The sequence below is a fragment of the Pseudomonas bharatica CSV86 genome (genome assembly GCF_000319305.2).
Classification (GTDB): Bacteria; Pseudomonadota; Gammaproteobacteria; order Pseudomonadales; family Pseudomonadaceae; genus Aquipseudomonas; species Aquipseudomonas bharatica.
This window is the reverse complement of record NZ_AMWJ02000001.1, coordinates 1,752,623-1,810,293: the sequence shown is the minus strand read 5'-3', so window position 1 is coordinate 1,810,293 and position 57,671 is coordinate 1,752,623. Positions and strand designations below refer to the sequence as shown.

Here is a 57,671-nt window from a genome sequence, read left to right as displayed (position 1 = left end):
GGCAGGCGCAGCTCCATGGGGCCGGTTTCGATTTCCACCGGCTGGGCGCCCAGCTCCAGGGCACGGGCGTAGGCCTCATGGGCATTGCGTACGCGGAACGCCATGCCGCAGACTGACGGGCCATGCTCGGCGGCAAAGTAGGAGGCAACGCTTTTCGGCTCGTTGTTGAGGATCAGGTTGATCCCGCCCTGGCGGTAGAGATGGACGTCCTTGGAGCGGTGGGTAGCGACCTTGGTGAAGCCCATGATCTCGAAGATCGGCTCCAGGGTGCCAGGGGTCGGCGAAGCGAATTCGATGAATTCAAAGCCCATCAGGCCCATCGGGTTGTCGAAGAGATCTGCCATGTTCGTATGCCTCATCATCAAAACGGTTGAATAACGCGAGTTACTGTTCGGTCGATGCGAGTGAACGTGGTGGCGCGCAGGAAATGCCCCGGGTACTGCGGGCAAGGAAGTCACCAAGAATCAGCTTGAATCCATGACACTTCATAAAGGACCCATGTTCGGCGGGTTCGATCCCCGTGGACGGGAACCTTATTGTTGTATTCGTAACGCGATTCTACAGTGCGTAATTTCATTTGTCGCGCATTGCTTTCATCAGCGCCGCACCCCACAGGATAGACGGCGGCATTGCCCGCTATGCTATGCGAACCAGCCCAAGGATGGATCCCGCCCATGCCCCTGCACAAATCCCGGCGCCGCGCGCGCCTGTTGCGTCGCCTGCTGCCCTGGCTGGTGGGCGCGCTGCCCGTGCTGGGCGGGCTGGCAATCATGCATTGGCAGGCCGAGCGGGAGTTGCAGGCCCGTGCGCAGAACAGCGCTCGCCAAGCGGTCAGCCACCTCGAGCAGGTCCTGGACAACGTCGCCGCCGCTGCACGCACGCTACTGCCCATGGCCGGCAGGCCCTGCACCGAGGTGGACCTGGCCCTGCGCGAGCAGGTCACCCGGCGCTCGTTCGTGCGATCCACCAACCTGACCCTCGATGACGAGATCTATTGCACCTCGCTGTTCGGCGAATTCCGCGAAAAGGTCGATCCGACGGATTATACCGACGGCAGCCTGTGGTTGATGGACGGCAACTCGGTGACCCCGGGCCATCCACTGCTGGTCTATCGCCTGAGCGACGGGGCCAGGGGTGCGATCACCACCCTCGATGGCGATCACCTGACCAGCGCCCTCGAACTGATCGGCCCGGACATCGACCTGCGCCTGCAGGTCGGCGCGCACTGGATCGACAAGCTCGGCCAGGTGCGCCAGGGTGCGGTGCCCGGCTATCCGGTCGCCCCACAGCGAGTGGACTCGCGGCACTACGCCTTTTCCGTGTACAGCGGTTTCCAGGCTGGCCAAGCCTGGCACCTGATGCGCAGCGAATACCCGGCGCTGTTCGGCATGCTGCTGTTTCTCGGCGCCGGTTCCGGCGCGGCCTGCTACTGGCAACTGCGGCGTGCTTCGTCGCCACGCGCCGAGCTGCAACGGGCCCTCGAGGCGGATGAATTCGTGCCCTACTTCCAGCCGGTAGTACGCTGTGGCGACTACCGCTGGTCCGGTGCCGAGGTGCTGATGCGCTGGCATCACCCGCGGGAAGGCCTGGTGCGCCCCGACCTGTTCATCCCCTATGCCGAGCACAGCGGGCAGATCGTATCCATGACCCGGCGCCTGATGGAGCGTCTGGCCAGCGACCTGGCGCCCCACGCCCATCTGTTCGAGGATGGCTTCCACCTGGCGGTCAATGTCACCGCCGCCCACTGCCAGGATCCGGGCCTGTGCGATGACTGCCAGGCCCTGCTCGACGCTTTTCCCCCGGGGCGCGTGCAACTGACCCTGGAACTCACCGAGCGTACGCCGATAACACCCGGCCCGATCACCGACCAACTCTTCGAACGCCTGCACCGCATGGGCGTGCTGCTGGCGATCGATGATTTCGGCACCGGCCAGTCAAGCCTCGACTACCTGCGGCACTTCAACGTCGATTACCTGAAGATCGACCAGAGCTTCGTCGGCATGATCGGTGTCGATGCGCTCTCACTGCATATCCTCGACAGCATCATCGAACTGTCGGCCAAGCTGGGCTTGGGCATCGTTGCCGAAGGTGTGGAAACCGCGGAGCAGCGAGACTACCTGGCGCGCTTCGACGTCGATTACCAGCAAGGCTACCTGTTCGGCCGGCCCATGCCCCTGGGCGACTTCATCAAGGCCCTGGGCGACCAGCAGCGGCCGGCGGTTGCCGAAGCGACGCCGCCCCTGAGATCATGAGCGGTCAACCTTTCTCGTTTCACTGTTGTTCGAGGCCCCCTTGTCCAGAGGCATTGCTTTATCGGTGATGGCGTCCTGCCTGTTCGCCGTGATGTATTACTACACCTCCCTTCTCGCTCCGCTCGACGGTGAGGAAATCTTTGGTTGGCGCATGCTCCTCACCCTGCCCTGCGCCACCCTGTTCATGATCGTCACTCGCGACTGGTCGCTGGTCACCGGCCTGGTGCGCCGGGTGCAACGAACCCCTGCCCTGTTCCTTGGCCTGTGCGCGACCTCGGCGCTGGTCGGCGTGCAACTCTGGCTGTTTCTCTGGGCACCGCTGCAAGGGCGCAGCCTGGAAGTGTCGCTGGGGTATTTCCTGCTGCCGCTGACCATGGTCCTGACCGGGCGCCTGGTCTATGGCGAGCGTCTATCGCGCCTGCAGAAGGTCGCCGTAGCCCTGGCGGCCACCGGGGTCGGGCACGAGCTGTACCAGCACGGCAGTTTTGCCTGGGAAGTGCTGGTGGTCGCCGGTGGTTATCCGGTGTATTTCGTCCTGCGCAAACGCCTGCACACCGACCATCTGGGCGGGCTGTGGACGGACATGCTGCTGATGTCGCCGGCCGCCCTGTACTTCGTCATCAACGGACCGCTGTCGGCCGCTGACCTGGACACCCACCCGCAGCTCTACGCCCTGATTCCGCTGCTGGGCGCGATCAGTGCATTGGCGTTGATCAGTTACGTATTGGCGAGCCGGATGCTGGCGTTCAGCCTGTTCGGCCTGCTCAGCTATGTGGAACCGGTGCTACTGGTGATGGTGGCACTGATCCTGGGCGAAAGCATCGCCCCGGACCAGTGGCTGACCTACCTGCCGATCTGGCTGGCAGTCCTGGTGCTGATCATCGAAGGCGTGAGGCACCTGCTGCGCCAGCGTCGGCCGGCTGCCTGAGACGGACCTGGCGCACGCGGCGCTCCTCCACTTCGACCACGGTCAGCGACCAGCCTTCCCAATCGAGCTGGTCACCGACCATCGGCAGGCGGTCCAGCAGGCTCATCACCAGCCCGGCGAGGGTCTGGTAGTCGTCGGTGGGCCGGGCCGCGAAGCCCGTCTGCGCCTGGATCTGGCGCAGGTTCAGGGCACCGCTGACCAGGTAGCCCTCCTGGTCGGCGACGATGCCCGGGCCGACCACTTCACTGGCATCGGGCAGTTCGCCGGCAATCGACTCAAGGATGTCGGTCATGGTCAGGACACCGGTGAAGTCACCGAATTCGTTGACCACGAAGGCAATGTGCGTCGATTCGTTGCGCATCTGCTCCAGGGCATTGAGGATGCTGAAGCTCTCCAGCAGGTTCAACGGCGCGCGCATCAGTTGCTCCAGGTCCGGCTCGCCACCGGCCAGCAGCACCTTGAGCAGTTCCTTCTTGTGCACGTAGCCCAGCGGCTCTTCGACACGCCCGTCGCGGATTACCGGCAGGCGCGAGTAGGAGGAATTCATCAACGCCTCGCGGATCGCCTCCGGCGGCTGGGCCAGATCGATGGCGTCGACTTCGGCACGCACCGTCATCACTGTCCTGATCGGCCGCTCGGCGAGGTTCAGCACGCCGCTGATCATGACCCGCTCGCGGCGGTCGAACAGCACCTGCTCGTCGCCATCACCCACCAGGTCGGCGATTTCTTCACCCACTTCGTCAGCTTCCACCCGGCGCCCGCCAAGCAAGCGCAGGACGGCGTGGGCGGTGCGCTCGCGCAACGGCTTGTGCTGTTGCAGGCTGCGCTTGCGCCGGGCCCGGGCCAGCTGGTTGAAGGCCTCGATCAGCAAGGAGAAGCCGATCGCCGCATACAGGTAGCCTTTCGGAATATGGAAGCCCAGGCCTTCGGCGGTGAGGCTGAAGCCGATCATCATCAGGAAGCCCAGGCACAGCATGATCACTGTCGGATGGGCGTTGACGAAGCGGGTCAGCGGCTTGCTGGCGACGATCATGATGCCGATCGAGAAGATCACCGCGATCATCATGATCGACAGGTGCTCGACCATGCCCACGGCGGTGATCACCGCATCCAGGGAGAACACTGCGTCGAGCACGACGATCTGCGCGACGATCGGCCAGAACGCCGAATGACGCACCGGCCCGCCGGCCTGCACCACGTGGCCCTCAAGGCGCTCGTGCAGCTCCATGGTGGCCTTGAACAGCAGGAACACACCACCGAACAGCATGATCAGGTCACGTCCGGAGAACGACTTGCCGAACACTTCGAACAAGGGTGCGGTCAGGGTCACCATCCACGAGATCGACGCCAGCAGGCCCAGGCGCATGATCAGCGCCAGCGACAGGCCGATGACCCGCGCGCGGTCGCGCTGATGGGGCGGCAGCTTGTCGGCGAGGATGGCAATGAAGACGAGGTTGTCGATGCCCAGGACCAGTTCCAGGACAATCAGCGTGGCCAGGCCCAGCCACGCGGTGGGATCGGCTAGCCATTCCATGGACGGGTACTCATGCGGGCAAGGTCACGGGGACGGGACGAAAAGACAGGCCATGAAGGCCTGGTACTGGGGGGCTCCGAGGAGAAGGAAGTCATATCAACCTGAGATCAATTAGGGACGTCGATCCTACAGTTGTAGCGGCGTTTTACTACACAGGGAAAGTATTTCAATGTGTAAGACCGGGATGCTGTGTGGTCAGTGCAGGCCCTATCGCTGGCAAGCCAGCTCCCACAGTGTGGGAGCTGGCTTGTCGGACCGCTGCACCGCAGCGATGAGGCCCTCACCTACACAGCAGAATCAACGATTCCAGTTGGCCTCGCTGCTCTGCAGGGCATTGGCGATGGTCTGTACCTTGTCGTCAGGCAGTTCCTGCGGCAGCGGATCGGTACCGGCACTGACCGCCAGTTGCGCGTAGGCATTGCGCAACTCGGCATAGGACAGGTCACGTTTGAGCTGGGTCTGCAGGTTGTTCAGCTCGCCCTGGATCAGCTCCAGCTCGCCGATGTTGTTGGTCTGGAAACGGTTGCGCAACTGCTCGGCGATCTGTCCGTCGAGCCGGGCCATTTCCTCGCTGGTCTTGAACTGCCGGCTGGACTCCTCGAAGTTCGCCCGGGCGACGTACAACTGCGCCAGCACCGCCACCGACATGGCCTGGCGGCGTGCCTCGGCTACGCTCTGGCCCGCTTCGGCAACCTTGATCGCCTGTGGTCCGGACAGCACGTTGAACAGGTTCCAGGTGACCTTGACGCCATAGTCGGCCCAGCTCTGGTTGACCAGGAAGGAGTTGCTGTCGTAGTGACCGCCGGCGGAGAACTCCAGGCCCGGAAGCATGCGCAGCATGGCCTTGCGGGTTTCCGTGGCGCTGATGCGCGCCTGGTAGTCCTGCTCGCGCAGTTCCGGACGGCTGGCCAGCGCCTGTTGTTCCAGTTTGGCGAAATCGCCCTGGAATTGCGGCACCGCGTAGCTATCGTCCAGGGCCAGGGTGTAGGGCTGGTTCATCGGCAGGTTGATCAGCGCGGCCAGCTCGGTCTTGGCCAGGGTCAGGGCACGACGCTGCTCTTCAAGCTGGCGGGTGGCCTCGATCAGGGCACGCTGGTAGCTCAGGGCCTGGACCGGGTCGCCGATGCGCTGTGCACTCATCAGCTGGCTGTTGATGCGGGCCTGGTTGATCCGTCCCATCAGGGTGTCGATCTGCTTGAGCAGGCGCTCTGCCGCCACCGCACGCCAGTAGGCCGAACGCACGTCCTGGGTGATAGTGTGGATGACCTTGCGCTTGCGCTCCTGAAGGATGTAGCGCTGGTCGGACTGCTGCTTGGCGCTGAAGTAGCTGACGCCGAAGTCGAGCACGTTCCACACCATGGTCAGGTCGGCGACCTCGCGGTCACGGTCCTGGGAAGTCGATGGCTCGAGGGACTGGGTTCCGGTCTGCACGCTCTGGCTGCTGGAGGCGCTGACATTGTTGCGACCGGCATAGCCGGCGGACAGGGCCATGCGCGGCAACATGTCGAACTGCGCCAGGTCCAGCTGGCGCTGGCCGAGGGCTTCTTCCATCACCTTCAGGCGGGCTTCGAGGTTGTACTTCACCGCGCGGGCCATGGCCTGGTGCAGCGTCAGGGGGCCGCTAAGGGGCTCCTGGTCCTTGTAGATGCTGGCCATGTCGCTGCGGGCACGCTCTTCGCTGGCGCTGCGCTCGATCGGGTCGCTGGTCACGGCGCAGCCGCCGATAGCCAAGGCCAGCAGGCTGGCGGCAAACAGTTTGTGCTTTTTATTCATCCTTGCGCCGCCCCCAGGTACGGCTCGATTCTCAAGAGTTGTGCTGGTCATGCTCGCTGTCCGATCTCGGCCGGTTTGGCGAGGGCCTTGGCCAACTCGCGCACCTGGCGCTGGTCGGCTTCGTTGATATGTTGCAGTTGCTGGCCGAAGGTCGGCACGCCGAACACTCCGCGCAGCCCCTGGTTGAGGTCGCTCTGTTTCCACTGGTTGCCGTTGAACACGTTCATCTCGCTGACACCCGGCACGTCGCGGTTGAAGATGCTGGCGAAGGTGCTGGCGCCGAACAGTCCGCCAGTGCCGCCGCCAAAGCCGAGGAAGCCCTGGCCGTCGCCATTGCCCAGGCCGCTGTCGCTGCTGCCGAAGACCTGGGCGATGAAGCTCGGCGCACTGCCGGCCTGGCCGAGGAAGATGGTGCCCAGCGGCCTAAGGTCGCCGCCCACGGTCCGCACCTCGAACAGCGAGCCCGGGGCCAGCGGCGAGATGCTTTCGTTGATCTCGATGCCCGGCACCTGCGGCTGGATCACCGCAGGTTGTGGAAGGCCCGAGGTGTCCGGCGGATTGAGCCGGTATTCCAGATCGCCGACGTCCTGGCTCTGCAGGGTCTGCCCGGCACTGACCAGGGACTGCGCCAGCAGGTTGCCGGCGCCGTCCTGGATGCCGCTGTCCGGCGCATTCAGGCTCAAGGACAAGGTGCCCTGCCCGCGCAGGTTGCCCACCACGATGCGGTAGGTCTGTGCGTCGATACGCTGCACCGATTGCACCACCCCGCTGGCGCTGGCCGTGCCGAGCACGCTGAAGTCGCTGGCATCGACACCACTGACCGCCTCGTCGAAGGTCAGGGTGAAGCTCAGGCTGCGGTCGGTCGGCAGGACCGGGCCGTCCACCACGATGCTGCTCGGCCGCGGCGCCCGGGCATCGACCAGGATGCCGCTGGTACTGCCGACATTGTTCAGCCCGGTATTGGCATCGTTACCGCGGGCATCGCGCAGGGTACCGCCGTTGGTGTCGATGCTCGACGCCACCGCGAAGGTGCTGTTGCCGGCCATGCCGCTGGTAACGGTGAGGCGGAAGGTCAGCGCCGTGCTGCCGGAACCGGACAGGTAATCGGCATAGACCACCCGGCCGTTGTCCAGGGTAATGGCCAGGCGTGGATTGCCATCGCCACTGTCGACCAGCACCGCTTCGTCGGTATTGACCGTGAAGTCCAGGGTCTTGCCGGCAGTGTAGGTGCCGCTGGGCGGCACGCTCACGCTGGTCACCGAAGGCGCCACGCGGTCGATGCTGTAGACGCTGCCGTTCAGGCCGCCGGTGATCGGGTTGCCCGCCACATCGACAATGCCGGTACCGCTGGCACTGAGATTCAGGCGCACGTTGCCGGCACCGGAGAGGTTGTCCACCAACACCTGGTAGGTGCTGCCGTCGATGCGGGTAACCGAGGCGATGCGGCCACTGGCGCTGCCGGTGAACGCCAAGGTGAAGTCGGCGCTGTCCACACCGCTCACCGACTCGTTGAAGGTCACGGTGTAGCGCACGCTGCCGGCATTGGTCGGGGTGATATCGACATTGACGATATTGCTGACACTCGGCGCCTGGGTATCCACCACCACACCGCTGGCGGTGCCCGGAGCGTTGAGGTTCAGGTTCATGTTGTTGCCGGCGGCATCGCGGATGGTCGAGCCGTCCAGGTCGATGCTGCCCGCCAGGCCGACACCCGCTGCGTTCTCGGTAGCCTGGATGGTGTACTGGAACACCAGCGCCGAGGTGCCACTGCCCGAGACATAGCTGGCGTAACGGGTTACGTTGCCGATGGTGAGGGCCACGCGCGGCACACCGCTGCTGGTATCGACATTGACGTTCTCGCTGGCATTGACCGTGAAGGTCAGCACGTCGCCGGCGTTATAGACACCGTTTGCCGGCAGGATCACCGTGGAAACCACCGGAGCCACGGCATCGATGTTGATGCCCGAGGTATCGCCGACGTTGTTCAGTGCCAGGTTGGCATCGTTGCCGATCGCATCGCGCAGGGTCGCGCCGTTGAGCTGCAGGGCGCTGCCAAGCTGGATACCATCGCTGTCCAACTGCCCTGTAACCACGGTCAGGCGGAACACCAGGGCGTTCCCGCCAGCGCCGGACAGGTAAGTGGCGTAGGCCTTCTCGCCATTGCCCAGGGTCACTTCCAGGCGTGGCGAACCACCGCTGGTATCCAGTTGCACCGCCTCGTCGAGATGCACGGTGAAGTCCAGGTTCTGCCCTGCCAAATAAGTGCCGCCGTTCGGTACATCGACGCTGGTCACGCTTGGGGCGACGCGGTCGATGCTGTAGCTGGCGCCATTCAGGCCGCCGCTCAGGGCGTTGCCGGCAGCATCGGCGATGCCGGTGCCGCTAGCGTTGAGGTTGAGCTGCACGGTGCCGGTACCGGCCAGGTTGTCGACCAGCACGGTATAGGTGCGGCCATCGACCCGAGTGACGCTGGCGATGCTGCCGCCGGCAGAACCGCCGAACGCCAGGGTGAAGTCGCCGGCATCGACACCGCTCACGTCCTCGCTGAAGGTCACGGTGAAGCTGGCCGAACCGCTGTTGGTCGGGCTGGCGCCAACGCGCACGATGTTGCTGGCAGTCGGTACGGTGGTATCGATCTGCACGCCCGGCAGGTTGCCGGTGCCCAGGCTCGGATCGATATCGTTGCCGGCCAGGTCGGTCAGCTGTTCGCCACGCAGGTCGAGGCTGTTCACGGCAATACCGTTGCTGTCGTTATCCCCGGCCTGCACCACGTACTGGAACACCAGCGTGTCGCTACCGCTGCCGGAAACGTAGTTGGCATAGCGGGTCACCCCGCCAACATCCAGCGCCAGGCGCGGTGTCAGGCTGCCGATCTGCAGGGCTTCGCTGGCCTTGACGGTGAAGGTCAGCACATCGCCGGCCTTGTAGCTGCCATCCACCGGCGCAACAACGCTGACCACGCTCGGCGCGATGCCGTCGATCGTCACGCCGGCGGTACTGGCCACGCTGTTCAGGGTGGTCACGGTAGCGTTGCCGACCAGGTCGGTGATGGCGCCGCCGTTGAGGTCGATGCTGCTGCCCACCGTCACGCCATTGGCGTCGAGCTGGCCGCTGGCGACCACCATGCGGAACACCAGGGCATTGCTGCCGCTGCCCGAGACGTACTCGGCATAGGCGGTGCCGCCGGTATCCAGGGTAATGGCGATGCGCGGGATGCCGGTGGCGGTATCGACCGTCACCGCTTCGCTGAAGTTGACCGTGAAGTCCAGGCCTTGACCGGTGATGTAGGTGCCATTGCTCGGCGCACTGACGCTGCCGACCACCGGCACCACGCCATCAACGACGATAGCGCTGCGTCCGCCGAGGGAGTTGGCCCCACCCACGGTGGGCAGGGTCAGGACCGCCAGGTCGCTGGTGGCGTTGGTGATGAGCGCGCCATTGAGCTGCAGCGCCGTGGTGCTCTGGAAGTCCAGGTCGGCGCTGATATCGCCGGCCTGCACGGTGTACTTGAACACCAGGGTGTTGCTGCCCGAACCGCTGACATACACCGCGTTGCGATCGACCAGCCCGGTCTCCAGCAACAGGCTCGGGGTACCGCCGCTAACGGTGACGGCCTGGTCCCAGGACACGTTGATCAGCACTTCGTCGCCGACCTTCACCGCGCGGTCGGGGCCCTGCGCGGACACGCTGGTCACCTTCGGATTCACCGGGACCACGTCGATCGCGATGGTGTCGATATCGAGCTTGGCCCCGCCGCTGCCGGAATTGCCGTTGTCGTTGGTCTCGATGGTCAGGCTGGCCGCACCGAGGAAATTGCTCGCCGAGAGGAAGCTCAGGGACTGCAACGCGGCGTTGACATTGGCCAGGGTACCTTCGAAGGTCATGGTGATGTTGTTCACACCGGTACCGGTGACCAGGGTGATACCGCTGAGGCTGCCCAAGGTGAGCAAACCGTTGTTGGCGGTCAAGGTCACCGAAACCAGGCCGCCGTTGGCATCCACATCACTGATGGAAATGGCATTGCCATTGGCGTTGCTGAAGCCCAGGGCAACCCCCTGCTGCGCGGTTTGCGCGCCCGGCACGCTGTTGACCGGAGCATCGTTGACCGCGGCGACGTTAAGGGTCACGGTCCTGGTATCGGTCAGCGCGGAGCCGCCGGTGTTGCCGTTGTCGTCGATCTTCACCGTCAGGATCACGCTGGCGGTTGCGTCCTGGGCGGTCTTGAAGGTGAGGCTGTTGGCCGCAAGGAAGAAGTTGATATCGGCCAGGCTACCCGACAGGGTCAGTTCACCCGAACCGGAACCGACGACGGTCACGCCCAGGCCACTGGTGGCCGCCAGGGTGCCGCTCGGAACCGAGAAGGTCGCGGTGACGGTATTGGTGCCGGCATCGACGTCGGTGAAGCTGATACCGCTGATAACGCTGGCGACATCCTCGGTCACAGTGATGGACGGCGGCACGGTGGCCACCGGTGCATCGTTCACCGGGGTGACCACCAGGGTGATGTTGGTCACCACGTCGGACACGCTCCCGGTGTCGGCTCTCATTGTGAGGGGAACAGCTGCGGTGGCGTTAGCGGCCGTGGTGAAGGTCACCCGGTTGTTGGCGATGAAGGTGTTGATGTTGGCGATGCTGCCATCGAGGATCAGCGTGGTCGGCGTACCACTGACCAGCACGCCACCGGCGCTCACCGCGCTGAGGGTGCCGCTGGTCACGGTCAGGGTGACCGTGGCGTTGAGTGAATCGACATCGCCGATGCTGATGCCGCTGATCGCCGTGGGCACGTCCTCGGTCACCTGGACGGTAGCAGGTGCGCTGATGATCGGGGCGTCGTCCACGGCGGTAATGGTCACGCTGCGCGAGACCACCACCGAGGCCATGCCACCACCGTCGGTCACCTGGAACTGCACGACACGGTTGCTGGTGGTCGGGCTTTCCGAACTGTTGTTGTAGGTCACTGCGCGCAGGGCCGCCTGGAACTGCGCCAGGGTAGCCTGGTTGCCGGCGGAGGTCAGGGTCAGGATGCCGGTGCTGGAATCCCAGCTTGCCTGGATATTGCCCATGGTCGCCGGGTCGGTGACCAGCGCCAGTACGTCCTGGGCACTGTTGTAGCTGGAGAAGCGCACGGTCGCGCTGCCCGGGTTCGGACCATCCGGGTCGGACAGGGTCAGGTTGGAGTCCACCACTACCGGGGTGGAAGCCACGTTGTTGCCTTCGGTCCAGGCCACGCTGCCGCCGCTCGGGGTCAGTACCGGGCGGTCGTTGACCGCAGTCACGGTGACCGTGGCGGTATCGGTCGCCGTGGAATAGGCCGAGGTGCCGCCGGAGGTGCTGGTATTGATCTTGGCGCCCTGGAAGCCGGCGGTGCCGTTGGTCTGGTCCCAGGCCTTGTAGGTGATGGTCGCCGTTTCGCCATGGATGCCGTCCGGGACGAAACGCACCCGGTCCGTCGGGCGCAGGATAAGCGCCGCCGTGTTGGAGACGATACCGACATCGGTCCAGGTGGTGCCGCCATTGGTGGAGAACTGCCACTTGCCATAGGTGGCGGTCAGGCCGGTGATGGCGATGCCCTTCACGGCGCCGGTATCGACATCGGTGATGCCGCCGGTCAGCGAGCTGACCAGGTCACCGGAGTTGGCGGTGGAGGTATCGGTCAGCGGCGACAGGCTCGGCGACACTGGGTTCATCACCGGCGCATCGTTGACGGCGGTAACCGTCAGGTTGGCCTGGGCGGTGCCGGTGGAGAAGGCACTGCTGCCGCCGTTGCCGGAGGTATCGGCCAGGCTGCGGCTACCATTGGCGGAAGCGCTGCCGGAGGTCTGGTCCCAGGCGCGGAAGCCCATGGCAACGGTCTCGTTGTTGGCACCGTCGGGGATATAGCGCACATAGGTCGTGGAGCTGAGCAACAGCGCGTTGGTCGGCGCCACGCTTCCGAAGTCGGTCCAGTTGCTGTTGTCGGTGGAGTACTGCCAGGTGCCGCGACCGGTGGTGACGTACACGGCGATACCGCGCAGCGCCCCGACGTCGGGATCGACATAGGAGGTGCTGGCCAGCAGGGTCGAGATCAGCACGCCGGGCGTCGTGGTGTCTTCGTTGGTGTTCGGGAAGGTGTACGGGCCGCCACTGAGCGTCGGCGCGTCGTTGACCGCGACCACGGTCACGGTGCTGACGATACCTACCACGGCGGTGTTGAGCCCGCTGTTGGAGGTGCCGCCGTTGTCGCGCACGGAATCCACGCTCACCACCCGGTTGGCGGTGTTCGGGCTTTCGCTGTCGTTGCGGTAGGCCATGGCGTTGAGGATGGCCTGCGCTGCCGAGCTGGACAGGCCACTATGGGTCAGGGTGATGGTCGCGGTACCGCTGACCACCGAGACCGAGACCGTCGTGCCGTTGATCGCGGTCACCACGTTGGTGCCGTTGACCAGGTTCACGTCGCTGCCGTCGATCACCAGTTTCTCCGCCGCACCGTTGGCGACGCCGGTGACGGTGAAGGTCATCTGGATCACGCTCTGCCCGGTCTCGACGGTATTGATCGTCGCGCCGCTGAACAGCTGCACCGCCGAACCGTTCTCGGTGTAGGTCGGGTTGGTGCCGCTGACATTGACCACCGAGGCATCGTTGACCGAAAGGACCTCGAGGGTGACCGTCGACACCGTGCTGCTGCCGCCGGCACCGTCGTCCATGCTGATCGAGACGCTGCGCGTGGTCGCCGACGGCTCGATGGTATTGGAATTGCGGTAGGCCAGGTTCTGCACCAGCGCAGCGACGGTGGTCGCCGTGGCGTTGCTGGTCAAGGTGACCACCAGCGGGTTGCCGTTGCTGCCGCCGGTGAAGGTACCGATTACCAGGCCGTTGTACAGGATCGAGGCGCCGGACAGCACGATCTGGTTGGCCCCGGCGCCCTGGTCGCGAATGAACAGCACGTCTTCGGCGCTAGTGCCGCCACTGGCGATCTGCACCGTCAGCTTGCCGCCGTTGAAGTTGGCCGAGTCGGCGTCGCTGATGGTGGCGTCGCCGTTCTGGTCGAGCAGCACGTAGGCGGCGTCCTCGCGGTAGCTGACCAGGTCGCCGTTGAGGTTGCCGATCACCGGCGCCGCCACCGCGGTCACGGTGAAGTTCAGCGCGGTGTTGTTCTGGATGCCCTTGTACACCTGGCCGTTGGCGTTGGCGAACGCCTTGTTGTCGATGCGCACGGCGTAGGCGACGCCCGCCACCATGTCCGCTGGCGGGTCGATGGTCCAGGTAGTGCCGGAGCCGGTAACCGCACCGCTGCCCACGGCGATGGTCTGGATGATCGCGTTGTCGCTGGTACGCACGATATAGATGTTGCCCGTGCCCTTGGCCACCGACTGGTCGAAGGTCAGGGTGATATTGGCATTCGGGGTGACGGTCAGGCTGTCGTCCGCCGGGCTGGAGCTGACCAGCTTCGGCAGGCTGCCGCTCTGATAGAAGATGGCGGTGCTGGCTGCCGTGGACGAGGTGGAGATCAGGTCGAGATCGCCGTCGCCGTCGAAGTCGCCGACACGGAACTGCTGGGCGTTCATGTCCGGCAGGGTCACGTTGGCGAACGGCGAACTGGCCTGGTCCACGTCGACGAAGGTGCCGTTGTCGTTGCGCACGTAACGGAAGACCGTACCGTTGTTACCGGTCTGATAAAGGATATCGGCGTCACCGTCGCCATCGAAGTCGGCGACGATCGCACGGGTCACGGATACGGTCGGCAGGGCCGCGCTGGCGGTCATGTCGACGAAGATGCCGTTGTTGTTGCGGAAATAGCGCATCTGCATGCCGGACGCGACATGGATCAGGTCGGTGTAGCCGTCGCCATCGACATCAGCGGCCTTGTAGTTGTAGGCGTTGAAGTCGGGCAAGGTGATATTGGCGAACGGCCAGGCGGCGCCGCTGGCACTGGTGAGGGTGGTAAAGCTTGGCGTGGCGCTGCCGCTGTTCACCGCCAGTGCCCAGGACGAGCCGGTGCCGCCGGTCTGGTAGAGAATGTCGAGGGCGCCGTCGCCGTTGAAATCGCCCACCAGCGTACGCACGCCGAAGCTCGGGCCACTCACGTCCTGGCTGGTGAAGCCCGAGCCGGTGTTGAGGTAGAGCTTCATGGTCGGACCGCTCACGGGCGCGGCCAGCAGATCGATGAGACCATCGCCGTTGAAGTCGCCGGCGTGGTAGTTGGCGCCGCCGGTGGCGGCGTCGGTCAGGGTCAGGCCGGCGAACATCGAGCTGGCCTGGCTGAAGATGGTGAAGGTGCCGTCTGCATTGCTCTGCGCAAAGCTCCAGGCACCACCGGCGCCTGCCGCCTGGTAGAGAATGTCGGCACGCCCGTCGCCGTTGAAGTCGCCGACCACGTATTTCATCTGGTTGGTGGTGGTTCCCAGCACTGGCGCGCTGGCCACCGCGCCGCCGGTGTAGGTCGAAGCCATCAGGCTGTCGTAGCCAGTGACGCTCAAGGCGCTGGTCTCGATGGCGCCGCTGCTGCGCTCCAGCGTCCAGTTGCCACCCAGGGCCGCGGAGCCGGTATCGTCCACCGAAGCGGCAACGTCGGCGCCGGTGATCGCCGCCAACTGATCGATGAAGGCCTGGCCCTTGCTTCCCTGCCCCACGTCGCAGCCGTAGATCATCAGGTCGCCGTCGGCCTTCAATGCCGCGCCGATGCTCTCCAGTGCCGCACGATGCTCGGCGAGGTTGTTGCTGGCCAGCCAGACATTGCCCAGTTGCACGGTACCGTCGGCGCCGTGGGACAACAGGTGGATGGCGTCCAGGTTGTCGCGCCCCTTGAGGTAGTCGGCCATCTGTTGCAGGCCGTCCTTGTTCGGGTCGAGGACCACCACTTCGGTCTTGGGCGACAACCCTTCGAGCAGTTGCCCGACGTTGCTGACCTGGCCGTCGACGAACACCACTTCGTTGCGCTGGCTGCCCTGCTGCTGGCTCGCCGTTTCGCCGGACGCTGCTGGCGCCTGGCTGCTTTCATTGCTGGAGGCGCTGTCCTTGGCCGCGTCGGCAGTCGTCTGCGCCGCAGCATCCTGGGCCACCACGCCCACGGACGCATCGAACATGATCCGCGGTTCAAGGGCCATCAGCAGCGGAGCCTGGCCGGGCTCGGCGGACTGGGGCTGCTGGGCCGACTTGCGCGAGAGTCGTTCGATGAATTTCATGCTGCACCTCCTGGTGGTCCCCGCACTGCCGGCTGGGCAATGCGGACAAAAAAGTGGCGGTGCTCTGGAGCACCGCCGGTTGTTGCGTTAGTTGCGGCTCGGGAAGATGCCTTGCATTGCGATGATGAAGTTCACCGCAATGTAGGGGCTCAACACCGAAGACGGGATATTGCCGCCCGTCAGCGCAGCGGTGCCGGTCACGGTCACACCGCCGGTGAGGGTCACCGGCTGCGGCGCCAGGTCGACGCGGGGCAGCGGGTTGCCGCTGTTGTCCTTGCCGCTGTGGTACAGCTGGTAAGTGGTACCGGCACCGTCGTTGGGGATGCCCAGGCAGCCGCCAGGAATAGGCGCAACGCTGGTGGCATCGGCATTCACCACTTGCGCAGTGGACGTCGCCGCGAGGCTGCTGTTGGTCAGCATCGACAGCATGTGGGTGTGGGTCGGCATGTTGCTGGTCAATTGGGTAACCGACTCGCTGCCACCTTTCTGCCCCATCTGGTAATTCGACAGGCCGGTGCCCTGGCCCTGGCCCACCGGCGTACGGCTACGCAGGTCCGGCAGGCCGAAGGTACTTACGCCGTCACCACCGAACTGCGTGCCCAGCAGGGCGAACAGTGCGGTGTTCTGATTCAGCGGTACCAACTGGCCCTGACACAGCGCCCAGCCGTACGGGTTGAAGTTGAACCCTGCCATCCGGATTTCGCCCAGAAACGGATCAGCCATCAGACTCTTCCTTATGTTGATTTGCGTGGTTGGTTGAATTGCGAATCAGGGAGCCTCGTCAACCGCGACGCGGTTGCGGTGAATGACCGCTTCAAGCACATGGCGGCCGTCGGGTTCGGACTGCACCGGGCTCATCAGCAAGGTCCAGGGCTGCGCGCGGCCCGGGCCGTACAGATTGAAGGTGTCCTGGGGCAACACCACACCGTGCGGCAGGGCCAAGGCCAGGGAATAGCACTCGTAATCCTTGTTCATCGCCGTGCCATCGGTCACGGCCAGCAGGCTGACCTGCAAGCCATGATCGTGGGCAAGCTGCAGCACGAACCCTTCGGGATCGGCTTCGAGCAGTTCCTGGCGGCTGGGAATGGTGTCGTCGACGGCTTGGCTCATGAGACTTTCCTTGTGTCGGTGCGCGCGTCGCGGCGCAACTTCAGGTACACCCCGAATCGCCGCAGACATAAAAGCCCAGCCGGCCATACAGCCGCTGTGCCGGGTTATAGGATTCAACGAAAAGTTTGACCTTCAGGCCCTGTTCATCCGCCCGGCGCAATTGCGCTTCTATCAGCGCGGAGCCGATGCCCCTGCCCTGGAATTCGGGAAGTAGGGTTATATCGATGAGATTGAGGGTGGTCGCCCCCCAGAACATATAAAGCCGGCCGATCGGCTGGCCCTGGAGTTCGATGATCAGTAATTCCCCATCGGCATAATGGGCCTGATAGTAAGCATGCTGAGCATTGAACTGCTGTTTAAGAAAGGCGGCGATCTGCTGCGCCGGCCAGCCGCTACGGGACATCTCCTCGGCGCGCGAACCGGCGTACAGACGCTCGATAAACGCCATATCGTCCGGATGCAGGGCACGCAGGGTCACAGCAGGCATCGACATCGTTGCGAACATCCCTGTTGAAATAACTTTGTGAGCTAACTTTTATTGTGACGGGTGTCACGCTTACTTGCATGGCGAATTGACAGCAGATTACCGCAACTGTCTTACAATCGCACTAGTTAAAATCCACTTTCTCTTACACCGATCGCTGCCATACGTCGCCAGGCGGCGCTAAGCAGCGACTCGCTCTTTCCATCCAGCACCACAATGCCGCGAAGCGGGTGCGATAGTTGTTTCGGCGCACTGTCTTCGAGCATGAACTGGGTACCATAGTGCGCTTGCAAAGGCTGCGCCCTTTTCTCTTCATCACGGCGTATCGCGATGGGCCCTTGATGATCGGAGATCAGCGCTTCCTGGTCGATGTAGGCGACGCCGTTGGCGTCCACCGATTCCAGCGACACCGGCAGGGAATCGCGCAGTACGTCATCGGCGACGAAGTGCCCGGGGGTGCCCGGTGCCACCCGCCACAGGTCGGCTTCGGCCAGGTAACCGCGCAGGCGCAAGCCGCCTTCGGCGACCTGGGCCAGCGGCATCTCGCTGCTGATCCAGCGGCCAGGCGCGAGGTTGTCCGCCAGGTCGCGCACCGTGCCAGCATGGGGCGCGCGCAGTACCAGGCGCTCGCGCTGGGCGGCCAGGCCGCGGTATTCGGCCACGGCCTCGGCCAGGCGTTGTTCGAGAATGCCACTATCAGCCGCGGTTTCACTGCGCCCCGACTGACGCCGCAGTTGCAGTTGGAGAATCTCGATTTCACGTCGACCGATGCCCATGCGCGCTTCAAGGTCGGGCGACTCCAGGGTCATCAGCACCTGGTTGGCCTCTACTTGCTGGCCATCCTTGACCAGCACCTCGCGAATCCGCGCCGCTGCCGGCGCATGCAAGGCACTGAAACGGGACGCTTCGAGCATGGCCGGCACTTCCACGCCGCTGCGCCACGGCACCACCAGTACGGCCAGCAACAGGGCCAGGCCCGCTCCAAGCAACACCACCTTGCGCGGTTTGGCCTTGTCCCGGTGCTGCCACCAGTGCTGCCATTCGCGCCAGATCGGCAGGCCGATGAACCACACCAGTTCGACCATCATCAGGAAGATGCCAAGCACCTTGAAGAACAGGTGATAAACCGCCAGGGCGATACCGAAGAACAGCGCCGCCCGCCAGATCCACGAGGCGTAGCTCCAGCACAGCAGGCGCCGGCGCAGCGTTGGTGACCAGCGCTCGGGCATAGGTTCGCCATAACCGAAAAGCTTCTCCCGCAGGTGCCAGCGGCCCAGGGCGAAGCCACGCCCTTGCAGGTTATCCACGCCCCACAGGTCGCTGAGCAGGAAGTAGCCGTCGAAGCGCATCAATGGGTTGACGTTGATCGCCAGGGTGGTGATCCAGGTGGCGCTGGCCAGCATGAAGGCTGCGGTGCGCCCTGCCCCGTCGGGCAGCAGCGACCAGGCCAGCAGGGCGATACAGGCCAGGATCAGCTCGGCCAGCACGCCCCCGGCGCCGATCAGCAGGCGGGTGCGCCGGTCCTGCACGCGCCAGGCGTCGCTGACATCGGTATAGAGCATCGGCAACAGGACCATGAACGCCACGCCCATGCTCGGCACCCGGCAGCCGGCGCGCTTGGCCATGTAGGCATGGCCGAATTCATGGCACAGCTTGGCAAAGCCCAGGGCGATGGCGAATGCCGCCATGCCGCCCAGGCTGAGCAGGTGCGGGAAGGTCGAAAGAAAGCGTTCCCAGTCACGCATCACCAAGAACAGGCCGAGCAGCAATACGCTGGGCAGACCGTAGCGCAACAGGTGGCCGCCGTGGCGCTCGAGCCAGGGCCAGGTGCGATTGAGAAAGGCGTCAGGACGCCACAGCGGAATACGGAAAAACAGGTATTTATGCAGGATCTGGGTCCAGATGCCCTGGCGCTGGGCGGCGGCCTTGGGTGCGTAACTGGCGCGCTGCTCGGCATCGGCGGCGCTGACCAGGTCATGACCACGCAAAAAGCGCAGCAGCTCCTCCACCGCCACGGCGGTCAGGGGCGCGCCCGGCTCGGCATTGGCCGCATTCAGTACCTGCTGCGGATCACCGAGCGCCCAGTGACGCAGCAAGCGCATGGCCGGCGCACCCAGCTTGAAATAGCGACCGCGCAACGGGTCGGCCAGGGTCCATTGCGGCGCACCGTCGAGCCCCGGCGCCCCTGGCGAGAGCTGCAGGTCCGGGCGCAGCGCCGGCAACATCACAGGCCCACCGCCTGGCGCAGGGCCGCCAGCGGTCGGCGCAGCAGGTACAGGGCCAGCGGCGCCCGGTCACCGAAGACCTTGGCGGTCCCGCGCAGGCCAATACGTGGCGGCGCGTCCTCGAAGCTCGCATCGAGGCGATAGGCGAGCTGCCCGGCCGGGGTGTTTTGTGCCTGGTAGGCGACACGTTCGAGCACGGCGTTATGCCGGTTCAGTGGATCGCTGTCGAGGAACAGCGCGACCTCGGCGCCTTTCTCCAGGCCGATGGCATCGGCCACCGGCAACTCGATACGCAACTCGGCCTGGGCCGGGTCGGCGATTTCCATCAGGCGTTCGCCGGTGCGCATAGGCTTGCCGATATAACGCTGGGCATCGGCGAATACCGCGATGCCATCGCGTTCGGCACGTACCTCGGTACGCGCCAGCAGGTTGCGGGCGTAATCACGCTCGGCACGCTTCTGCTCGACCCGGGCAGCGAGCAGATCAAGACGGGCACTGGAGTCGGCATCGGAAAAGGCACGCTGGGTGTTGGCCTTGAGTTCCGCCTCGGCCACGCCCAGGGTGCGTTCGGCCACATCGGCCTGGGCCCTGAGCGTGGTGGCATCGAAGCGCACCAGCACCTCGCCGGCCTTGACCGCCTGGTTCGGCTTGACGGTGAACTCGGCGACCACGCCATCCAGCGGAGCGGCCACCACCTGGCCGTTGCGCGGAGCCACTTCGGCTGGAGCCAGTACCGACTGGCGCACCGGCACCAACAGCACCAGCAACAGCGCCGCCGCCAACGCCCAGCGTGTGCGCGCCGGCCAGCGCAGACGCCATGGCTTGCCCGGCTGCAGGGCGCGCCAGGCGTGGCTGTAGCAGTCGCCAAGTTGCGCCAGCAGGGCCTGCTCGGCATCGTTCCAGGGCATGTCCCGGGCGAGCCAGAGCCCTCCGAATACCACGCCCTGCCGGTCTTTCAAGGGCAACCAGAACGCATGCGGCGCCGACAGCGCCTGCCAATCGTCGCGGCAGGCCTGGTCCAGGCTTTCAGGAGGCACCACGCCTGGCAGGGCGAAGCGATCGCTGGCCGCAAGGCCCCTGGCGGCGCGTTCGATGAACACCACGAAGGGCGCGTTCGGCTCCACCGAACTGACCCCGGTCAGGGCGCGGACCTTGCCAGCGATCAGCAACGCGCCATGGCGATAGCCGAACAGCGCCTGGCTGTCGTTGACCATGCTGAAGGCCAGTTCCTCGACCGAAGGCGCAGACCGGGCCTGGCGCTCCAGCTTCAGGTAATGGGCCAGCAGCTGCTCTAGCGCGCCAGGAACGGAGGCGTTCATTTGCGCTCCGCAAAGTGCGCAGTGCCACTCATGCCGGACAGCAGGCCAGGAGTATTGGCCGGGACACTGGCGATCAGCAGCAGGGTCTGGCTGCCTTCGTCGATGCGCGCGCCGAGGCGCTTGATCACGGCATCGAAGGGTTGGCCGGTTTCATCGGGAACGAAGCTGAAGGTCTGCTCGGGCTTGAGCTTGCCCAGCCAGCTCGATGGCACCAGCAGATGGATTTCCAGGGAGCGGTTGTCGACGATTTCCAGCAATGCCGCACCGCTGGCCACGCTTTCATGGGCCTGGACCCGGCGTTGCACGACCTGGCCATCGAAAGGTGCCTTGACCTGGCAACGCTGCACCTGCACCTGGTAGACCTGGGCTTCGGCCTGGGCCTGGGCCTGGCGGGCCTCGGCCAGGGACACTTCGAACTTGCCGACCGAGTTCAGCGCAGCCAGTTGCTGCTTGTTGCGCAGTTCTTCGCGGGTTGCGCGCACAGCGGCGGCCGACGCGTTGGCCTGGGCCTGATAGGCGCTGCAATCGAAGCGCACCAGCACATCACCCTTCTTGAACGACTGGCCTTCACTGAAGGGGATTTCAGTGACCCGACCGGACAGCTCGCTGGCCAGCACCGCCTGGGAGCGGGCACGCAGCACGCCGCGCACTTCGGCACCGCCGCCGGAGGTCGCACCGTCGAGCAAGGGATCGCTGTCGGTCGCGGCCTGTGCCATTCCCGCCATCAGCGCCAACGCCGCCCACCACACCGCCTGCTTCATCTCGCTACGTCCCTGTCAAAGGTCTGGATCATTCAAACTGAGTATCGGCTGCAGTTCACAGAACGTGAACGCCGTCGGTCAGTACCGGCTTGATTGCCTGCCGACCCGGAACGAGAAACGCGTCACAGAACGGCTACAAAAAAGTGGCCGGATGCTATCAATGTTTTCTTCGCGCCGGAAGCTCCCGCACCACCGCGCCTCAAGGGCGTCGCCGCAGCAGATAGGTGTCCATGATCCAGCCCTTGCGCGCCCGCGCCTGCTCACGGGCCGCGAGGATCTGCGCCTTGACCTCGGACAGCCGCCCGCTGATCAGGATTTCATCGGCCGTACCGACATACGCGCCCCAGTAAATATGCAGTTCGGGATCATCGATTCCGGCAAAGGCACATTGGCCGTCGAGCATCACCACCAGGTTGTCGATGCGCGGCACCTGCGCCAGACGCCGCCCGGGAAGGATCTGCAGCGGCTCGCCAACCCGGTTGAGCGGTATGCGATGACGCGCAGCCAGTGCCTGCACGCTGCTGATACCGGGGATCACTTCGATGCTGAAGGGCTGCTCGCCGATCAATTCGAGAACGCGCAGGGTGCTGTCGTAAAGCCCGGGCTCGCCCCAGAGCAGGAATGCCCCGCACTCGCCCTCGCCCAGTTCCTCGGCGATCAGCCGGCCATAGAGGGCGGCACGCTGTCGGTGCCAGTCGTGCACGGCGCCGAGGTAATCGCTGGCCTCGCCATCGCGTTGCGGGTCGTCCACCTGAACTACGCGGCAGGGTTGGCTGACCCATTGCGCCAGCAGCTCCTTGCGCAGGCGCAAGCGATCGTCATTGGCCTGGTGCTTGTCGAGGACGAAGAACACGTCGGCACGCTTTAGCGCATCGACGGCCTCAAGGGTGATTTGCCGCGGATTGCCCGGGCCGATGCCGATCAACAACAGCACTTTCATGGACGGGCTCCCCGGGCCGGAAGTCGCACTGCAAGTTAATGGTTAAACACCATGGCGAACGGAACATATTCAACTTTCAAAGTTCCAAAACCAAGAATGTAAAAGTGTACTGTTAGTCCATACCCCATTGGCTACACTGTCAACATGCTGTTATTGCAGCCAGCCCCGCGGGCCGCTATCTATTGCACATCCATAGCCCGCCCGCCTTTGAAAAAGGAGTGTTTCCGTGTCCAGACTTGCAGAGTTTCGCGCTGCCGAAAAAGCCCTCCAGGAACAGCTTGCACAGTTGGAGGCCATGAAAAAGGACGCCGGCCTGAAACGCGAGATCGAATTCGAACAGAAACTTCTCACCTTGATGAAAAACTACGACAAGGGTCTACGCGATATCATTGCCCTGCTCGACCCGGCAGCGGCCGGCAAGTCCGTTGCCCGCCCTGTAAAGACCCGCCGCGCGCGAGTGGTGAAGGTGTATGAAAACCCGCATACCGGTGAACTGATCGAGACCAAGGGTGGCAACCACCGCGGCCTGAAGGCCTGGAAAGAACAGTACGGGGCGAGCGAAGTCGACGGCTGGTTGCGCAAATGAGTTTTGCTTCACATATTTTTCACAAGCACAGGATCAGGATGAAGGCTGCTAAAGGATTAGCGCCCCATGCGCCCGCTCCGGCGGGCTTCTAATTCCGACGCCCCGTGGCCGCCACCACGGGGCGTTGTTGTTTGCGCAATGGATTCAGTTCCGTATCATGGCCATCTGTCTTTCCGCTGGCGCCCCGGGCGCCGGCCTTCTGATGCGGAGTGCCCATGAGCCTGCAAGATCTCGACAACCTCCCCGGCGTCACCGCGCAACCCGATGCCGCCACCCACAATTTCGTCTTCAACCACACCATGCTGCGGGTCAAGGACGTCGCCAAATCCCTGGACTTCTATACCCGCGTGCTGGGTTTCAGCCTGGTGGAGAAGCGCGACTTCCCGGAAGCCGAGTTCAGCCTGTACTTCCTGGCCCTGGTCGACAAGGCGCAGATCCCGGCCGACGCGGCCAAGCGCACCGAGTGGATGAAATCGATCCCCGGCATTCTCGAACTGACTCATAACCACGGTACCGAGAACGACGCGGACTTCGCCTACCACAACGGCAACACCGACCCGCGCGGCTTCGGTCACATCTGCGTGTCCGTGCCGGATATCCGTGCCGCCTGCGAACGGTTCGAGCAACTGGGCGTGACCTTCCAGAAACGCCTGAGCGATGGCCGCATGAAGCATCTGGCGTTCATCAAGGATCCGGATGATTACTGGGTTGAAATCATCCAACCGACCGAGTTTTGATTCGGCTCCGGAAATGAAAAATGCCGCGGATAGTCCGCGGCATTTTTGTTTATACCCTTCCCTTCAGGGCCAGCTCCCACAAGGTTCAGCAGTGTTCTTGAGTGATTACTGTGCCCGCCAGGCCGCCACCAGCGACTCCTTGCGCCCACGGGTCGCCAGGCAGTAATACAGCGGCACCGTCACCACCAACCCCACCAGCCACGACAGGTCAGCCCCTCGACCAGGTTGGCATAGGGCCCGACATACAGCGACGTGTTGGCAAACGGCAGTTGCACCAGGATCCCGCAGGCATAGGCGATGATCGCGTGCATGTTGAAGCGCCCGTAGATCCCGCCATCCGCCGCGAAGATCGATTTGATGTCGTAGTGGCCGCGCTTGACCAGGTAGAAGTCGATGATGTTGATCGAGGCCCATGGCACCAGCACCAGCAGCAGCGCAAGGATCAGGCCGATGAAGTGGCCGATGAAGTCCGCCGTAGCGCCCAGGGCGGTCAGGCAGCAGCCCAGCAGGATCACGCCGGCCAACAGCACGCGCACCTTGATGCTCGGCGTCCAGTTGGCGGCGAAGGTCTGGATCGAGGTGACGATCGACAGTACCGCACCATACAGGTTGAGTGCGTTGTGGCTGATGATGTTGAGCAGGAACAGCACCATCAGGATCGGGCCGAGCCAGCCGGTGGCCTGTTTCACCGCATCCATCGCCTCGGTACCTTCAGGCACCAGCAGCACGGCAATGGCGCCGAAGCTGAAACACAGGATGGTGCCCAGTGTCGCGCCGAAATAAGTCGCCCAGAAGGGCCTGCCGATCCCGACTTCACGCGGCAGGTAACGCGAGTAGTCGGAGGTATAGGGCGAGAAGCTGATCTGCCAGATCACGCCCAGGGACACCGTGGCGATCCAGCCGGACAGGTTGAAGCCGCCGCGGCTGAAGAAGTCCGCCGGCAGGTCCTGGGCGAACATCATGATGAAGCCGGCCAGCAGCGCCGTACCCATCACCCAGGTGCCGATGCGGTTCAGGGTGTGGATGAAGCGGTAGCCAATTACGCCGATGGCCGTGGCGCTGAGGGCACCGATGATGATCGACACCGGCATCGGTACGCTCGGGGCAATGCCATGGATCGACTTGCCCGCCAGGACGATGTTGGAGATGAAGAAGCCGACGTAGATCAACGCGGTAAAGAATACGATCAGCAGCGCGCCATAACGGCCGAATTGCCCGCGGCTCTGCACCATCTGCGGAATGCCCAACTGCGGCCCTTGCGCCGAAGCCAGGGCGATGACGATACCGCCAAGCAGGTGGCCAAGGACGATGGCGACCAGCCCCCATAGCAGGTCGAGGTGGAACACCTGGACCACCATGGCCCCGGTGACGATGGGCAACGGCGCGATATTGGTGCTGAACCACAGCGTGAACAGATCACGCGCCTTCCCATGGCGCTCTGCTGGCGGTACGTAATCGACCGTATGGTTTTCGATCAACTGGTGTTGCGAAGACGACTGGGACATGGGCAAAAGCTCGAAAGGTTCCGTTTTTATCTTTGTAGGAAACCACTTGCGGCACGCTGCAAGCGGCGTCGAAGCTGAAGACCATATTATGGTATTCCAAGCTTTTGACAACACTGATTCGTCCTTTTGCCGACCAACTGATCTGCTTTTGGTCGCCTCGCTTTCTCCTCTCCATAGGCGCGAGCCCGCGTATTCATTGGGCATTGACTGAATCAACGCGTTCGTCAGGGCCGGAAAAATCCTCTTGCAAATTAGGTATTACGGTATACCATCAGACACATCAACGATAAAAATGCGGGCACACCGCTGCATCACGAGGATCACGCCATGATCGACGCAACCGTCTACAAGAACGTTCTGGGCTCCTTCCCGTCCGGCGTTACCGTCATCACCACCCTGGACGACGACGGCCAGATCGTCGGCCTTACCGCCAGCGCCTTCAGTTCGCTGTCCATGGACCCGCCGCTGGTGCTGTTCTGCCCCAACTACAGCTCCGACTCCTACCCGGTGCTGATTCGCAGCAAGAAATTCGCCATCCATCTGCTCTCCGGCCAACAACAGGCCGAAGCCTATGCCTTTGCCAAAAAAGGCAAGGACAAGGCCCAAGGCATCGAGTGGACCCTGAGCGCACTGGGCAACCCCCTGCTGGCCAACGCCACGGCGATCATCGAATGCGAACTGTGGCGCGAATATGAAGGTGGCGACCACGCCATCATGGTTGGCGCGGTAAAAAACCTGATCGTCCCGGCCGAAGCGCCAAGCCCGCTGGTCTACTGCCGCGGCAAGATGGCCAGCCTGCCAGCCTTCGCCTGAGCCCCTATTCTTCTGAATGCGCCCGCCTGATCCGATGGGCGCCCGATAACAAGCACCGAGGAAACGCCTCATGAAATTTTCGTTGTTCGTGCACATGGAACGCTGGGATGAACAGGTCAGCCACCAGCAACTGTTCGAAGACCTGACCGAGCTGACCCTGATGGCCGAGAAAGGCGGGTTCAGCACCGTGTGGATCGGCGAACACCATGCAATGGAATACACCATCTCGCCCAGCCCGATGCCGCTGCTGGCCTACCTGGCCGCACGCACCGAAACCATCCACCTCGGTGCCGGTACCATCATCGCGCCGTTCTGGCACCCGATCCGCGTCGCCGGCGAATGCGCCCTGCTCGACGTGATCAGCAATGGCCGGATGGAAGTCGGCCTGGCCCGCGGCGCATACCAGTTCGAATTCGATCGCATGGCCAATGGCATGCCGGCCTCCGAAGGCGGCGCTGCGCTGCGCGAAATGGTCCCGGCGGTACGTGCGCTATGGCAGGGCGACTATGCCCATGACGGCGATATCTGGAAATTCCCGACCTCCACCTCCGTGCCCAAGCCGGTACAGAAACCCATGCCGCCGATGTGGATCGCCGCCCGCGACCCGGACTCGCACAACTTCGCGGTGAAGAACGGCTGCAACGTGATGGTCACCCCGCTGATGAAGGGCGACGAGGAAGTGGTCGACCTGAAGAACAAGTTCGAAGCAGCCCTGGCCAACAACCCGGATGTGCCACGCCCGCAACTGATGGTCCTGCGCCACACCCACGTGCATGCCGAAGACGACCCGCAAGGCTGGAAGATCGGCGCCCAGGCGATCAACCGCTTCTACCGCACCTTCGACGCCTGGTTCGGCAACAAGCAGACCCCGGAGAACGGTTTCCTTGCGCCAAGCCCGGAGTCCAAGTTCGCCGGGCGTCCGGAGTTCGAACTGGAAAGCCTGCACAAGACCGCGATGATCGGTACCCCACAGCAGGTGATCGAACGCATCCGCTACTACCAGGAACTGGGCGTCGACGAGTTCAGCTTCTGGTGCGACAACAGCCTGCCGCATGAAGAAAAGCGCAAGTCGCTGGAGCTGTTCATCAAGGAAGTCGTACCGGCGTTTCGCTGAGTCATGACGTTTGTCGGGCCGGGGAGTCCTGGTCCACTGACATCTTCTTTGCCCTTTCGGGCCTCATCGCTGGCAAGCCAGCTCCCACAGGTTCAGCGGTGCACGCGATCCCTGTGGGCGCTGGCTTGCCAGCGATTGCAATAGTCAAAACACCACAGCAACAACGCCTGCCGCTAACCACTTATCCCCTCCCCCGCAGAAATTTCCTGCAACCCTCTTGCACATCAAATATTATGGTATACCATCAGACAACAAGACCTGGACACACTCCACAGGAGCCCCGCCCCATGAGTTTCGAAATCCGCAAGATCGTCACCTACTCCGAAGAAACCCGCATCGAAGGCGGCAAGGCCACCGACAAGCCGGTGACCATGGTCGGCCTGGCCGTGGTGATCAAGAACCCATGGGCCGGGCGTGGCTTCGTCGAAGACCTCAAGCCGGAAATCCGTGCCAACTGCTCCGACCTCGGTGCTCTGATGGTCGAGCGCCTGACCGCCGCCATCGGCGGTGCCGACAAGATCGAGGCCTACGGTAAAGCCGCAGTGGTGGGCGCCGACGGCGAGATCGAGCACGCGTCGGCGGTGATCCACACCCTGCGCTTCGGCAACCATTACCGCGAAGCGGTCCAGGCCAAGAGCTACCTGAGCTTCACCAACAAGCGCGGCGGCCCGGGTACCTCGATCCAGATCCCGATGATGCAGAAGGACGACGAAGGCCTGCGCTCGCACTACATCACCCTGGAAATGCAGATCGAAGACGCCCCGCGTGCCGACGAGATCGTCGTGGTCCTCGGCGCATCGGACGGTGGCCGCCTGCACCCGCGCATCGGCAACCGCTACATCGACCTGGAAGAACTGGCCGCTGAAAAAAACCAATAACAATACCGTCCACCGGGCCGGCGCGTGGGCCGCACCACGCCCGACCCAGAAGGAGCGCCCCACCATGATTCAGCCTGTCGCTGAACGTACACCTGCCGGCACCAGCTACCTGGCCACCGGCCAGGGCCAACCCGTGGTATTGATCCACGGCGTGGGCCTGAACAAAGAAATGTGGGGCGGACAGTTCGTCGGCCTCGCCAACGACTACCGCGTCATCGCCTACGACATGCTCGGCCACGGCCAGAGCCCGCGCCCCCAGCCGGGTACCGACCTGCAGGGGTATGCCGAACAACTGGCCGAACTGCTCGATCATCTGCAGATCGCCCAGGCCACGGTAATCGGCTTTTCCATGGGCGGCCTGGTCGCCCGCGCCTTCGCCCTGCACTTCCCGCAACGCCTGGCGGCGCTGGTGGTGCTCAACAGCGTGTTCAACCGCAGCCCCGAGCAGAGCGCCGGGGTTATCGCCCGTGCCGCCCAGGCGGCCGAACACGGCCCCGATGCCAATGCCGAAGCGGCCCTGGCGCGCTGGTTCAGCCGCGAGTACCAGGCCGCCAACCCGGCCCAGGTCGCAGCCATCCGCCAGACCCTGGCCAGCAACGACCCACAAGGCTACCTGACCACCTACGAGCTGTTCGCCACCCAGGACATGTACCGCGCCGACGACCTGGGCAGCATCCGGGTGCCGACCCTGATCGCCACCGGCGAGCACGACCTCGGCTCGACCCCGAGCATGACCCGGGAACTGGCCGCGCGCATTCCCGGCGCGCAAAGCGTGGTTCTGGCCGAGCAGCGGCATATGATGGCGGTGGAGTCGCCGCGCCTGGTCAACCAGATGCTGCTGGACTTCCTCGGGCACGCCCGCACTCTCTCCGATTCAGCCAAGGGGATCGTTGCATGACTCTCACCCATTTCCAGATGTGCATCGACGGCCAGTGGCTCGATGCCCAAAGCGGCCAGACCTTCGACAGCCTCGACCCGGCCACCGCGCAAGCCTGGGCAACCTTGCCCGACGCCGCCGAAGCCGATGTCGAACTTGCCGTGCAGGCCGCGCAGAAGGCCTTCGACAGCAAGGCCTGGCGTGGCCTCACTGCCACCGCCCGGGGCAAGCTGCTGCGCCGCCTCGGCGACCTGATCGCCGAGAACAAGGAGCGCCTGGCCCAACTGGAAAGCCGCGATAACGGCAAGCTGATCCGCGAAACCCGCGGCCAGGTCGGCTACCTGCCGGAGTTTTTCCATTACACCGCGGGCCTTGCCGACAAGCTCGAAGGCGGCACCCTGCCCCTCGACAAGCCGGACCTGTTCGCCTACACGGTGCATGAACCGATCGGCGTGGTCGCTGCGATCATTCCGTGGAACAGCCCGCTGTACCTGACCGCGATCAAGCTGGCCCCGGCACTGGCCGCCGGCAACACCATCGTGATCAAGCCGTCCGAGCACGCCTCGGCAACCATCCTCGAACTGGCCCGCCTGGCCCTCGAGGCCGGCTTCCCGGCCGGTGTGGTCAACGTGGTCACCGGCTACGGCCCGAGCACCGGAGCGGCGCTGACCCGCCACCCGCTGGTGCGCAAGATCGCCTTCACCGGCGGCGCCGCCACGGCGCGCCACGTGGTACGCAGCAGTGCCGAGAACTTCGCCAAGCTGTCGCTGGAACTGGGCGGCAAGTCGCCGAACATCATCTTCGCCGACGCCGACCTCGACAGCGCCATCAACGGCGCCGTGGCCGGCATCTATGCCGCCTCCGGGCAGAGCTGCGTGGCCGGTTCGCGCCTGCTGGTGCAGGACGAAATATTCGACGAGTTCGTCGAGCGCCTGATCGAACGCGCCAGGCGCATCCGCATCGGCAACCCGCAGGACGAAAGCAGCGAGATGGGCCCGATGGCCACCGCCCAGCAACTGGCGGTGGTCGAGGGCTTGGTCGCCGCTGCCACGGCCGAGGGCGCGCGCCTGCGCATGGGCGGCAAGCGCGCCGAGGTCGAGGGTGACGGCTGGTTCTACGAGCCGACCCTGTTCGAGTGCGACAGCAATTCGATGAAGATCATGCAGGAAGAGGTGTTCGGTCCGGTCGCGGCCGTGATCCGCTTCAAGACCGAGGAAGAGGCCCTGGCGATCGCCAACGACTCGCAGTTCGGTCTCGCCGCCGGCATCTGGACCCGCGACCTGGGCCGTGCCCACCGCCTGGCCCGGGACGTGCGCTCGGGGATCATCTGGGTCAACACCTACCGTGCGGTGTCTGCCATGGCGCCGATCGGTGGTTTCAAGAACAGTGGCTATGGCCGCGAAAGCGGCATCGACTCGGTGCTGGCCTATACGGAACTGAAAACGGTCTGGATCAACCTCTCGACCGCACCCATGCCCGACCCCTTCGTGATGCGCTGAGAGGTGAACTGAAATGATCGAACCCGGCATCTACAAAGACGTGATGGGCTCCTTTCCGTCCGGCGTGACCGTCGTCACCACGCTGGATGCCGAGGGCGGCATCGTCGGCATCACCGCCAGCGCCTTCAGCGCGCTGTCGATCGAACCGGCGCTGGTGCTGTTCTGCCCCAACTACGCCTCCGACACCTACCCGATCCTGCGCGACAGCAAGCGTTTCGCCATTCACTTGCTGGCCGCCGGCCAGACCGCCGAAGCCTACGCCTTTGCCGGCAAGGGCAAGGACAAGGCCAAAGGCATCGAATGGCGCCTCAGCGCGCTGGGCAACCCGGTGCTGGCCAACGCCACGGCGGTGATCGAATGCGAACTCTGGCGCGAATACGATGGCGGTGACCACGCGATCATCGTCGGCGAAGTGAAGAACCTGATCCTTCCCGAGCAGCCGGTGACGCCGATGATCTACCACAAGGGCAAGCTGGGCGCCCTGCCCAACCTGGGTTGACCTTTCGGGCCTCATCGCTGGCAAGCCAGCTCCCACAAGGTCCCTGTGGGAGCTGGCTTGCCAGCGATGAGGCCCGAAAGAACACCCAAGCTTTCAGCACCCCCCCATTTTCTTCAGCATGCAGGAGCCCGAGATGAGCAACGAGAAGTACGAAAAAGGCCTCGCCATCCGCACCCAGGTGCTGGGCGAGGCGTACGTCAACCGTTCCATCCAGAACGCCGACGACTTCACCAAGCCCCTGCAGGAACTGGTCACCGAGTACTGCTGGGGCCATGTCTGGGGCCGAGACGGTTTGTCGCTGAAAGAACGCAGCATGATAAACTTGGCAATGATTTCCGCGTTGAACCGGCCCCACGAGCTCAAGCTGCACATCCGCGGCGCCTTGCGCAACGGACTGAGTCGTGAACAAATACGCGAGATTCTGCTCCAGGTCGGTATCTATTGCGGTGTACCCGCGGCGGTGGACAGTTTCCGCCTGGCCCGGGAAGCCTTCGCCGAGGCCGACTCGGAGTCAACCAGTTAAACACTGGCTGTTCTGGACCCACCGCAGGACGCACCCGATCGGCGAGTGCGTCGATGTCGCTGGCGCAACAGCCAATTGCAGAGCGCAGACAATGAAACGCCAGCCACTCGACGACAGCTTCAAGGTCAACCGCAATCCCGTTACCCTGCGCGAAATCGTGCTCGACAAGCTGCGCAGCGCGATCATGAACTTCCACCTGCTGCCCGGCGACCGCCTGGTCGAACGCGACCTGTGCGACCGCCTCGGCGTCAGCCGCACCTCCGTGCGCGAAGCCCTGCGCCACCTGGAATCCGAAGGCCTGGTGGAATTCGCCGATGCCAAGGGCCCGCGCGTCGCCATCATTACCCTCGAGGACGCCCGTGATATCTACGAGCTGCGTTGCGTGCTCGAAGGCCTGATCGTCCAGCTGTTCACCCTCAACGCCAAGGCCAAGGACATCCGTGCCCTGGAAAAGGCCCTGGAGGAGAACCGCAACGCCCTCACCAACGGCGAGCTGCAACAGGTGCTGGAATCGGTGCAAGGCTTCTACGACGTGCTGCTGGAAGGTTCCGGCAACCATGTCGCCGCCACCCAACTGCGCCAGTTGCAGGCGCGCATCAGTTACCTGCGCGCCACTTCCGTATCCCAGGAAAACCGCCGCGGCGCGAGCAACCGGGAAATGGAGAAGATCGTCGAGGCGATCAAGAGCGGCGACCCGCTGGCCGCGCACCAGGCCTCGGTGGATCACGTCCGCGCTGCCGCCAAGGTGGCCCTCGACTACCTGCGCTCGAAGCAGGAAGACGCCGGCAAGATCCGCGAGATCACCACGCCGATCGCCCTCAAAGAACCCCGCATAGGCCGCTGATCATGCCTGCCGTCCCGCGTTTCTGCCCGCAATGCTCCGCCGCGCTGCAACAGGGACGACCGGACGGCGATACCCACGAACGCCTGATGTGCGGCGCTTGCGGCTATATCCACTACATCAATCCGAAGATCATCGCCGGCTGCATCATCGAGCGCGACGGCAAATACCTGCTGTGCCAGCGCGGCATCCCGCCGCGCCCCGGTACCTGGACCCTGCCGGCAGGCTTCATGGAAGCCGGGGAAACCACCGAACAGGCGGCGCTGCGCGAGGTCTGGGAAGAAACCGGGGTGCGCGGCGACATCGTCTCGCCCTACTCGATCTTCAGCGTGCCGAGGATCAGTGAGGTGTACATCATCTTCCGTGCCGTGGCCGTGGAGATCACTGGCCAGTGGGGCCCGGAAACCATGGACTGCCGCTTCTTCGCGCCGGATGAAATTCCCTGGGATGCCATCTACTACCCGGCGATCCGGCAGATCCTCGAACGCTATATCGAGGAACGCCAGGCCGGGGTCTATGGCATCTACATGGGCAATGACGACAGCGGCAAGGTGCACTTCATGCGCTGAGGCGCTCGCGCATGAATTCGATCAGCGCCTGTACCGGACGCGCGCTTTGCCGGTGTTGCGGATAGACCGCCGAGAGCTGCAACGGCTCGGTGACGAAATCCTCGAGTACCGGCACCAGTTGCCCCGTCGCCAACGCCTCGCCGACGATGAAGGTCGGCAGATAGGTAATCCCCATGCCCTTCACGGCCGCATCGCGCAGCAGCTCGCCGTTGTTCGCGCGCATGCGCCCGCACACGGTGACCATGCGCAACTTGCCCTGTTCCAGGAAACGCCATTGCACCTGGCGACCATGTCCATAAGGCAGGCACTCATGGTTGACCAGATCGTCCGGGCGTGACGGCGTGCCCTTGCGTTCCAGGTATTCGGGGCTTGCGCAATAGACCCGGTCGATGGCCGCCAGGCGCCGGGCAATCAGGGTCGAGTCCTCCAGCACGCCGATACGCAGGGCCAGGTCGTAGCCCTCGCCGAGCAGGTCCACCGAACGGTCGCTCAGGTCCACCTCGACGCTGACCTGCGGGTAGCGCTGGAGAAACTCCGGCAGCAGGCAGCCGAGATGCGCCACGGCGAAAGACAGCGGTGCACTGACCCGCACCGTGCCGCGGGGCTCGCTGGTCTGCCCGGCGATGCCCTGCTCCACCTGCTCGACCTCGTTGAGCAGGCGCAGGGACGACTCATAGTAGCTCTGGCCCAGGGGCGTCGGATCGAGGCGCCGGGTCGAGCGGTTGAGCAGGCGCACGCCAAGGCGCTCCTCCAGGGCCATCAGGCGCCGGCTGACGAACTGCTTGGACAGGCCCAGCTTGTCGGCCGCAGCGGTGAAGCTGCCGGACTCCATGACCTGGGCAAAGATTCGCATATCTTCGAAGGGGTTCATTGTCTCTTTCCGGTGGACAGTAAAACGCTTTATAGCGGCTTTTTCACTTGTTCGCATCTCAATAATCTGGGCACACCTTACAGCGCAGCCGAAACCCAACCCGCGGCGCTGATGGCATCTAACCTTGCTGCCCATACCTAACGCGAAGAAAAGGAATCCCAACATGAAACTGGTCACCAAAACCCTCGGCGCCACCCTCCTCGCCCTCTCCATCGGCAACGCGTTCGCCGCCGGCAGCCCGGGCGTCGAACGGCAGACCCAGGCCTTCCTCGAAGCCCTGGAGAAAGGCGGCGGCAAACCACTGGAGCAACTTGCACCGAAAGACGCCCGTGCGGTACTGACCGGTGCCCAGGCCTCGGTCCAGGTGGACCTCTCCGGGATCGAGGTCAGCGAGAAGACCATCAGCGTCGGCCAGGACAAGGTCACCCTGAAGATCGTCCGCCCGGCCAAGGTTGCTGGCGAGCTGCCGGTGTTCATGTTCTTCCACGGTGGCGGCTGGGTGCTGGGTGACTTCCCTACCCACCAGCGCCTGATCCGCGACCTGGTGGTCGGTTCCGGCGCGGTGGCGGTGTATGTCGACTACACGCCGTCGCCGGAAGCCCATTACCCGACCGCGATCAACCAGGCCTATGCCGCGACCCGCTGGGTAGCCGAGCATGGCAAGGAAATCGGTGTCGACAGCAGCCGCCTGGCGGTGGCCGGCAACAGCGTCGGCGGCAACATGGCCGCGGTGGTCGCGCTGATGGCCAAGGAACAGAAGGCTCCTGCACTGCGCTTCCAGTTGCTGCTGTGGCCGGTGACCGACGCCAGCTTCGAGACGGCTTCGTACAAGCAGTTCGCCGAAGGCCACTTCCTCACCACCGGGATGATGAAATGGTTCTGGGACAACTACACCACCGACCAGGCCCAGCGCGCCGGCATCCATGCCTCGCCGCTGCGCGCCAGTGCCGAACAGCTCAAGGGCCTGCCGCCGGCGCTGGTGCAGACCGCGGAGTTCGACGTGCTGCGTGACGAAGGCGAGGCCTATGCCCGCAAGCTGGATGCGGCCGGGGTGGATGTCACGGCGGTGCGTTACAACGGCATGATTCATGATTATGGTCTGCTCAACCCGCTGGCCAAGGTGCCGCAAGTGCAGGCGGCGATGCGCCAGGCAGCGCTGGAGCTGAAAACGCATCTGCAGTGATACCCGGGGGCTGCCTTGCAGCCCCCTTTTTATTGCGGCGTAATCCAGAAAATCTCCTGTCCCGGCACCCGGATCTCTACCCGTCCATCCTTGCGCACCCGCAGCACCGAACGCTTGTACAGGGCCTGCTGGTCCTTGAAGTACTTGCCCGAAGACCAATAGGCCGCGCCGTCGACGTCATACGCGACGAGATTACCGTCCGGCTGCAGCATCAGGCGCGCCGGTGGTCGTCCATGCCGCTCGGCGGCGATCCATACCGTCTTGTTATCGGAACCCCTGACCAGCATCACCGAGCCGTTGGAACGGTACAGCAAGGTATAGGCTCCGCCTTCCGACATCACGAAACCATTGGGCACCAGATGCTCGCCCACCAGCATCCGGTCACGTCCGGCGAACACCTGATAGTACGGTTCGATGAAGAACTGCTGCTCGGTCTCATAGGGATGATCGACACGCTTGCCATCCAGGCGCACCTCGCTCATCGATCGGTTCGGCCCGCTGCGGGAGACCAGCCGAACGTCGTTGTTGGCGTCGCCCGTGTAACTTTTGAACTGCAGATTGAACACCTCATGCGCGGCGTTCCAACTGATCTTCCAGCCGTCCTTGACGGCCTTGTAGTCGGTGACCCCCATCACACCGGCCGCGCCGCCGATCTGCAGAATATTCCCGGACACCGCGTGCTTGATGCGGAAAAGCTGGTCGACCTGCGGGTTGAAGACCAAGGCCCCGATGGGCTCCAGACGCCACTCCTGGACCTCGACGCAGAGGTGTACGCCACCGTCGCTGCCGAAGCGCAGGCCGTTGTCGCCCAGACCCGAGCGCCAGCTCACCGACACGGCGCCACGCATGCCCTCGCGCTCCTGTGCCAGTTGCTCGACCAAGGCCAGCACCTCGTCGGGCAGCCAGTGCGTCATTTCCCTTTCCTGGCGGCCCAGCAAGACCTCGAAGTCGTCGAGTTCGTTCTGGATACGGAACTGCTGGCAGGCGTCGGCCTGGACCAGATGCAACAGCAGGAATGCCTTGACCTGAGCAAGGAAGAAACGCGCGTAGCAGTATTTGCTGATGTAGAAGAACGAAACGAAGTCGCGCTGGTTCAGGTCCTCCTGGAACGGCCGGAGGAAGTACTGGGCGTAGGACGTACTGAGCATGCGCTGCAGGGTCAGCAGGCTCTCTCCCAGTTCCTCGCCGACGCGGCTGGCCAGTCCGTTCAGGCGGCCTTGGCTGACGAAGCGGTCGGCCGCGCCCTGCGGGCTGCCGGCGGACTGTTCGCGGATGCCCTGAATGAGCTTTTCCAGCGCCTGGTCGTAATCGTGGTAGAGGGATTCGATCAGCGTGAGCGCCGGGGCGATCTGGTACTTGTCCAGGTTCAGGCGATAAGCCGCGACCTTGCGCTCAAGCAAGGCGATGCTCGAGCGTACCTGTTGCAACGGCTGGAGGCATTGCTCCAGCCGTGCGTAGACCTCCTCGCCACCGGTGAGCCCATGATCCTCGTGCAGAACGTCCCAGACACCGACGACCGCGCCAGGAATCATCGCCAGGCAGGTGTCTTCGATCAGCCCGCGGGCGGAAATGGATAGGCCGAACTTAAGCGGTGAATCGAACATCAAGGCGTTTCTCCCTGGAGTGAGCATTCGATTGTAGGGAGATGGGATGACATGGGAAATAGCGTTTCGCCATCAATGTATTCGAGGAGCAACGCACGATCATTGATTTGGCCGAGACCTGTGGGAGCTGGCTTGCCAGCGATGAGGCCATAAACCACACAAAAAAATCGCGGCGAGCCCAAGGGCTTGCCGCGATCCGAACCAGCGCTTACTTCAGAGCCGCATAGCTATTCATCAGGTTGCGATAGTTGGGAATCCGCTGCGACAGCAGGTTACCCAGGCCTTCAATGTCGTTGCGCCAGTCGCGGTGCAGTTCGCACGCCACCGAGAACCAGTTCATCAGTTGCGCACCCGCCGCGCTCATCCGCGCCCAGGCCGCCTGCTGCACGGTCTCGTTGAAGGTGCCGGACGCATCGGTCACCACGAACACCTCGTAACCTTCGGCAATGGCCGACAGGGTCGGGAAGGCTACGCACACGTCGGTCACCACGCCGGCGATGATCAGTTGCTTGCGCCCGGTGGCCTTGATTGCCTTGACGAAATCCTCGTTGTCCCACGCGTTGATCTGCCCCGGACGGGCGATGTACGGCGCATCCGGGAACAGTTCCTTCAGTTCCGGTACCAGCGGGCCGTTAGGGCCCTGCTCGAAGCTGGTGGTGAGGATGGTCGGCAGGCCGAAGAATTTGGCCAGGTCGCCCAGGGCCAGCACGTTGTTCTTGAATTCGTTCGGCGAAAAGTCCTGTACCAGCGAGATCAGCCCGGTCTGGTGATCCACCAGCAACACCACCGCGTCATCCTTGTTCAAGCGTTTGTAGTCGTTGCTCATTTTCATGACTCCTCTGACGGTAAGAGAGGCGCAGGCCCCTGCCTGCGCCGGGGTGGAACTCAGAAAGCGAAGCAGGAACAGCCGAACGCGCCCCAGAAGCCCTGGAAATCGCTGACCGGCACATTGGACAGGCGCGCCCGTTCATGGGTATGCGCATGCACCGCGCACGGCCCGCTGCACTGGTGCACCTGGGCCTGCAACGGCGAGGCCGGGCGCCAGTGCCCCGGGACCTTGACCACCGGCGACCAGTCCGGCAGCACCGGGATGTCCTTCGGCCCCTGCCCGTCGAACTCGCCCGCGCCATAGACCACCTTGCCGCCTACCACGGTCAGCAGCGACTCGATCCACTTGATCGCCTCTTCCTCGACGCTGAAGAAGTCGGCGCTGAGCACTGCCACGTCGGCCAGTTGGCCGACCTTGATCTGGCCCTTCTTGCCCTGCTCGGAAGAGAACCAGGCGCTGCCATGGGTAAACAGCTCCAGCGCGGTGGAACGCGGCAGGCCTTCCTGGTGCAGGGCCAGGCCGCCGACCGTACGGCCGCTGACCATCCAGTACAGCGAGGTCCACGGGTTGTAGCTGGACACCCGGGTCGCGTCGGTCCCGGCCCCCACCGGCACGCCTTCGGCCAGCATGCGCTTGATCGGCGGCGTGGCTTCGGCGGCCTTGGCGTCGTAGCGATCGACGAAGTATTCGCCCTGGAAGGCCATGCGGTCCTGGATCGCGATACCGCCGCCCAGGGCTCGCACCCGCTCGATGTTGCGCGGGGTGATGGTCTCGGCATGATCGAAGAACCAGGGCAGGCCGTTGAACGGAATGTCGCGGTTCACTTTCTCGAACACGTCGAGCATGCGGCTGATGGACTCGTCATAGGTGGCATGCAGGCGGAACGGCCAGCGCTGCTCGACCAGATGGCGCACCACCGGCTCCAGGTCCTGCTCCATGGACGGCGCCAGGTCCGGGCGTGGTTCGAGGAAGTCCTCGAAGTCGGCAGCGGAGAACACCAGCATCTCGCCGGCGCCGTTGTGCCGCAGCATGTCGTCGCCCTGGTGCAGCTTGACGCTGCCGGTCCAGTTCTTGAAGTCGGCCAGTTCCTCCTTGGGCTTCTGGGTGAACAGGTTGTAGGCGATACGCACCGTCAACTGGTCTTCCTTGGCCAGGTGCTCGATCACCTCGTAGTCGTCCGGGTAGTTCTGGAAACCGCCGCCGGCGTCGATGGCGCTGGTCAGGCCGAGGCGGTTGAGCTCGCGCATGAATTGGCGGGTCGAGTTGATCTGGTACTCCAGGGGCAGCTTCGGCCCCTTGGCCAGGGTCGAGTAGAGGATCATCGCGTTCGGCCGGGCCACCAGCATGCCGGTCGGCTCGCCACGGGAATCACGGACGATCTCGCCGCCCGGCGGGTTCGGCGTGTCCTTGGTGTAGCCCGCCACGCGCAGCGCAGCACGGTTGAGCAAGGCGCGGTCGTACAGGTGCAGGATGAACACCGGGGTGTCCGGGGCCGCCTGGTTGATTTCCTCCAGGGTGGGCATGCGCTTTTCGGCGAACTGGAATTCATTCCAGCCGCCGACCACCCGTACCCACTGCGGGCTCGGCGTACGCTCGGCCTGGTCCTTGAGCATGCGCAGGGCATCGGCCAGGGACGGCACGCCTTCCCAGCGCAGCTCAAGGTTGTAGTTGAGGCCACCGCGGATCAGGTGCAGGTGCGAGTCATTGAGGCCGGGGATGGCGCAGCGTCCCTTGAGGTCGATGACCCGGGTGGCGCTGCCGCGGGTGGCCATGGCTTCGGCGTCGGTGCCGACGGCGACGAAGCGCCCGTCCTTGATCGCCACGGCACTGGCTTCGGGTTTTTCCCGGTCCACGGTATGGAAGCGGCCATTGAACAGAATCAGATCGGCATTCATTGCAGGTCCCTGGTCTGGAGTGAGTGAAGCGAAGGACAACCGCGGCAGCAGGGTCGCTGCGGCGGTCAGGAGGGATCCGGCGGCGAGCAGGCGGCGCCGGGTCGGGTCGTTGCGGTCATCGTGGTCGGTCATGGTGGACGTTCCGATGGGGGTTTTTGCGGAATTCTTGAGGGCGGACGGGGGATACACGAGTTAATCGTTGTTAATTATTCCCCCTGCCCCCGTAGGGCTTTGACAGCGAAGCCTGACAAGCCTAGTCGCCGCGAAAGGCCTGCAAGGCGCAAGCAGGCATTGCCTTGTCGGAAAAACCTCCCCAACATGCTGGAAAACCACAGGCCAGAGCCTTGCCAAGGCTCGTGCCGATAGTCGGAACAGCGTCGGGAGCAGGATGTGAGCCGTCACCGTGAACAGGCCGTGAAGTTCGGCCCTTATCGGGTTTTTCCAGGCCAGCGCCTGATCGTCGAGAACGACCGGCCCCTGCGCCTCGGCCGGCGCGCCATGGACCTGCTCCTGGCGTTGCTGGAGCGCCCCGGCGAAGTGCTGGGCAAAAGCGAGCTGATGGCCCGGGTGTGGCCGGATACCGTGGTCGAGGAGATCAGCCTGCGGGTCCATATCGCGGCCCTGCGCAAGGCCCTGGGCGATGGCCAGGACGGCCAGCGCTACATCATTACCGTGGCCCAGCGCGGCTACAGTTTCGTCGCGCCACTGCTTGCGCAAGAGGAGGATTCCCAGGCGCCGGCGCCGGCCTCGCACAACCTGCCATTGCGCCGCACCCGCCTGATCGGGCGGCAGATGCTGGTCAACCAGGTGCTCGGGCAACTGTCGCGCCAGCGCCTGCTGACTCTCGCCGGCCCGGGCGGGATCGGCAAGACCACCGTGGCCCTGCGCGTCGCCGAGCAGTCGATAGGGCTGTACCGCGACGGTATCCGTCTGCTCGACCTGAGCACGCTCGGCACACCGTCCACCATCCTCGGCAACCTGGCCGGCGTGCTCGGCCTCGCCCTGCCCGACCAGGCGCCGCTGGACGCCCTGTGCGAGCACTTGCGCGGCCGCCACCTGCTGCTGGTGATCGACAACGCCGAACACCTGGTCGATTCGGTGGCCAGCCTCTGCGAGCACCTGCTGCGTGGCGCGCCGCAGTTGCAGGTCCTGGTGACCAGCCGCGAAAGCCTGCGCGCCGAGGGTGAGGCGGTACTGCGCCTGGATGCCCTGGAATGCCCGCCGCCCGAGGCTACCGGGGATCCGGCGCAGGCCTTGAGGTACGGCGCCGTGCAGTTGTTCGTCGAACGTGCCATCGCCAATCAGGAGCAGTTCGAACTCAATGCCGCCAACCTGGCCACGGTGGTCGCCATCTGCCGGCATCTGGACGGCATCCCGCTCGCGCTGGAACTGGCGGCTGCGCAACTGGCGGTACTCGGCCCGGACGCCCTGCTCGCCGACCTGCGTCGCCACCTGTTGCCGAGCCAGGGCGATGAACGCCGCCAGCACCTGCTCGGCGCCACCCTCGACTGGAGCTTCCAGTTGCTGGCAGACAGTGAACGCACCGTGCTGCGCCGCCTTAGCGTGTTCCGTGGCGGTTTCAGCCTGGCCTCGGCCATGACCCTGGCCGCCGACGAGCGCCTGGCCCCGGACCAGGTGCGCGATGCGGTGAGCCAACTGGTCAGCCAGTCGCTGCTGAATGTCGATGTCGGCGATGAAGAGGTGTTTTACCGGATGCTCGACACCACCCGCTGCTACGCCCTGGACAAGCTGCAGCAGGCCGGCGAACTGGCCGGGACGCTCAAGCGGCATGCCGAGCGCTGCCTGGCGATCATGCAACAGGCCGAACGGGAGTGGGCCAGGACCAGCCCCGAGCAATGGCTGGAATGTTATTCACGTAGCCTCGACGACCTGCGCGGCGCACTGGAATGGGGCTTCGCCAATGCCGAAGCGGGCCTGCTGGCCGCACGCCTGACCGCCGCTTCGGCTCCGTTGTGGCAAGAGCTGTCGCTGCTGTCCGAGCATGGCCGGCATATCCGCAAGGCCCTGCTGCGCCTGGAAACCGATACCCAGCCGGGAAGCAGCCTGGCGATCAACCTCAAGCTGGCCATGGGTACCTTCAGCTACCACGACCACGGTGGCACACCGCAGACCCTCGATGCCTTCGCCAGTGCCGCGCGCCTGGCACAAGCCAACGGCGACCTGCCCGGCCTGCTCCGGGCGATTTCCGGGAACATGGCGGTGTACCTGAGCCGCGGCGAGTACCAGCACGCCCTGCAACTGAGCCATGACTTCGACCGGCGCGGCCTCGACCACGATCCGCAACTGGCCCTCAGCGCCCAGCGCCTGCGCGGCCTGGGCCTGCACTTCAGCGGCGCGCAGGAGCGCGCCCGGCGCGAGTCCGACGCCGCCCTGCAACGCATGGCCCAAAGCGGCCGGCTCAACCGCTTTACCCATGGCTTCGGCGTGCAATACGACCAAAGCGTCGCGGCCCTGACCCTGCAAGCGCGGATTCTCTGGCTGCAGGGCCTGCCCGAGCAGGCGGCCTGCAGCGCCAGCCAGGCACTGGAACTGGCGCAGCAGATCGACCATGGCACCACCCTGTGCTACACCCTCGCTCTAAGCGGCTGCGTCATTCCCTGGTACAACGGCGAACACGCGCTGGCGCAGGAGCGGGTGCGCCTGCTGCGCGAGCAGTCGCAGCGACATTCGGTGGGGCTGTTCCGCGAGTGGTCCGAACACTATGCCTGGGCCTTCGCAATGACTGACGCGGCGCCAGCGGGCCCGGCCGGCGGCCTGATCGGCGACCTGCTCGCCACCCTGGTCCCGGGCCGGGTGGATAGCGCCCTGTTGCAACGGGCGCAGAGCGGTGCTGCCGGTTGGGCCAGCGCCGCCCTGCTGTGCGCTTATGCAGCGCAATTGCCCGAAGGTGTTGCCCAGGCGCGCCAGCAGGCCGAGAACCTGCTGCTCAAGGCCCTGGGCCTGGCGCGCAAGCAACGGGCACTGGCCTGGGAGTTGCGCAGCGCCACCGCCCTCGCCGGCTTGTGGCTGGAAGATGGCCGGCCGCAACCGGCGCGGCAACTGCTGGCAGCAGTGCATGCACGCTTCAAGGAAGGCTTCGCCACCGCCGAACTGCTCCGCGCGCAGCAACTGATGGAACGCCTGGCGCAACGCGACCCCAGGCCGGTAGCTACACCGGGCCGGGTGATAGGAGGCAGCCGCCTCTTGAAGGTACCAACGGGTACTGTTGAGCAACCGATAACGCGCGGATCCAGGGTCGTGCGCCAGCATCGAACTGGCGGCCAGTCGCTGCACCGCGCGAGCGGTCACCAGCGGACCCAGGCCGACGCTGGAGCCATGGTGCACCGCCTGCTCCAGGCTGAACCCGCGGCCCAGGGCGGCCAGGCAGCGCAGGACGTGCTGCTCTTCACTGCCCAGGCGTTGGAAACTCCAGTCCAGCGCCGCCTTCAACGACTGATGCCGGGCATCGGCGGTGCGCCGGCCACGATTGAGTACCTGCAAGCCTTCGCTCAACTGCGCGCGCAGGCCGACCAGGGCGAACACCTCGATCTGCGCTGCGGCCAGTTCCAGGGCCAGGGGCAAGCCATCAAGCTGCCGGCAGATGTCGCGAACGGTCTTGAGATCCTGCGGGCGCAGCTGGAGATCCGCCTGCCGGGCCCGGGCACAGCCAACGAACAGACGCACCGCCGCATAATTCATGAGTTGCTCGATGCTGCACGCATCGTTGCCAGGGGGGACCGCCAGGGGCGTTACCGAGACCACGGTCTCGCCGCGGATGCGCAGCGCTTCGCGGCAGGTCAGCAGAAGGCTCACTCCCGGCGCCAGCGCGAGCAAGGCTTCGACCAAGCGGCGGCTGAACCCGGGGTGGGCTTCGCAATGGTCCAGCACCAGCAGCAGGCGGCGCTGCTGCAAAAGGGCTGGCAGGCCGCCAAGGGCACACGCAGGGTTCGCTTGCAGGCCCATGTCCTGCAGCAACCCCGCCAGCGCCTCGTCCGCGCATTGCCCGCGGGCGAAATCCAGCAGCCACACGCCATCGCGCCAATGTCCGCCCTGCTCCTGCGCGACGGCCAGGGCCAGTCGGGTCTTGCCCACGCCGACCGGTCCGGTAAGGGTCACCAGGCGGCGCCGGGCCAGCAACGGCGCCAGGTTCGCCAGCTCCTCGTCGCGACCAACGATGCCGCTCAGGCGGGTGGGCAGGTTGCCCGTCGGCACATCAGGCGCGAGCACGGCGGCATGCTCTGCCGGCAAAACCGGCACAGCGAAGCGATACCCCTGGCCGGGCAGGTTGATGATGAAGCCCTCGCCGAGGGCCCGGCGCAGGGCGGCGATATGCACCCGCAGGTTGATATCCTCGACCACGCTGTCGGGCCAGACCCGGGCCAGCAGGGTGTGCTTGTCCACCACGGTGCCGGCGTGCTCCAGCAACACCAGGAGAATGTCCAGCGCCCTCCCGCCCAGGCGCAGCGGCTGGCCGTCGGCCAATAGCAGGCGTTGTCCGATGTGAACGATGAAACGGTCGAAGCGCACGGCCTCGACGGCAGTTGAATCCCGGGCCAGCGTACCCAATGGCATCCTCCTCCGACGGCGAAAGTCCTTGTTGTCCATCTTGGCAAGGGATCACGAAGGGACAACCGTGGCGGGGGCGGTATACGGACAATCGGGGGTGGGGACGGACATGGATCGATGCAGTGGCTAATGGCCTCATCGCTGGCAAGCCCCCACAGGGTCCCAGTCGCAGCTCAGAACCCTGTGGGAGCTGGCTTGCCAGCGATGAGGCCATCAGCCACAACGACGAAACACACCTGACAAAACAGCCACAACGCTCCGAAAAAACGTTTCAACAGCTTACAATCCCGCCCCATTCGTAATTAACAAGAAAGGTCCCGTCAGTACATGGCGCTCGATCCCCCTACCATGCTGGTCCTCACCGTCGTTCTCGCCGCAACCGCCGCGCTTTACCTGGCGATCGAATGGGGCAGCGTGCGGGAAAACTCGCTGCTGTTCTGGAGCGCCGGCTTCGCCACCATCACCATCGGCTCGACCCTGGCCCTGATGCGCAGCAACGGCCTGCTGGTGCTGGGCATCTGGTTCGCTAACGGCCTGCTGGTGACCGCCCACTGGCTGTTCCTCCTGGGTGTGGCGCGCTTCACCGAAACCCGCCTGTCGCGGGCCTGGTACCTGATCTTCGTACTCTGGGGCGCGCTGCTCCTGCTCCCCGAGGACCAGTGGTGGTCCAAGGTCATGACCTTCTTCAATGCCGGCCTGGTGGGCGTCCTGGCCCTGCGCGCCAGTGCCCTGCTGCGGCCTCACGGCAGGTCCCTCAGCGTCGGCGCCGTGCAGTTGCGCTATGTGATGCTCGGCCACGGCCTGTTCTACATACTCAAGGCGTGCCTGGCGATGGTCCCGGGGACCCTGCTCGACCTGGCGTCTTTCCGCGGCGAAATCATCCAGATCTCCCTGGTGGAAGGCGCCGTGGCACTGATGCTGATCGCCCTGTCGATGACCGGCAGCGAACGCTACCGCCGGGAAAAGCGCATCGCCCGCCTCGCCGCCCGCGACCCGCTGACCACCCTGTACAACCGCCGCGCCCTGGAGGTTCGCGCGCCACGCCTGCTGGAAAACGTCTCGGTGCAGCAGCCAGGCGCACTGCTGCTGATCGATATCGACAACTTCAAGCTGGTCAACGACCTGTACGGCCATGCGGCGGGCGATCGGCTGCTGGTGAGCCTGGGCGAAATGATCCTTGACGGGTTGCCGGAAGACGCCCTGGCCGCACGCTTGGGCGGCGACGAGTTCGTGATCCTGCTGGGCAATGCCTCCAGCGAGCGCATCGTCGCCCTCGGCAGCACCCTGCGCGAAGGCTTCCGCCAGCAGGCCTCGACCTTCGCCACGCCGGAGCCGGTGACCCTGAGCATCGGCGCCAACCTGTTCGAATACCCGCCGGCCAGCCTGGCAGCGCTGATCGAACAGAGCGATGCAGCGCTGTATGAATCCAAGCGCGGTGGCCGGGACAGTATCCGGCTGGTGGATGCACGCTGATTGCTGATGGCCCCATCGCTGCGATGGGGCCCGAAAGCACCCCTCCGAGTTAGAAGCGGTACTTGGCAGTCACCGTATAGTTACGTGGATCACCGACGAAATTGCCGCCAACGGTGGTCATGATGCTGGAGTAGTAGTCGCGGTCGAAGATGTTGTTGGCGTTCAGGCTCAGGGTCAGGTGCCGGTCGACATCGTAGCTGGCGAACAGGTCGGTCACCGCGTAACCGCCCTGCTCGATGCCCGCGCTGGTGTAGATATCGCTCTGCACATGCAGACCGCCACCGACCTTCCAGCGGTTCAAGTCACCCGGCAGGCGGTAGCTGGTGGCCAGCTTGAACAGGTTGAGCGGCAGGTTGGTACCGTAGCGCTCGCCGCTGGACTGGGTGCCGATCGGCGCATAGTCATTGGGCTTGCGGTGCTTGGCGTAGTTGTAGGTGTAGCCGGCCGACAGTTGCCAGTCCGGCAGCACTTCGCCGCTGATCTCGAACTCGACGCCCCGGCTGCGCACCTCGCCCGACGCGCCATAGCAGTCCGGCATGGCACCGCAGGTGGCGGCATCCAGCTGCACCGGCAGGTTTTCCAGGTCGATCTGGAACAGCGCGACACTGGCATTCAAGCGCCCGTCGAAGTACTCCGCCTTGAGCCCGACCTCGTAGTTGCTGCCTTCCTGCGGATCCAGCAGGCCGCCACCGGCGCTGTTGTAGTTCTGTGGATTGAAGATCCGCGTCCAGCTGGCATAGGCGGTGTAGGTGTCGTTGAGGTCGTAGGTGAAGCCCAGGTAGGGGGTGAATTCCCGGGTCGCCTTGTACTCGTCGTTGCCGGTCCAGGTGCCGGAGTGGGTGGTCAGCTCGTAGGCGTACCAGTCCAGGCGCCCGCCTGCGGCCATCTTCAGGGCGTCGGTCAGGCTGAAGCGCGCGGTGAAGTAGACACTGGACTGGTCGATCTTGCCGTCCCGCGACCAGGCATCGGTGATGCCAGGCTTGGGCACGCCCTTGCCATCGAACGCCAGCGGGTCGAACTCGTAGACGAAGCCCAGGGGCCAGCCGCCAGGGCCGTCGTCGATATCCTGCTGGCGGTAGCTGCCGCCCACCACCAGTTCATGGCTGCGCCCTAACAGTTCGAACGGACCGCTGGCATAGCCGTCGAGGCTGGCCTGGGTGTTTTCGTAGTGGTACTTGCCGAAGCCGAAACCGAGGTCGCGGGAGGTTTCGTCCGGGCGATAGAGGTAGGAACCGAACATGTCCATCTGGCTTTGCAGCGCGGTGGCGGCGAACTTCGCCGTCCAGTCGTTGGCGAAGCGGTGGGTGATGTCGGCGAAGACCGTGCTGCTTTCCTTGTCCCAGTACGACCAGCTCGGGCTCATCCGGGTCGAGCGGGAAATATCGAGGAAGCTGCCATCGGCATTGGTGCCGCGGCCGTTCCAATCGGCGCCGGGGTTGTTGTCCTGGCTCCAGCTGTAGCCCACGGCGAGCGTGGTGGCGTCGTCGAGGTCGGCTTCGAGCACGCCGTAGAACAGGCTGCGGCGGTTCTGGTAGTCGTCGATATAGGAGTTGCGGTCCTGCAGCGACAGCACGGTGCGCCCGCGCAGGGTACCGCTGGCATTGAGCGGGCCGCTCAGGTCCAGTTCACCGCGGTAGTCGTCCCAACTGCCGGCACCGGCGGTGATGCTGCCCTGGAAGGTTCCGGTGGGCCGCTTGCGCACCAGGTTGATCGAGCCGCCCGGGGAACCCGCGCCCTCCATCAGGCCCGAGGCGCCACGCACCACTTCGACCCGGTCGTACATGGACAACAGACCGGTGGACAGGCTGGCTTCGTCGTAAGCCACCGGAATGCCGTCGACCATCAGGTTGTTCAGCTGGAAGCCCCGGGAGTTGAAGCGCTCGCGCTCGCCGCCCCACTTGGTCAGGGTCAGGCCGGTGGTGTACTTCACCGCATCGCCGAGGGTGGTCATGGCCTGGTCCTCGATGCGCTGGCGGGTCACCACGCTCACCGACTGCGGGGTTTCCCGCGGGGTCAGGGCCAGCTTGGTGCCGCTGCTCATGGTCCCGGTGGTGTAGGAGCCGGTAGGCTCGCTGGTGGCGCCAAGGCCGCTGGCATTGATGCTGGTGGCGTCCAGTTGCAGCGCACCGTCGTCGGCCGAAGCCGGGCTGGACACCAGGTAGCTGCCGTCCCCGGTTCTCTGCAGTTTCAACCGGCTGCCACGCAGCAGCCGTTGCAGGGCCTGCTCCACCGTGACGTCGCCACTCAGGGCCGGCGCCTGAAGACCCTCGGCGCTGTCGGTGGCGAACAGGATGCGCGCCCCGGTCTGCCCGGCCAGGGCATTCAGGGCCTGGTCCAGCGGCTGGGCCGGCAGGCTCACGGCATGCCGGGCCTCCTGGGCTTGCAGGCTGGTTGCCAGGGTGATGCTGACGGCCAGCAATGACAGGCGGCGCAAGCGACGCGATGTGGTGTGGATGCTCATTGGACTCCCCGATAGTGCAGTCGAAAAACGCGTTCTGAATCGACGCTCACAGGGAGTGGCGAATGGGACCGGAAAAATGTTGAGGCCAGGAATGAAAAATATTCTCTTTTCCATCAACGACTGCGGATCGACACCTGGCCATCGGCAGCACGCTGCACATTGATCGGCAGGATCGACGGCAGCAGGTCGAGCAGCGGCTCCACCGCAGCACTGTCGAATTCACCGGAAAGCCGCTGGCCGGCAGCCCGGTTGTCGAGCAGGTGGATCGGCGCCTGGCGATAGCGTTGCAGGTCGACGATCACCTCGCGCAACGGCGTGCCGTCGAAGCGCAGCTTGCCCTGTTGCCAGGCGGTGATACGCGCCGGATCCACCGGGGTAACCGGACCGATCTGCGCGTCCCTGGCCTGCACCTGCTGGCCACCGAGCAGACGCTGTGCAGCGACGGCGGTGCTGGAGACCTCCACCTCGCCGTCCACCACCGCCACGGCGACGCCGCGGCTGTCGCTGCGCACATTGAATACGGTGCCGATATCGCGCACGGCGATGCCCTGGCTGCGCACGATGAAAGGTTGCGGGCCGTGGGCCACGGTGAAGGTCGCTTCGCCCTGCAGCAGCTCGAACTGGCGGCTGCGCAGGCGGTGCTCGATGCGCAGATGGCTGTTGCTGTCGAGTACCAGCTGGCTGCCGTCGGCCAGGGTCAGGCGCTCGCGCTGACCGATGGCGACGCGCAGCTCGTCGCTGTAGTACGACGGATCGAAGGCCCAGGCCGCTGCAGCCAGCAGCACCACCGACAGGCCGCCGCCGAGGGCGCGCTTGCGTTGGCGCTGGCGGGTGCTCTGGGCCTTGGCTTCGGCCAGCAGGGCTTCGCGGGACGGGACGCGCTCGCGAAGGGCCTGCTCGAAAGGCGTCAGGGCATCGGCGGGTTTGCGGGCGTCTGTCATGCCGTCGCCAGCGCCCGACGGGCCGGTCCCCACTGGCGGGCGATGGTGTGCATGGCACGGGAGAAATGCTGGGTGACCATATTCAGGGAAATGCCCAGCTCGGCGGCGATCTCCTTCTGTGGCATGCCGTGAATGCGGTGCAACAGGAACACCTGGCGGGCCCGGGCCGGCAGGCTGTCGACGATGGCCAGCAAAGCATGCAGTTGCTGCTCGAAGTCGAGGCTGGCGGCGCCGTCGAGGTCGTGCACATGCCAGTCGGGGACGTCCGGTGTGAAATCGATCAACGCCGCACGGCTGTTATCGGCGCGGCGGCGGTCGATGGCCTTGTTGAAGGACACCTTGCGCAGGAAGGCGAACGGCAGCTTCACCGGCTGCTGCGGGGGCTTCTCCAGCAACTGCACGCAGACGTCATGCACCACCTCGCGGGCGAACTGGCTGCCCTGGAAGCGCCGGCGGATATAGGCGACCAGATCATCGTAATGCAGTGCCAGGGCCCCGATCAGTTCGGGATTGGAGGTGGAATCGGGCATGAGCGTCAGGGTATGCGAATGGGAGTGGTTCGCATTATATGCATTAGGGAAGCGTTGCCAAGGCATGTTGTCTGGTGACTGTCAGGGCCTCATCGCCGGCAACGCCGGCTCCCACGGGGTCCAGCGGTGCACGCGCAACCTGTGGGAGCCGGCGTTGCCGGCGATGAGGCCATCACTATCAACATCACACCAACCCGCTCTCCGAGCACACCAGCATCACCGCCAGTGCCAGCATCGCGGCGCCCGACACTCTACCAACCAGGCGCGTCGCCACTGGCCGCGAGCGCAGCGCCACCCCGGCGCCTAGGCCGACCAACGAATACACCACCGCGCAACTGGCCGTGTAGATCAGCCCCAGCACCACGATCTGCCCGGCGATGCCCAGCCCCGCCTGGGGATTGGTCCAGGGCGGGACAAAGGCGACGAAGAACAGGAAGCCCTTCGGATTCAACCCGCTGACCAGCGCACCACGCACGAACTGTCCGAGCCGGCTCGTCGCTCCCGCCTCGACCCCCGCCTGCGCCACCGGCGGATTGCGCAACAGCCCCACGCCGAGCCAGGCCAGATAGGCCGCGCCCACCAGGCTCAAGCCAGTGACAAAGGTGGTGTTGCCCACCACCAGCACTTCGAAGCCGCCCGCCACCACCAGCGTCAAGGCGACATAGCCGGCAAGCAACCCGGCCACAGCCGCCATTACCCCCTCGCCACGCAGCCCTTCGGCGATCGCATAGGCCCAGTCCGGGCCGGGAATCACCACGAAGACCATGGCGAAGCACCAGAAGCCCCACAGCGTTACCGTACTCATTCCACTGAACTCAGCCATGCAATGCGAGCCCCTTCAACGCCTTGTCCACGGCCTTCTTCGGCCCGCGCAGGGCCAGGCCCACCAGGTTCAGGCTGCACGGATCCTCGGCGAGGAACACTTCGCGATTGGCCGCGTCATGGCCGGTGGCGAACATCGCCTGGACGTAGGGCGACAAGGTCAGGCCGCGCTCCAGGCCGATACGATGCGCCTTCTGCAACCCGGCCAGGTCGCCTTCGAAGATCATCATCGGCTGGCCGAACAGCTTGCCGTAGCGGTTGCCGGCGGCGTCCACATAGGGCTCGCCCATGACCTCGGGCGCGGCAGCGGCGATACCGGTGGAAAGAAAGGCCACCACATTCAGGCGCTGCCAGGTGGCAAGGTCGTTGCGCACGACGATGGCTACTTTGCTATCGAACATCGGGAAAACTCCAAATCAAAGGCGAGGCGCCATGATCGGAGTCGGGAGGCGGGTCAGTCTGTAAGGTTTGTGCACTGTCGGCGATAAGCCGCCGGGGTCATGCGGAAGGCGCGGCGGAACCATACGCCGAGATGGCTCTGGTCGGAGAAGCCGGTCTGCGCTGCCACTTCCGCCGGTTTCATGCCGCGCGCCAACAGGGCCCGTGCGGTGCGCAGGCGCAGGCGCACCAGGTAGGCGTGAGGCGACTGGCCGAAGGCTTTCTTGAATTGCCGGGTCAGGCGAAACCGATCGACGCCGGAGTAGGTCGACAGCTCTTCGAGGCTGACGTCAAAGGCCATCTGCGCGTGCAGGAAATCCCGTGCTCGCTGCAGTTCCTGCGGCGAATCGCGGCGCAGCGAAGACGGCTTGAGGCAGACATGGCGCGCCAGCGTACCGAGCAGGTGGTCAACGCCCTGGTCTCGCGCCAGCCGCCCCTCGTTATTGTGCAGGGCAAGGAACGCCTGCTGGATCGCGGCGATCAGCTGCGCATCGTCGGTCAGGGTGCTATGGAAGGCCGCCTGCAGGCTGGACGCATCGCCGATGCCGAGGCGCTCGGTGATGCTGCTGACGAAGGGTTGCGGCAGGTACAGCATGGCGTAGGTAAAGCCCTCGGCCTCCGGGGCATGACCGTCATGCACGGCACCGGGCTCGATCAGGATGGCCCGGCCCGGCGTGCTCACGTGCAGCGAACGGTGGCAACTGAATTGCTGCACGCCCTGCTGGGTCACGCCCAGCAGCATTTCGTCGTGGTCATGGGGATCGTAGGCATGGCCCTCGAAATGCGCATGGACGCTCTCGATCCCGGTTTCCGCGTCGCGGCGCATGTGCAGCCAGTCGTTGTCGCGGGTGTCGTGTGATTCAACGCTCATAAGGGCCGTCGGGGGTTGAATGGCGGGCTATGGAGCCGGAGGATGGACCCCTGACTCGTGAAGCTCAAGGGGACCGGAAAAATGCCAGCAGGAAAGACAATCTATCTGGATGACCTGGCGGTTGGCGATGTTTTTGTCAGCGAGGAACATGCGCTGGACGCCGAGCAGATCATCCGTTTCGCTACAGAATTCGACCCACAACCCTTCCATATCGAGGCAGATGCCGCCAAGGAAACCTACTTCGAGGGGCTCGCCGCGAGTGGCTGGCACACGGCGGCGATCACCATGAAACTGCTGGTGCAAAGCCTGCCATTGTCACGCGGGGTGATCGGGGCTGGCGGGGAGATCAGCTGGCCAAGGGCAACCCGGCCGGGGGATGTGCTCAAGGTCACCAGCACGGTGCTGGAGCTGTTGCCGTCGCGGTCGAAGCCGGACCGGGGGTTTGTGGTGGTGGAGTCGTTGACCCGTAACCAGGCTGGAGAGGTTTGTCAGAAGCTGGTTTCGAAGGTGTTGTGTTTCCGCAAGGACAGTTGAGACTTCACTGGCCTCATCGCTGGCAAGCCAGCTCCCACAGGGTCCCTGTGGGAGCTGGCTTGCCAGCGATGGGGCCCTCAGCCGCACACCAGCTTCCCGACCTTACCCCGCCGCCGCTCCAGCAACCGATCGAAGCCTAGGTTGTACAAGTAGGTATACGGCAGCAGGAACACCAGCAAGCCCACCTCCATCAGGAACGCCTCCACCAGCCCGATCGACAGCCACCACGCTGCCGCCGGCACCACGGCGAGGATCAGGCCGCCTTCGAAACCCAGGGCATGGGCGATCCGTACCCATGGCGTGCGCTTGAAGCCCATGCGCAGCTGCAGCCGGTCGAAGAGGACGTTGTAGAGCATGTTCCACAAGGTGGCGGTGACCGAAATGGCCAGGGTCAGCAGCCCGGCACTCATCAGCGGCTTGCCCATCACCAGGGCGATGGTCGGTGCGCACAGCAGCACGGCGAAGAATTCGAAGCCCAGCGCATGGACGATGCGGGTGAGCAGGGTCTTTTCGGTGGTCATAGGATGACTCCTGGAAAGGTTTGAACCCGGCCAGCTTATGACCTACATTTCCGTACCTCAACAGCCAATATCCCAAGCACTAGTTGCAAATATGAAACACCTCGAATGGGACAACCTGCACGTCCTGCTTGCCGTGGTTCGCTCCGGCAACCTCAAACGCGCGGCCCAGCGCCTGCGCCTGAGCACCGCTACGCTGTCGCGGCGCCTGGATGCGCTGGAAGAACAGCTCGGCGGGCAGTTGCTGGAGCGCAGTTCCACCGGCTGCCTGCCCACTGCGTTCGGCCAGCGTATCGCCGGCCTGGCCGAGCAAATGGAAGGCGCGGCCAACGAGATCCTGCGCGAGGCAGACTCGCCAGAGAACGTGGAAGGCACGGTGCGGGTGAATGCCGACGAGTGGCTGTCGTTCCTGGTGATCGCCCTGCTCGCACCGATCCGCCCGCGCCATCCGCTGCTGGACATGGAGGTGCTGACCACGCCACACCCGGTCAATCTGGCGCGACGCGAGGCCGACCTGTCGTTGCGCTATGCCGAGCCGGAAACCCGCGACCTGGTCGCCGAGCCCCTGGGCGAGATCGAATTCGCGCTATACGGCGCCAGCCACTACCTGGACCGTCACCGCCCGGCGCTCGCCGCGCGGGACTGGGCCAACCTCGACTTCGTCGGCCTGGAGGAGTCACGCCTGGACCAGGACCTGGAAACCTGGTGGCAAGGCCTCGACGGCGCCCCCCGCCGTGGCTGCGCTGCAACCAGACCCTCGGAATCTACGACGGGGTAATCGCCGGGGCCGGGCTCGGCATCGTGGAAAAACGCACGGCGAAACTGACGCCGACACTGGAACTGGTGCTGGACATGCCCGGGCTGACCCGCGAGGTGTGGCTGTGTGCCCACCGTTCGTTGCGGGAAAGTGCGCGGATCAAGGCGGTGCGGGATTTCCTGGTGGAGGCGTGGCCGCATTAAGCGTGTGTCGTTCTTCAGGGCCTCATCGCTGGCAAGCCCACAGGTTCACCACTGTTCTTGAGAGCAGTGCTGTCCCTGTGGGAGCTGGCTTGCCAGCGATAGGGCCTCGGCGGCAACCTATTCCTGAAGCCTTGTTATTGCGGCCCCTTTTCGCCAACAATACAGCGAATAATTCTCAATAACCTTCCCCGCCATGTCCGACTCCTCCGCCCTGCACCACCTCTACCAGCAGCACAACGGCTGGCTGAACACCTGGCTGCGCATGCGCCTGGGCAATTCCAGCGATGCTGCGGACCTGGCCCAGGACACCTTCGTCCGTGTCCTCAGCGCGCGCAATGTCGAGGCGATCCGCGAGCCGCGCACTTACCTCAGCGCCATCGCCCGCGCCCTGATGATCGACCGTTTCCGCCGCCGCGCCGTCGAGCAGGCCTACCTCGACGTCCTGGCCCTGCGCCCGGAAGCCACGGACATTTCCCCGGAAACCCGCCTGCTGATCATCGAGACCCTGACCGCCGTCGACGCCATGCTCGACGAACTCGGCGAGCGCACCCGTAGCATCTTCCTCGCCGTGCAGCTCGAGGGCCTGAGCTACGTCGCAGTCGGCGAGCGTCTCGGGATATCGGTGACCACGGTGAAGAAGCATATGGTCCGCGCTATCACCCATTGCCTGCTGCTGGCCCAAGGCTGATCGATGCTAGATCGCGAAGTGCTGGAAGCCGCCGCCACCTGGTACGTCAACCTCAGTGCCGCGCCGGCCTGCGAGCAGGAACGCCAGGCCTGGCGCAACTGGCTGGCCGACGACCCGAGGCACGCCAAAGCCTGGGCCCAGGTGGAGCAACTGCAACAGCGCCTGGCCCTGCTCTCCCCCGAACTGGCCCTGCCCGCGCTGGCCGATGTGCGGGCGCGCCGGCGTGCAGTGAGCAAGGTCCTCGGCCTGCTGCTGATGGCCGGCGCCACGGGAGCCAGCCTGCAAGCACTGGAGCCGCTGTCCTCGCGCATGGCCCAGTACCGCACGGACAAGGGCGAGCGCCGCGAGTTGCAGTTGGCCGATGGCAGTCAGCTGATCCTCAACACCGACAGCGCAGTCGATGTTCATTACGGCAGTTCACTACGGGAGATCCGCCTGCACCGCGGCGAACTGCTGCTGCAAACCGCGAAGGACCCGGCCAACCGGCCGCTGCTGGTACACACCCCGCAAGGCAGCGTGCGCGCCCTCGGCACCCGCTTCAGCGTGTACAGCCATGACGGGCGCAGTGAGGTGAAGGTGTTCGAAAACGCAGTGGAACTGCGCCCGGCCAGCACGCCGGCGACCATGGGACGGGTCGAAGCCGGACAGCAATCGGGCTTCGACCCTCGGCATCTCCAGCCGGTCACACCGTTGGCCGACGCCAGCGACGCCTGGATCCAAGGAATGCTGATGGCCGTCGACTGGCCGCTGCAGCGCCTGCTCGGCGAACTGGGCCGCTACCGTCGCGGCTACCTGACCTGCGCCGACAGCGTGACCGGGCTCAAGGTCACCGGCGCCTTCCGCCTCGACGACACCGATACCGTACTGGAAAACCTCGCCACCGCCCTGCCCGTCCGGGTGCGCTACCTAACCCGCTACTGGGTGCGCCTCGATGCTGCGTAGAAGAACTTTCTCCATTGGGGTTGCCGATTTTCATTCTCATCCGGCCATGCACTGAAGCGGCGATAACTGCCGCATGTCTGCCATGCCAACCGAAGGAAATCCGCATGTCCCGTTTTGCCAAGCAAGCCGCAAGCCCCCTGGCCCGCGCCGTCCATCTGGCCCTGCTGGGGGCGCTCGCCAGCCCCGTGCTGGTGCTGCCCGGCGTGGCCACGGCGCAGACCCAGGTGGCGCGCTTCGATATCGCCCCCGGCCCGCTCGGCCTGGCCCTGAGCCAGTTCGCCTCCCGCGCCGGAGTGACCTTTTCCTTCCCCAGCGAACAAACCCAGGGGCTGACCTCGCCCGGCCTGCAAGGCGAGTATTCGGTGGACGATGGCCTGGCCCGCCTGCTCGAAGGCAGTGGCCTGCAGGCCCGTCGCGAAACCAATGGCGGTTACGTCTTGATGCCCCGCGCCGCGGCCAGCAACGGCGCTATGGAACTCACCGCCCTGAGCATTTCCGGCAAGGCGCCGGGCTCCACCACCGAAGGTTCCGGCTCCTACACCACCGAGTCGTCCAGCAGCTCGACGCGCCTGAACCTGTCGCTCAAGGAAACCCCGCAGTCGATCACCGTGCTGACCCGCCAGCGCCTCGAAGACCAGAAGCTCGACAACCTCACCGACGCCCTCGACGCCACCGCCGGCATCACCGTGATCCGCGAAAGCCTCGGCGCCGACAGCACCGCCTACCTGTCCCGCGGCTTCGCCATCAGCAACTTCGAGATCGACGGCGTGCCGACCTCGTCGCGCATGGACAACTACACCCAGAACACCGCCATGTACGACCGCGTCGAGGTGGTGCGCGGCGCCACCGGCCTGGTCAGCGGCCTGGGCAATCCGTCTGCGACCATCAACCTGATCCGCAAGCGGCCCACGGTCGAGCCGCAGGTATTGATCAGCGCCGAAGCCGGCAGTTGGGATCGCTATGGCCTGAGCCTCGACGTCGGCGGCGCGCTCAACGACGCCGGCAACGTGCGCGGCCGCTTCGTCGCCGAGCAGAAGGACCAGCACGCCTGGATCGACCGTTTCAGCCAGGAACTGAGCACCCTCTACGGCATCGGCGAGGTGGACCTGAACGAGGACACCCTGCTCACCGCCGGCTTCAGCTACCAGGTCACCCACAGCAACGCACCGATGCGCACCGGCTTCCCGCTGTTCACCACTGACGGTGCGCGTACCGACTTCAAGCGTTCGTTCAACACCTCGCCGGACTGGTCCTACTATGATCGCCAGCAGAGCACCGTGTTTGCCTCCCTGGAACACCACTTCGCCAACGGCTGGAGCGGCAAGCTGGAGTACAGCCACGCGCGCAACGACTACGACACGGTGGTTGCCTACATGGACGGCGAAGTCGACATGGCCGACGGCAGCGGCGCCTACATCATGCCGACCCGCTGGCAGGCCGCGCCGACCCAGGACAATATCGACGCCTACCTCACCGGTGGCTTCGAACTGTTCGGCCACGAGCATGAGCTGATCGGCGGCGTCACCCTGTCGCGCATCGAGGAGCGCGGTACCGCCAACTACGGCGGCTGGCAGCGGGCAAGTTCGGGCTACGCCGGGAGCATCGACAATATTTTCACCTGGGACGGCCACACGCCGAAGCCGGTGTTCAACAAGCTCGGCGAAAGCGACCTGACCGAAACCCAGTACGCCGCGTACCTCACCTCGCGCTGGCACCTGACCGACGCCGCCAGCCTGATCCTCGGCTCGCGGGTGGTGGACTGGAACCGCGACAGCAGGAGCCGGCTGTACAGCACCGGCGCGGTGACCAAGGCCGAACGCACCGAGACCGGCATCGTCATCCCCTATGCCGGGCTGGTCTACGACCTTGACGACACCTGGACGGCGTATGCCAGCTACACGCAGATCTTCAACCCGCAGAACGCCAACATCCGCGACGTCAACGGCACTCCGCTGGATCCGCAGGAAGGCACGGGTTACGAAGTGGGGATCAAGGCCGGCTTTCTTGAAGATCGCCTGAATGCCAGCCTGGCACTGTTCCGCGTCGAGCAGGACAACCTTGCCGTGGCCGACGGCGGCCGGCTGCAGCCCAACGGTTTCCAGGCCTACAAGGCGGAAAGCGGCACCACCAGCGAAGGGCTGGAGCTGGAGGTCAACGGCGAGATTCTCGAAGGCTGGCAGGTTACCGGGGCTACTCGTACAGCGTCAGCTTCAACGCGGATGACGAGCGCATCGTCACCGAGATCCCGCGCAACAGCGTCAAGCTATTCACCACCTATCGGCTGCCCGGGGAACTGGACAGGCTGACCGTGGGCGGCGGGGTCAACTGGCAGAGCGAGACCGGCTACGCCCTGAGCTATGCCACCACCCAGAGCAGCTATACGATCGCCAACCTGATGGCGCGCTATCAGATCAGCCCGTCGCTGTCGGCTACATTGAATGTCAACAACCTGTTCGACAAGGAGTACCTGACGACCACGGCGGCGGGGTTGTACGGGGCTCCGCGCAACTTCATGACGACCTTGCGCTACGCCTACTGATCCGGAATTCGTGGTGGGCCTTATGGCCTCATCGCTGGCAAGCCAGCTCCCACAGGGACCGCATGCGCAGCTCAGAAC

At 64.7% G+C, this 57,671-nt stretch carries 43 protein-coding genes and 4 pseudogenes (2 of these 47 running past the window's edge); 22 read left to right on the top strand and 25 right to left on the bottom strand.

What is annotated here, in order from left to right; genetic code table 11:
- Positions 1–344 carry the 5' end (the start) of a 4-hydroxyphenylpyruvate dioxygenase gene (gene hppD / locus CSV86_RS07910; protein WP_009402640.1) on the bottom strand. 733 nt of this gene lie to the left of the window's left edge, so 344 of the gene's 1,077 nt are visible here — the first part of the coding sequence; it begins with the start codon at positions 342–344; its stop codon lies beyond the left edge, outside the window.
- A 330-nt stretch (positions 345–674) separates the two neighbouring features.
- Here hppD and CSV86_RS07905 point away from each other — a divergent pair, with 330 nt between their 5' ends.
- On the top strand, positions 675–2,252 hold the full coding sequence (locus tag CSV86_RS07905; protein WP_009402642.1) for an EAL domain-containing protein: 1,578 nt from the start codon (positions 675–677) through the stop codon (positions 2,250–2,252).
- 40 nt (positions 2,253–2,292) lie between these two features.
- On the top strand, positions 2,293–3,180 hold the full coding sequence (gene rarD / locus CSV86_RS07900) for an EamA family transporter RarD (protein ID WP_037061203.1): 888 nt from the start codon (positions 2,293–2,295) through the stop codon (positions 3,178–3,180).
- Here the strand turns inward: rarD and CSV86_RS07895 are convergent.
- The 10 genes from CSV86_RS07895 to cobF all read right to left on the bottom strand — a co-directional run bounded on the left by CSV86_RS07895 (position 3,131) and on the right by cobF (position 22,487).
- Positions 3,131–4,714, bottom strand: a complete 1,584-nt coding sequence (locus tag CSV86_RS07895) for a TerC family protein (protein WP_009402646.1) — start codon at positions 4,712–4,714, stop codon at positions 3,131–3,133. The genes rarD and CSV86_RS07895 overlap by 50 nt on opposite strands.
- Before the next feature lie 297 nt (positions 4,715–5,011).
- A complete protein-coding gene (locus CSV86_RS07890) occupies positions 5,012–6,487 on the bottom strand; it encodes a TolC family protein (protein ID WP_009402648.1) in 1,476 nt (491 codons plus the stop codon).
- 47 nt (positions 6,488–6,534) lie between these two features.
- Positions 6,535–15,648: a DUF4347 domain-containing protein gene (locus CSV86_RS07885; protein WP_009402650.1), complete on the bottom strand. Its 9,114-nt coding sequence runs from the start codon at positions 15,646–15,648 to the stop codon at positions 6,535–6,537.
- 87 nt (positions 15,649–15,735) lie between these two features.
- The gene (locus tag CSV86_RS07880) at positions 15,736–16,371 is read right to left on the bottom strand and encodes a phage tail protein (RefSeq protein ID WP_009402652.1); all 636 of its coding nucleotides are present in this window, start codon (positions 16,369–16,371) and stop codon (positions 15,736–15,738) included.
- Positions 16,372–16,416: 45 nt separating this feature from the next.
- Positions 16,417–16,758 carry a DUF6916 family protein gene (locus tag CSV86_RS07875; RefSeq protein WP_009402654.1) on the bottom strand — a complete coding sequence of 114 codons (342 nt, stop codon included), beginning with the start codon at positions 16,756–16,758 and terminating at the stop codon, positions 16,417–16,419.
- A gap of 40 nt (positions 16,759–16,798) precedes the next feature.
- Complete coding sequence (locus tag CSV86_RS07870; protein WP_311985800.1) at positions 16,799–17,236, bottom strand: GNAT family N-acetyltransferase; 438 nt, start codon at positions 17,234–17,236, stop codon at positions 16,799–16,801.
- Between the two features lie 134 nt (positions 17,237–17,370).
- Positions 17,371–19,470 carry a site-2 protease family protein gene (locus CSV86_RS07865; protein WP_170394500.1) on the bottom strand — a complete coding sequence of 700 codons (2,100 nt, stop codon included), beginning with the start codon at positions 19,468–19,470 and terminating at the stop codon, positions 17,371–17,373.
- Complete coding sequence (locus CSV86_RS07860) at positions 19,467–20,786, bottom strand: efflux RND transporter periplasmic adaptor subunit (protein WP_009402660.1); 1,320 nt, start codon at positions 20,784–20,786, stop codon at positions 19,467–19,469. Before CSV86_RS07860 ends, CSV86_RS07865 begins: the two co-directional genes overlap by 4 nt.
- On the bottom strand, positions 20,783–21,547 hold the full coding sequence (locus CSV86_RS07855) for an efflux RND transporter periplasmic adaptor subunit (protein WP_009402662.1): 765 nt from the start codon (positions 21,545–21,547) through the stop codon (positions 20,783–20,785). Before CSV86_RS07855 ends, CSV86_RS07860 begins: the two co-directional genes overlap by 4 nt.
- Positions 21,548–21,746: 199 nt before the next feature.
- Positions 21,747–22,487: a precorrin-6A synthase (deacetylating) gene (gene cobF, locus CSV86_RS07850; protein ID WP_009402664.1), complete on the bottom strand. Its 741-nt coding sequence runs from the start codon at positions 22,485–22,487 to the stop codon at positions 21,747–21,749.
- Between the two features lie 226 nt (positions 22,488–22,713).
- Between cobF and CSV86_RS07845 the strand changes: the two genes are divergently transcribed.
- Positions 22,714–23,073, top strand: a complete 360-nt coding sequence (locus tag CSV86_RS07845) for a histone-like nucleoid-structuring protein, MvaT/MvaU family (protein WP_009402667.1) — start codon at positions 22,714–22,716, stop codon at positions 23,071–23,073.
- 215 nt (positions 23,074–23,288) lie between these two features.
- The gene (gene gloA, locus CSV86_RS07840; protein ID WP_009402669.1) at positions 23,289–23,810 is read left to right on the top strand and encodes a lactoylglutathione lyase; all 522 of its coding nucleotides are present in this window, start codon (positions 23,289–23,291) and stop codon (positions 23,808–23,810) included.
- A gap of 105 nt (positions 23,811–23,915) precedes the next feature.
- Here the strand turns inward: gloA and CSV86_RS07835 are convergent.
- A pseudogene (locus CSV86_RS07835) lies at positions 23,916–25,315 on the bottom strand (purine-cytosine permease family protein).
- 327 nt (positions 25,316–25,642) lie between these two features.
- Between CSV86_RS07835 and CSV86_RS07830 the strand changes: the two are divergent.
- From CSV86_RS07830 to CSV86_RS07790, 9 genes are all read left to right on the top strand, one after another.
- Complete coding sequence (locus CSV86_RS07830; protein ID WP_009402673.1) at positions 25,643–26,128, top strand: flavin reductase family protein; 486 nt, start codon at positions 25,643–25,645, stop codon at positions 26,126–26,128.
- 70 nt (positions 26,129–26,198) lie between these two features.
- Positions 26,199–27,242: an LLM class flavin-dependent oxidoreductase gene (locus CSV86_RS07825; RefSeq protein ID WP_009402675.1), complete on the top strand. Its 1,044-nt coding sequence runs from the start codon at positions 26,199–26,201 to the stop codon at positions 27,240–27,242.
- Between the two features lie 287 nt (positions 27,243–27,529).
- The gene (locus CSV86_RS07820; RefSeq protein ID WP_064304107.1) at positions 27,530–28,120 is read left to right on the top strand and encodes an amino acid synthesis family protein; all 591 of its coding nucleotides are present in this window, start codon (positions 27,530–27,532) and stop codon (positions 28,118–28,120) included.
- A 64-nt stretch (positions 28,121–28,184) separates the two neighbouring features.
- Complete coding sequence (locus CSV86_RS07815) at positions 28,185–29,018, top strand: alpha/beta fold hydrolase (protein ID WP_009407865.1); 834 nt, start codon at positions 28,185–28,187, stop codon at positions 29,016–29,018.
- On the top strand, positions 29,015–30,496 hold the full coding sequence (locus tag CSV86_RS07810; RefSeq protein ID WP_009407868.1) for an aldehyde dehydrogenase: 1,482 nt from the start codon (positions 29,015–29,017) through the stop codon (positions 30,494–30,496). Before CSV86_RS07815 ends, CSV86_RS07810 begins: the two co-directional genes overlap by 4 nt.
- A 13-nt stretch (positions 30,497–30,509) precedes the next feature.
- Positions 30,510–30,995: a flavin reductase family protein gene (locus CSV86_RS07805; RefSeq protein WP_009407870.1), complete on the top strand. Its 486-nt coding sequence runs from the start codon at positions 30,510–30,512 to the stop codon at positions 30,993–30,995.
- A gap of 133 nt (positions 30,996–31,128) precedes the next feature.
- A complete protein-coding gene (locus CSV86_RS07800; protein WP_009407872.1) occupies positions 31,129–31,518 on the top strand; it encodes a carboxymuconolactone decarboxylase family protein in 390 nt (129 codons plus the stop codon).
- A gap of 91 nt (positions 31,519–31,609) precedes the next feature.
- Complete coding sequence (locus CSV86_RS07795) at positions 31,610–32,362, top strand: GntR family transcriptional regulator (protein WP_009407874.1); 753 nt, start codon at positions 31,610–31,612, stop codon at positions 32,360–32,362.
- 2 nt (positions 32,363–32,364) lie between these two features.
- The gene (locus CSV86_RS07790; RefSeq protein WP_009407877.1) at positions 32,365–32,928 is read left to right on the top strand and encodes an NUDIX hydrolase; all 564 of its coding nucleotides are present in this window, start codon (positions 32,365–32,367) and stop codon (positions 32,926–32,928) included.
- Here CSV86_RS07790 and CSV86_RS07785 read toward each other — a convergent pair.
- Positions 32,918–33,799, bottom strand: a complete 882-nt coding sequence (locus tag CSV86_RS07785) for a LysR family transcriptional regulator (protein ID WP_009407879.1) — start codon at positions 33,797–33,799, stop codon at positions 32,918–32,920. The two genes, CSV86_RS07790 and CSV86_RS07785, sit on opposite strands and share 11 nt — an antisense overlap.
- Before the next feature lie 163 nt (positions 33,800–33,962).
- Here CSV86_RS07785 and CSV86_RS07780 point away from each other — a divergent pair, with 163 nt between their 5' ends.
- Positions 33,963–34,982, top strand: coding sequence for an alpha/beta hydrolase (locus tag CSV86_RS07780; RefSeq protein WP_009407881.1), 1,020 nt, complete (start codon positions 33,963–33,965; stop codon positions 34,980–34,982).
- A gap of 29 nt (positions 34,983–35,011) precedes the next feature.
- Here the strand turns inward: CSV86_RS07780 and CSV86_RS07775 are convergent, their stop codons facing one another.
- The 3 genes from CSV86_RS07775 to CSV86_RS07765 form a co-directional block, all read right to left on the bottom strand.
- On the bottom strand, positions 35,012–36,586 hold the full coding sequence (locus CSV86_RS07775; RefSeq protein ID WP_009407883.1) for a hypothetical protein: 1,575 nt from the start codon (positions 36,584–36,586) through the stop codon (positions 35,012–35,014).
- Positions 36,587–36,794: 208 nt separating this feature from the next.
- A complete protein-coding gene (gene ycaC, locus CSV86_RS07770; protein ID WP_009407885.1) occupies positions 36,795–37,412 on the bottom strand; it encodes an isochorismate family cysteine hydrolase YcaC in 618 nt (205 codons plus the stop codon).
- Positions 37,413–37,471: 59 nt separating this feature from the next.
- Positions 37,472–39,310, bottom strand: a complete 1,839-nt coding sequence (locus tag CSV86_RS07765) for an amidohydrolase (RefSeq protein ID WP_009407887.1) — start codon at positions 39,308–39,310, stop codon at positions 37,472–37,474.
- 390 nt (positions 39,311–39,700) lie between these two features.
- Between CSV86_RS07765 and CSV86_RS07760 the strand changes: the two are divergent.
- Positions 39,701–42,469: pseudogene (locus CSV86_RS07760) on the top strand (ATP-binding protein); the annotation flags it as partial.
- Positions 42,470–43,630: 1,161 nt separating this feature from the next.
- Here CSV86_RS07760 and CSV86_RS33295 read toward each other — a convergent pair.
- Positions 43,631–43,882: pseudogene (locus CSV86_RS33295) on the bottom strand (winged helix-turn-helix domain-containing protein); the annotation flags it as partial.
- Positions 43,883–44,203: 321 nt separating this feature from the next.
- On the opposite strand from CSV86_RS33295, the gene CSV86_RS07750 reads away from it, so the two are divergent.
- The gene (locus CSV86_RS07750; RefSeq protein ID WP_009407892.1) at positions 44,204–45,349 is read left to right on the top strand and encodes a GGDEF domain-containing protein; all 1,146 of its coding nucleotides are present in this window, start codon (positions 44,204–44,206) and stop codon (positions 45,347–45,349) included.
- A 49-nt stretch (positions 45,350–45,398) separates the two neighbouring features.
- Here the strand turns inward: CSV86_RS07750 and CSV86_RS07745 are convergent, their stop codons facing one another.
- The 6 genes from CSV86_RS07745 to CSV86_RS07720 form a co-directional block, all read right to left on the bottom strand.
- Complete coding sequence (locus tag CSV86_RS07745; protein ID WP_009407894.1) at positions 45,399–47,810, bottom strand: TonB-dependent siderophore receptor; 2,412 nt, start codon at positions 47,808–47,810, stop codon at positions 45,399–45,401.
- A 113-nt stretch (positions 47,811–47,923) separates the two neighbouring features.
- Complete coding sequence (locus CSV86_RS07740) at positions 47,924–48,751, bottom strand: FecR family protein (RefSeq protein WP_009407896.1); 828 nt, start codon at positions 48,749–48,751, stop codon at positions 47,924–47,926.
- Complete coding sequence (locus CSV86_RS07735; protein WP_009407898.1) at positions 48,748–49,281, bottom strand: RNA polymerase sigma factor; 534 nt, start codon at positions 49,279–49,281, stop codon at positions 48,748–48,750. Before CSV86_RS07735 ends, CSV86_RS07740 begins: the two co-directional genes overlap by 4 nt.
- A 184-nt stretch (positions 49,282–49,465) precedes the next feature.
- Positions 49,466–50,104, bottom strand: coding sequence for a LysE family translocator (locus CSV86_RS07730; protein ID WP_240160392.1), 639 nt, complete (start codon positions 50,102–50,104; stop codon positions 49,466–49,468).
- Complete coding sequence (locus CSV86_RS07725) at positions 50,097–50,504, bottom strand: DUF2000 family protein (protein WP_009407902.1); 408 nt, start codon at positions 50,502–50,504, stop codon at positions 50,097–50,099. Before CSV86_RS07725 ends, CSV86_RS07730 begins: the two co-directional genes overlap by 8 nt.
- 53 nt (positions 50,505–50,557) lie before the next feature.
- Positions 50,558–51,412 (bottom strand): AraC family transcriptional regulator, encoded by an 855-nt coding sequence (locus CSV86_RS07720; RefSeq protein ID WP_009407904.1) that lies wholly within the window; start codon positions 51,410–51,412, stop codon positions 50,558–50,560.
- A gap of 57 nt (positions 51,413–51,469) precedes the next feature.
- Between CSV86_RS07720 and CSV86_RS07715 the strand changes: the two genes are divergently transcribed.
- Positions 51,470–51,946: a MaoC family dehydratase gene (locus CSV86_RS07715; RefSeq protein WP_009407905.1), complete on the top strand. Its 477-nt coding sequence runs from the start codon at positions 51,470–51,472 to the stop codon at positions 51,944–51,946.
- Between the two features lie 77 nt (positions 51,947–52,023).
- On the opposite strand, the gene CSV86_RS07710 is transcribed toward CSV86_RS07715, so the two are convergent.
- Positions 52,024–52,467 carry a multidrug/biocide efflux PACE transporter gene (locus CSV86_RS07710; RefSeq protein ID WP_009407906.1) on the bottom strand — a complete coding sequence of 148 codons (444 nt, stop codon included), beginning with the start codon at positions 52,465–52,467 and terminating at the stop codon, positions 52,024–52,026.
- A gap of 37 nt (positions 52,468–52,504) precedes the next feature.
- On the opposite strand from CSV86_RS07710, the pseudogene CSV86_RS07705 reads away from it, so the two are divergent.
- From CSV86_RS07705 to CSV86_RS31775, 5 genes and pseudogenes are all read left to right on the top strand, one after another.
- A pseudogene (locus CSV86_RS07705) lies at positions 52,505–53,424 on the top strand (LysR family transcriptional regulator).
- A 193-nt stretch (positions 53,425–53,617) separates the two neighbouring features.
- A complete protein-coding gene (locus CSV86_RS07695; RefSeq protein ID WP_009407908.1) occupies positions 53,618–54,112 on the top strand; it encodes a sigma-70 family RNA polymerase sigma factor in 495 nt (164 codons plus the stop codon).
- Between the two features lie 3 nt (positions 54,113–54,115).
- Positions 54,116–55,054 carry a FecR domain-containing protein gene (locus tag CSV86_RS07690; RefSeq protein ID WP_009407909.1) on the top strand — a complete coding sequence of 313 codons (939 nt, stop codon included), beginning with the start codon at positions 54,116–54,118 and terminating at the stop codon, positions 55,052–55,054.
- Between the two features lie 104 nt (positions 55,055–55,158).
- Positions 55,159–57,360, top strand: a complete 2,202-nt coding sequence (locus CSV86_RS07685; RefSeq protein ID WP_311985797.1) for a TonB-dependent siderophore receptor — start codon at positions 55,159–55,161, stop codon at positions 57,358–57,360.
- Positions 57,285–57,593, top strand: a complete 309-nt coding sequence (locus CSV86_RS31775; RefSeq protein WP_311985824.1) for a TonB-dependent receptor domain-containing protein — start codon at positions 57,285–57,287, stop codon at positions 57,591–57,593. The genes CSV86_RS07685 and CSV86_RS31775 overlap by 76 nt, the downstream gene beginning before the upstream one ends.
- A gap of 28 nt (positions 57,594–57,621) precedes the next feature.
- Here the strand turns inward: CSV86_RS31775 and CSV86_RS07680 are convergent, their stop codons facing one another.
- Positions 57,622–57,671: the end of a hypothetical protein gene (locus tag CSV86_RS07680; RefSeq protein WP_158487745.1), read on the bottom strand. 274 nt of this gene lie beyond the right edge of the window; the window shows 50 of its 324 coding nt (coding positions 275–324); its start codon lies off the right edge, out of view; its stop codon occupies positions 57,622–57,624.

Coding starts and splice junctions, on each gene's coding strand:
- CSV86_RS07905 (WP_009402642.1), top strand. CDS start 675: ATGCCCCTGCACAAATCCCGGCGCCGCGCGCGCCTGTTGCGTCGCCTG.
- CSV86_RS07895 (WP_009402646.1), bottom strand. CDS start 4,714: ATGGAATGGCTAGCCGATCCCACCGCGTGGCTGGGCCTGGCCACGCTG.
- CSV86_RS07890 (WP_009402648.1), bottom strand. CDS start 6,487: ATGAATAAAAAGCACAAACTGTTTGCCGCCAGCCTGCTGGCCTTGGCT.
- CSV86_RS07885 (WP_009402650.1), bottom strand. CDS start 15,648: ATGAAATTCATCGAACGACTCTCGCGCAAGTCGGCCCAGCAGCCCCAG.
- CSV86_RS07880 (WP_009402652.1), bottom strand. CDS start 16,371: ATGGCTGATCCGTTTCTGGGCGAAATCCGGATGGCAGGGTTCAACTTC.
- CSV86_RS07875 (WP_009402654.1), bottom strand. CDS start 16,758: ATGAGCCAAGCCGTCGACGACACCATTCCCAGCCGCCAGGAACTGCTC.
- CSV86_RS07860 (WP_009402660.1), bottom strand. CDS start 20,786: ATGAACGCCTCCGTTCCTGGCGCGCTAGAGCAGCTGCTGGCCCATTAC.
- CSV86_RS07855 (WP_009402662.1), bottom strand. CDS start 21,547: ATGAAGCAGGCGGTGTGGTGGGCGGCGTTGGCGCTGATGGCGGGAATG.
- cobF (WP_009402664.1), bottom strand. CDS start 22,487: ATGAAAGTGCTGTTGTTGATCGGCATCGGCCCGGGCAATCCGCGGCAA.
- gloA (WP_009402669.1), top strand. CDS start 23,289: ATGAGCCTGCAAGATCTCGACAACCTCCCCGGCGTCACCGCGCAACCC.
- CSV86_RS07830 (WP_009402673.1), top strand. CDS start 25,643: ATGATCGACGCAACCGTCTACAAGAACGTTCTGGGCTCCTTCCCGTCC.
- CSV86_RS07825 (WP_009402675.1), top strand. CDS start 26,199: ATGAAATTTTCGTTGTTCGTGCACATGGAACGCTGGGATGAACAGGTC.
- CSV86_RS07820 (WP_064304107.1), top strand. CDS start 27,530: ATGAGTTTCGAAATCCGCAAGATCGTCACCTACTCCGAAGAAACCCGC.
- CSV86_RS07815 (WP_009407865.1), top strand. CDS start 28,185: ATGATTCAGCCTGTCGCTGAACGTACACCTGCCGGCACCAGCTACCTG.
- CSV86_RS07810 (WP_009407868.1), top strand. CDS start 29,015: ATGACTCTCACCCATTTCCAGATGTGCATCGACGGCCAGTGGCTCGAT.
- CSV86_RS07805 (WP_009407870.1), top strand. CDS start 30,510: ATGATCGAACCCGGCATCTACAAAGACGTGATGGGCTCCTTTCCGTCC.
- CSV86_RS07800 (WP_009407872.1), top strand. CDS start 31,129: ATGAGCAACGAGAAGTACGAAAAAGGCCTCGCCATCCGCACCCAGGTG.
- CSV86_RS07795 (WP_009407874.1), top strand. CDS start 31,610: ATGAAACGCCAGCCACTCGACGACAGCTTCAAGGTCAACCGCAATCCC.
- CSV86_RS07790 (WP_009407877.1), top strand. CDS start 32,365: ATGCCTGCCGTCCCGCGTTTCTGCCCGCAATGCTCCGCCGCGCTGCAA.
- CSV86_RS07785 (WP_009407879.1), bottom strand. CDS start 33,799: ATGAACCCCTTCGAAGATATGCGAATCTTTGCCCAGGTCATGGAGTCC.
- CSV86_RS07780 (WP_009407881.1), top strand. CDS start 33,963: ATGAAACTGGTCACCAAAACCCTCGGCGCCACCCTCCTCGCCCTCTCC.
- CSV86_RS07775 (WP_009407883.1), bottom strand. CDS start 36,586: ATGTTCGATTCACCGCTTAAGTTCGGCCTATCCATTTCCGCCCGCGGG.
- ycaC (WP_009407885.1), bottom strand. CDS start 37,412: ATGAGCAACGACTACAAACGCTTGAACAAGGATGACGCGGTGGTGTTG.
- CSV86_RS07765 (WP_009407887.1), bottom strand. CDS start 39,310: ATGAATGCCGATCTGATTCTGTTCAATGGCCGCTTCCATACCGTGGAC.
- CSV86_RS07750 (WP_009407892.1), top strand. CDS start 44,204: ATGGCGCTCGATCCCCCTACCATGCTGGTCCTCACCGTCGTTCTCGCC.
- CSV86_RS07745 (WP_009407894.1), bottom strand. CDS start 47,810: ATGAGCATCCACACCACATCGCGTCGCTTGCGCCGCCTGTCATTGCTG.
- CSV86_RS07740 (WP_009407896.1), bottom strand. CDS start 48,751: ATGACAGACGCCCGCAAACCCGCCGATGCCCTGACGCCTTTCGAGCAG.
- CSV86_RS07735 (WP_009407898.1), bottom strand. CDS start 49,281: ATGCCCGATTCCACCTCCAATCCCGAACTGATCGGGGCCCTGGCACTG.
- CSV86_RS07730 (WP_240160392.1), bottom strand. CDS start 50,104: ATGGCTGAGTTCAGTGGAATGAGTACGGTAACGCTGTGGGGCTTCTGG.
- CSV86_RS07725 (WP_009407902.1), bottom strand. CDS start 50,504: ATGTTCGATAGCAAAGTAGCCATCGTCGTGCGCAACGACCTTGCCACC.
- CSV86_RS07720 (WP_009407904.1), bottom strand. CDS start 51,412: ATGAGCGTTGAATCACACGACACCCGCGACAACGACTGGCTGCACATG.
- CSV86_RS07710 (WP_009407906.1), bottom strand. CDS start 52,467: ATGACCACCGAAAAGACCCTGCTCACCCGCATCGTCCATGCGCTGGGC.
- CSV86_RS07695 (WP_009407908.1), top strand. CDS start 53,618: ATGTCCGACTCCTCCGCCCTGCACCACCTCTACCAGCAGCACAACGGC.
- CSV86_RS07690 (WP_009407909.1), top strand. CDS start 54,116: ATGCTAGATCGCGAAGTGCTGGAAGCCGCCGCCACCTGGTACGTCAAC.
- CSV86_RS07685 (WP_311985797.1), top strand. CDS start 55,159: ATGTCCCGTTTTGCCAAGCAAGCCGCAAGCCCCCTGGCCCGCGCCGTC.